The organism is Pedobacter sp. AC402, from assembly GCF_979252805.1.
This window is the reverse complement of sequence record NZ_CEEDAI010000002.1, coordinates 1-57,671: the sequence shown is the minus strand read 5'-3', so window position 1 is coordinate 57,671 and position 57,671 is coordinate 1. Positions and strand designations below refer to the sequence as shown.

The 57,671-nt window shown below is 37.7% G+C and carries 49 protein-coding genes, 4 pseudogenes and 1 riboswitch (1 of these 54 running past the window's edge); of the genes and pseudogenes, 12 read left to right on the top strand and 41 right to left on the bottom strand.

The window, feature by feature from the left end; translation table 11 throughout:
* From AC0IWE_RS02150 to AC0IWE_RS02135, 4 genes are all read left to right on the top strand, one after another.
* Window positions 1-393: the 3' portion of a YceI family protein gene (locus AC0IWE_RS02150; RefSeq protein ID WP_463492369.1), read on the top strand. Its footprint begins 138 nt before the window's first position; only the last 393 of its 531 coding nucleotides appear in the window; its start codon lies beyond the left edge, outside the window; the stop codon is at window positions 391-393.
* A gap of 67 nt (window positions 394-460) precedes the next feature.
* Window positions 461-1,330 carry a pirin family protein gene (locus AC0IWE_RS02145; RefSeq protein WP_471791723.1) on the top strand — a complete coding sequence of 290 codons (870 nt, stop codon included), beginning with the start codon at window positions 461-463 and terminating at the stop codon, window positions 1,328-1,330.
* Window positions 1,331-1,614: 284 nt separating this feature from the next.
* Complete coding sequence (locus AC0IWE_RS02140) at window positions 1,615-3,195, top strand: glycosyl hydrolase family 18 protein (protein WP_471791722.1); 1,581 nt, start codon at window positions 1,615-1,617, stop codon at window positions 3,193-3,195.
* Complete coding sequence (locus tag AC0IWE_RS02135) at window positions 3,077-5,020, top strand: bifunctional polysaccharide deacetylase/glycosyltransferase family 2 protein (protein ID WP_471791721.1); 1,944 nt, start codon at window positions 3,077-3,079, stop codon at window positions 5,018-5,020. The genes AC0IWE_RS02140 and AC0IWE_RS02135 overlap by 119 nt, the downstream gene beginning before the upstream one ends.
* Before the next feature lie 252 nt (window positions 5,021-5,272).
* Here AC0IWE_RS02135 and ispF read toward each other — a convergent pair whose 3' ends face one another.
* Together ispF and porV are read right to left on the bottom strand one after the other, a co-directional pair.
* Window positions 5,273-5,752 (bottom strand): 2-C-methyl-D-erythritol 2,4-cyclodiphosphate synthase, encoded by a 480-nt coding sequence (gene ispF / locus AC0IWE_RS02130; protein ID WP_471791720.1) that lies wholly within the window; start codon window positions 5,750-5,752, stop codon window positions 5,273-5,275.
* 20 nt (window positions 5,753-5,772) lie between these two features.
* The gene (porV, locus tag AC0IWE_RS02125) at window positions 5,773-6,960 is read right to left on the bottom strand and encodes a type IX secretion system outer membrane channel protein PorV (RefSeq protein ID WP_463492365.1); all 1,188 of its coding nucleotides are present in this window, start codon (window positions 6,958-6,960) and stop codon (window positions 5,773-5,775) included.
* A gap of 660 nt (window positions 6,961-7,620) precedes the next feature.
* Here porV and AC0IWE_RS02120 point away from each other — a divergent pair.
* Both AC0IWE_RS02120 and AC0IWE_RS02115 read left to right on the top strand, forming a co-directional pair.
* Window positions 7,621-8,964: an SUMF1/EgtB/PvdO family nonheme iron enzyme gene (locus AC0IWE_RS02120; RefSeq protein WP_471791719.1), complete on the top strand. Its 1,344-nt coding sequence runs from the start codon at window positions 7,621-7,623 to the stop codon at window positions 8,962-8,964.
* Window positions 8,909-9,310, top strand: coding sequence for a hypothetical protein (locus AC0IWE_RS02115; RefSeq protein WP_471791718.1), 402 nt, complete (start codon window positions 8,909-8,911; stop codon window positions 9,308-9,310). Before AC0IWE_RS02120 ends, AC0IWE_RS02115 begins: the two co-directional genes overlap by 56 nt.
* Before the next feature lie 173 nt (window positions 9,311-9,483).
* On the opposite strand, the gene AC0IWE_RS02110 is transcribed toward AC0IWE_RS02115, so the two are convergent.
* The 28 genes and pseudogenes from AC0IWE_RS02110 to pckA form a co-directional block, all read right to left on the bottom strand.
* Window positions 9,484-9,984, bottom strand: a complete 501-nt coding sequence (locus tag AC0IWE_RS02110; protein WP_471791717.1) for an acyl-CoA carboxylase biotin carboxyl carrier protein subunit — start codon at window positions 9,982-9,984, stop codon at window positions 9,484-9,486.
* 3 nt (window positions 9,985-9,987) lie between these two features.
* The gene (locus AC0IWE_RS02105) at window positions 9,988-10,605 is read right to left on the bottom strand and encodes a DUF4159 domain-containing protein (RefSeq protein WP_471791826.1); all 618 of its coding nucleotides are present in this window, start codon (window positions 10,603-10,605) and stop codon (window positions 9,988-9,990) included.
* A gap of 86 nt (window positions 10,606-10,691) precedes the next feature.
* A complete protein-coding gene (locus tag AC0IWE_RS02100; protein WP_471791716.1) occupies window positions 10,692-11,396 on the bottom strand; it encodes a 16S rRNA (uracil(1498)-N(3))-methyltransferase in 705 nt (234 codons plus the stop codon).
* An 8-nt stretch (window positions 11,397-11,404) separates the two neighbouring features.
* Window positions 11,405-12,829, bottom strand: coding sequence for a hemolysin family protein (locus AC0IWE_RS02095; protein WP_082458745.1), 1,425 nt, complete (start codon window positions 12,827-12,829; stop codon window positions 11,405-11,407).
* A complete protein-coding gene (locus AC0IWE_RS02090) occupies window positions 12,829-13,380 on the bottom strand; it encodes an inorganic diphosphatase (RefSeq protein WP_055908779.1) in 552 nt (183 codons plus the stop codon). The genes AC0IWE_RS02095 and AC0IWE_RS02090 overlap by 1 nt, the downstream gene beginning before the upstream one ends.
* Before the next feature lie 2 nt (window positions 13,381-13,382).
* Window positions 13,383-14,042, bottom strand: a complete 660-nt coding sequence (locus tag AC0IWE_RS02085; protein WP_055908782.1) for a DedA family protein — start codon at window positions 14,040-14,042, stop codon at window positions 13,383-13,385.
* 47 nt (window positions 14,043-14,089) lie between these two features.
* Window positions 14,090-15,463 carry an NADH-quinone oxidoreductase subunit N gene (locus AC0IWE_RS02080; RefSeq protein WP_055908785.1) on the bottom strand — a complete coding sequence of 458 codons (1,374 nt, stop codon included), beginning with the start codon at window positions 15,461-15,463 and terminating at the stop codon, window positions 14,090-14,092.
* Between the two features lie 3 nt (window positions 15,464-15,466).
* Window positions 15,467-16,930 carry a complex I subunit 4 family protein gene (locus tag AC0IWE_RS02075; protein ID WP_471791715.1) on the bottom strand — a complete coding sequence of 488 codons (1,464 nt, stop codon included), beginning with the start codon at window positions 16,928-16,930 and terminating at the stop codon, window positions 15,467-15,469.
* 20 nt (window positions 16,931-16,950) lie between these two features.
* Entirely contained in the window at window positions 16,951-18,852 is a 1,902-nt protein-coding gene (gene nuoL / locus AC0IWE_RS02070; RefSeq protein ID WP_471791714.1) for an NADH-quinone oxidoreductase subunit L, read from the bottom strand.
* 13 nt (window positions 18,853-18,865) lie between these two features.
* Window positions 18,866-19,195 carry an NADH-quinone oxidoreductase subunit NuoK gene (gene nuoK / locus AC0IWE_RS02065; RefSeq protein ID WP_055908793.1) on the bottom strand — a complete coding sequence of 110 codons (330 nt, stop codon included), beginning with the start codon at window positions 19,193-19,195 and terminating at the stop codon, window positions 18,866-18,868.
* Window positions 19,195-19,698, bottom strand: coding sequence for an NADH-quinone oxidoreductase subunit J family protein (locus tag AC0IWE_RS02060; RefSeq protein WP_055908796.1), 504 nt, complete (start codon window positions 19,696-19,698; stop codon window positions 19,195-19,197). The genes nuoK and AC0IWE_RS02060 overlap by 1 nt, the downstream gene beginning before the upstream one ends.
* A 98-nt stretch (window positions 19,699-19,796) precedes the next feature.
* The gene (locus AC0IWE_RS02055) at window positions 19,797-20,300 is read right to left on the bottom strand and encodes a NuoI/complex I 23 kDa subunit family protein (protein ID WP_025146332.1); all 504 of its coding nucleotides are present in this window, start codon (window positions 20,298-20,300) and stop codon (window positions 19,797-19,799) included.
* A gap of 2 nt (window positions 20,301-20,302) precedes the next feature.
* Complete coding sequence (nuoH, locus tag AC0IWE_RS02050) at window positions 20,303-21,340, bottom strand: NADH-quinone oxidoreductase subunit NuoH (protein WP_055908799.1); 1,038 nt, start codon at window positions 21,338-21,340, stop codon at window positions 20,303-20,305.
* The gene (locus AC0IWE_RS02045; protein ID WP_029274750.1) at window positions 21,340-22,350 is read right to left on the bottom strand and encodes an NADH-quinone oxidoreductase subunit G; all 1,011 of its coding nucleotides are present in this window, start codon (window positions 22,348-22,350) and stop codon (window positions 21,340-21,342) included. Before AC0IWE_RS02045 ends, nuoH begins: the two co-directional genes overlap by 1 nt.
* 75 nt (window positions 22,351-22,425) lie before the next feature.
* Window positions 22,426-22,965 carry an ORF6N domain-containing protein gene (locus tag AC0IWE_RS02040; protein ID WP_471791713.1) on the bottom strand — a complete coding sequence of 180 codons (540 nt, stop codon included), beginning with the start codon at window positions 22,963-22,965 and terminating at the stop codon, window positions 22,426-22,428.
* A 90-nt stretch (window positions 22,966-23,055) separates the two neighbouring features.
* The gene (gene nuoF / locus AC0IWE_RS02035; protein ID WP_471791712.1) at window positions 23,056-24,423 is read right to left on the bottom strand and encodes an NADH-quinone oxidoreductase subunit NuoF; all 1,368 of its coding nucleotides are present in this window, start codon (window positions 24,421-24,423) and stop codon (window positions 23,056-23,058) included.
* A gap of 75 nt (window positions 24,424-24,498) precedes the next feature.
* A complete protein-coding gene (locus AC0IWE_RS02030; protein ID WP_471791711.1) occupies window positions 24,499-25,014 on the bottom strand; it encodes an NADH-quinone oxidoreductase subunit NuoE family protein in 516 nt (171 codons plus the stop codon).
* Window positions 25,007-26,221, bottom strand: coding sequence for an NADH-quinone oxidoreductase subunit D (locus tag AC0IWE_RS02025; protein WP_471791710.1), 1,215 nt, complete (start codon window positions 26,219-26,221; stop codon window positions 25,007-25,009). Before AC0IWE_RS02025 ends, AC0IWE_RS02030 begins: the two co-directional genes overlap by 8 nt.
* A gap of 3 nt (window positions 26,222-26,224) precedes the next feature.
* Window positions 26,225-26,724 (bottom strand): annotated as a pseudogene (locus AC0IWE_RS02020) (NADH-quinone oxidoreductase subunit C).
* Window positions 26,724-27,266 (bottom strand): NADH-quinone oxidoreductase subunit B, encoded by a 543-nt coding sequence (locus tag AC0IWE_RS02015; protein ID WP_055908818.1) that lies wholly within the window; start codon window positions 27,264-27,266, stop codon window positions 26,724-26,726. The pseudogene AC0IWE_RS02020 and the gene AC0IWE_RS02015 overlap by 1 nt, the downstream one beginning before the upstream one ends.
* Before the next feature lie 228 nt (window positions 27,267-27,494).
* Window positions 27,495-27,866 (bottom strand): NADH-quinone oxidoreductase subunit A, encoded by a 372-nt coding sequence (locus AC0IWE_RS02010; protein ID WP_055908820.1) that lies wholly within the window; start codon window positions 27,864-27,866, stop codon window positions 27,495-27,497.
* Between the two features lie 84 nt (window positions 27,867-27,950).
* Entirely contained in the window at window positions 27,951-29,672 is a 1,722-nt protein-coding gene (locus AC0IWE_RS02005) for a tetratricopeptide repeat protein (RefSeq protein WP_055908824.1), read from the bottom strand.
* A gap of 86 nt (window positions 29,673-29,758) precedes the next feature.
* Window positions 29,759-30,655 carry a PstS family phosphate ABC transporter substrate-binding protein gene (locus AC0IWE_RS02000; protein WP_471791709.1) on the bottom strand — a complete coding sequence of 299 codons (897 nt, stop codon included), beginning with the start codon at window positions 30,653-30,655 and terminating at the stop codon, window positions 29,759-29,761.
* A 237-nt stretch (window positions 30,656-30,892) separates the two neighbouring features.
* Window positions 30,893-31,711 (bottom strand): energy transducer TonB, encoded by an 819-nt coding sequence (locus AC0IWE_RS01995; protein ID WP_055908833.1) that lies wholly within the window; start codon window positions 31,709-31,711, stop codon window positions 30,893-30,895.
* 18 nt (window positions 31,712-31,729) lie between these two features.
* Window positions 31,730-32,236 carry an ExbD/TolR family protein gene (locus AC0IWE_RS01990; protein ID WP_055908835.1) on the bottom strand — a complete coding sequence of 169 codons (507 nt, stop codon included), beginning with the start codon at window positions 32,234-32,236 and terminating at the stop codon, window positions 31,730-31,732.
* Window positions 32,237-32,239: 3 nt separating this feature from the next.
* On the bottom strand, window positions 32,240-32,854 hold the full coding sequence (locus tag AC0IWE_RS01985) for a biopolymer transporter ExbD (RefSeq protein ID WP_055908838.1): 615 nt from the start codon (window positions 32,852-32,854) through the stop codon (window positions 32,240-32,242).
* A gap of 79 nt (window positions 32,855-32,933) precedes the next feature.
* Window positions 32,934-33,766, bottom strand: a pseudogene (locus tag AC0IWE_RS01980) (MotA/TolQ/ExbB proton channel family protein).
* A 299-nt stretch (window positions 33,767-34,065) separates the two neighbouring features.
* Window positions 34,066-35,661, bottom strand: coding sequence for a phosphoenolpyruvate carboxykinase (ATP) (gene pckA / locus AC0IWE_RS01975; protein WP_471791708.1), 1,596 nt, complete (start codon window positions 35,659-35,661; stop codon window positions 34,066-34,068).
* An 849-nt stretch (window positions 35,662-36,510) separates the two neighbouring features.
* Between pckA and thrA the strand changes: the two are divergent.
* From thrA to thrC, 3 genes and pseudogenes are all read left to right on the top strand, one after another.
* Window positions 36,511-38,965, top strand: a pseudogene (gene thrA / locus AC0IWE_RS01970) (bifunctional aspartate kinase/homoserine dehydrogenase I).
* A gap of 17 nt (window positions 38,966-38,982) precedes the next feature.
* The gene (locus AC0IWE_RS01965; protein WP_471791707.1) at window positions 38,983-39,915 is read left to right on the top strand and encodes a homoserine kinase; all 933 of its coding nucleotides are present in this window, start codon (window positions 38,983-38,985) and stop codon (window positions 39,913-39,915) included.
* Between the two features lie 84 nt (window positions 39,916-39,999).
* Complete coding sequence (gene thrC / locus AC0IWE_RS01960) at window positions 40,000-41,310, top strand: threonine synthase (RefSeq protein ID WP_471791706.1); 1,311 nt, start codon at window positions 40,000-40,002, stop codon at window positions 41,308-41,310.
* Window positions 41,311-41,363: 53 nt separating this feature from the next.
* Here thrC and AC0IWE_RS01955 read toward each other — a convergent pair whose 3' ends face one another.
* From AC0IWE_RS01955 to murQ, 9 genes and pseudogenes are all read right to left on the bottom strand, one after another.
* Window positions 41,364-42,791, bottom strand: a complete 1,428-nt coding sequence (locus AC0IWE_RS01955) for a sugar MFS transporter (RefSeq protein ID WP_471791705.1) — start codon at window positions 42,789-42,791, stop codon at window positions 41,364-41,366.
* Window positions 42,792-42,924: 133 nt separating this feature from the next.
* Complete coding sequence (locus AC0IWE_RS01950) at window positions 42,925-43,338, bottom strand: tail fiber domain-containing protein (protein ID WP_471791704.1); 414 nt, start codon at window positions 43,336-43,338, stop codon at window positions 42,925-42,927.
* A gap of 77 nt (window positions 43,339-43,415) precedes the next feature.
* Window positions 43,416-43,715 carry a hypothetical protein gene (locus AC0IWE_RS01945; RefSeq protein ID WP_471791703.1) on the bottom strand — a complete coding sequence of 100 codons (300 nt, stop codon included), beginning with the start codon at window positions 43,713-43,715 and terminating at the stop codon, window positions 43,416-43,418.
* 45 nt (window positions 43,716-43,760) lie between these two features.
* Complete coding sequence (locus tag AC0IWE_RS01940) at window positions 43,761-45,152, bottom strand: pyridoxal phosphate-dependent decarboxylase family protein (RefSeq protein ID WP_471791702.1); 1,392 nt, start codon at window positions 45,150-45,152, stop codon at window positions 43,761-43,763.
* 64 nt (window positions 45,153-45,216) lie between these two features.
* Window positions 45,217-46,170 (bottom strand): methylenetetrahydrofolate reductase [NAD(P)H], encoded by a 954-nt coding sequence (gene metF, locus AC0IWE_RS01935; protein ID WP_471791701.1) that lies wholly within the window; start codon window positions 46,168-46,170, stop codon window positions 45,217-45,219.
* Between the two features lie 73 nt (window positions 46,171-46,243).
* Window positions 46,244-49,946 (bottom strand): annotated as a pseudogene (metH, locus tag AC0IWE_RS01930) (methionine synthase).
* A gap of 218 nt (window positions 49,947-50,164) precedes the next feature.
* Window positions 50,165-50,269: riboswitch (SAM riboswitch) on the bottom strand.
* A 113-nt stretch (window positions 50,270-50,382) separates the two neighbouring features.
* Entirely contained in the window at window positions 50,383-51,126 is a 744-nt protein-coding gene (locus AC0IWE_RS01925; protein WP_471791700.1) for a Bax inhibitor-1/YccA family protein, read from the bottom strand.
* 38 nt (window positions 51,127-51,164) lie between these two features.
* Entirely contained in the window at window positions 51,165-51,731 is a 567-nt protein-coding gene (locus AC0IWE_RS01920; RefSeq protein ID WP_471791699.1) for a hypothetical protein, read from the bottom strand.
* A 68-nt stretch (window positions 51,732-51,799) separates the two neighbouring features.
* Window positions 51,800-52,603 carry an N-acetylmuramic acid 6-phosphate etherase gene (gene murQ, locus AC0IWE_RS01915; protein ID WP_055908884.1) on the bottom strand — a complete coding sequence of 268 codons (804 nt, stop codon included), beginning with the start codon at window positions 52,601-52,603 and terminating at the stop codon, window positions 51,800-51,802.
* 190 nt (window positions 52,604-52,793) lie between these two features.
* Here murQ and AC0IWE_RS01910 point away from each other — a divergent pair, with 190 nt between their 5' ends.
* The 3 genes from AC0IWE_RS01910 (at window position 52,794) to AC0IWE_RS01900 (ending at window position 55,791) form a co-directional block, all read left to right on the top strand.
* Window positions 52,794-54,401: a S41 family peptidase gene (locus tag AC0IWE_RS01910; protein ID WP_471791698.1), complete on the top strand. Its 1,608-nt coding sequence runs from the start codon at window positions 52,794-52,796 to the stop codon at window positions 54,399-54,401.
* Window positions 54,402-54,553: 152 nt separating this feature from the next.
* On the top strand, window positions 54,554-55,150 hold the full coding sequence (locus AC0IWE_RS01905; RefSeq protein WP_471791697.1) for a short chain dehydrogenase: 597 nt from the start codon (window positions 54,554-54,556) through the stop codon (window positions 55,148-55,150).
* A 134-nt stretch (window positions 55,151-55,284) separates the two neighbouring features.
* The gene (locus AC0IWE_RS01900) at window positions 55,285-55,791 is read left to right on the top strand and encodes a GNAT family N-acetyltransferase (protein ID WP_471791696.1); all 507 of its coding nucleotides are present in this window, start codon (window positions 55,285-55,287) and stop codon (window positions 55,789-55,791) included.
* A gap of 144 nt (window positions 55,792-55,935) precedes the next feature.
* Here the strand turns inward: AC0IWE_RS01900 and AC0IWE_RS01895 are convergent, their stop codons facing one another.
* Window positions 55,936-56,445, bottom strand: a complete 510-nt coding sequence (locus AC0IWE_RS01895) for a GNAT family N-acetyltransferase (RefSeq protein WP_471791695.1) — start codon at window positions 56,443-56,445, stop codon at window positions 55,936-55,938.
* A gap of 269 nt (window positions 56,446-56,714) precedes the next feature.
* On the bottom strand, window positions 56,715-57,671 hold a 957-nt coding region (gene der, locus AC0IWE_RS01890), incomplete at its 5' end, for a ribosome biogenesis GTPase Der (RefSeq protein WP_471791694.1).

The following is a 57,671-nucleotide window of genomic DNA, read 5'->3' as shown; positions in this document are numbered from 1 at the left end:
AATGCAGAAATTTCTTTCAAAGGTGACATTGGTTCAATTGATACTGGAAACACTGACCGCGATAACCACTTAAAAAGCGGCGATTTCTTTGATGCTGAAAACTTTGCACACATCGAATTCAAATCCAATTCAGTAAAAAAAGATGGTGATGATTATATCGTTAGCGGTGATTTAACCATCAAAGGCGAAACCAAACCAGTAAAATTAACGGCAGAGTTTGGTGGTATAGCTACCGATCCTTGGGGAAATACCAAAGCAGGATTTACTTTAAGCGGAAAAATTAACCGTTCTGAATTTGGTTTAACCTGGAATGCTGCGTTAGAAACAGGTGGTGTAATGGTGAGTGAAGAAGTTCGCATTTTAGGCGAATTACAGTTTGTAAAACAAGCATAGCGCGTAGAGCTAAGCGTATAGCGACACTATACGCTTAGCCCCATGCCTTATTTAACTATAAAAGGTAATGGAAACAAAACAAATAGAAAAAGTATTAAAAGCCCCTGCCCCACATATGGTTGGCGATGGTTTTAGGGTACACAATTTTTTTCCAAGCGGATATGAACTCAATATGAGTCCGTTTTTTTTAATGGATTATGGCTCAAAAATCGAGTTTTCTGCAAGGAAAGAACCAAGAGGCGTTGGTGTACACCCGCACAGAGGCTTCGAAACCGTAACTATTGCTTATCATGGCGCTGTTGCACATCACGATAGCTCTGGAAACAGTGGCGTAATTTATCCCGGCGATGTACAATGGATGACTGCCGCAAGTGGTATACTACATAAAGAATATCACGAAGAACAATACAGCCTGAATGGTGGCCCTTTTCAAATGGTTCAGCTTTGGATTAATCTTCCTGCAAAGGATAAAATGGGTAAACCAAGATACCAGGCAATTAAGCAGGCAGATATGGCGCACTTCGATTTACTTGAAAATGGAGGTAAAATCGAAATTATTGCAGGCAATTATCAGGGTATAAAAGGCAATGCCAAAACGTTTACTCCGATTGAATTGTACAATGCAAGGTTAAATAAAGGAGGAAAAGCTTCTTTTAACTTTCCTGCAGATTTTAATACCGGATTTATGGTAATTGAGGGCTCAGTGATTATTAATGAGCAAGAAACAGCATCTGTTAACGATTTTATCCATTTCTCAAATAAAGGTGAAGAAATACAGCTCGAAGCTTTAGAAAACAGTGTGGTATTGATTTTAAGTGGACAACCTATTGACGAATCGATTGTGCAATATGGCCCTTTTTTAATGAATACCGAAGCGGAGATTCACCAGGCCATTGAAGACTATAACCAAGGAAGATTTGGTTATTTAGAAGAGTAAACTGATGATTTTACGGCTGAAATAGTTTTCAGCAGCTTAATATATAATCCCAATTTTTAAAAAGGGAAAAATGCCGGCATTTTTTTTTAAAATCTGTCGGCTTTTTTATGTTTATAATTGCTGCATTCTTTTTGTTCAGCACTTTATAAACTGTTAAATAAACAGATAAAAACAGTACCTTAGGTAAGAACTAACGATCTATAATCTCAACCATATCCCATTAAAATCATTCATCCAATCTTCATATTCGTTAGTGACATTTGATTATAAATCAGAACAGAAAAATGTCCGGAAAACAAATATTTCAAACTGAAACTAAAAGACGCTGGCACACTTTTACATGGGTAAGCCGCACATTCTTTTTAGTTTTTATAGGCGCAATAATCTGCGTGGTGTACACCCTTTCATCTGTACAGGAACCAAATTTGCCTTTCATTAACACCAATTCACCGTTAACGCAAAAACAGCTCGATAAATTAAAGAAATCACAGCAGTACAAAGATTTTACCATCGAGAAATCGAAACTTCAAAAAATAAAGAAAGATCGTGAGCACCGCATTTTAACCCATCGGGGCAACAGCAAACGCATAAACATGGCTTTTTATGTAAGTTGGGCTTCAACCGTTGGCAAATCGCTTCCCGATCTTAAAAGAAATATCGGTCATCTGGATATGGTGGCTACAGAATCATTCTTTTTGAATGGAGATTCTATTGTGGATAAGTCTGATACTGCGGCTTTAAAAGTAATCCATACAGCAAAAAAATCAGCCATTGCCGTGGTATCTAATTACAATAAAGACCATTGGGATGGCGCTGCAGTAAGGAGATTATTAAGCGATCAGCCTGCGCAACAAAAGTTGATTTACGACCTCATCGCCATCACTAAAAAATATGGATACAATGGCATAAATATAGATTTTGAAGAACTTAACCTTCAAAATAGTGATAGCTTTAATGCTTTTATGAAAAATCTTTACAGCCAGTTTCATGCAGAAAAACTGATTGTTTCTCAGGATATTTCACCGGAAAACGATGATTATAAACCCGAAATACTTCAAAAGTATAACGATTACATTGTTTTGATGGCTTATGACCAACATACTGAACAGAGTAATGCCGGCGATATCTCTCATCAGGAATGGGTAGAAGAAAAACTGGATGACATTTGCAGTAAAGTAGATGCCGATAAGGTGATTTTGGCCCTGGCCTGTTATGGTTACGATTGGCCAAATAATAGCGTTGGCAAATCGGTAACCTACGAAGAAGCAATGACCACAGCTGTTAATTTCAAAAGTAAAATAAACTATAACCCTGCCTCAGCCAATTTAAATTATAGCTACAATGATGGTAGTGGCATTAAACATGAAGTTTATTTTACCGATGCAGCAACTTACTTTAACCTGATCCGTAAGGCTGATGATTGGGATATTGCTGGTGTGGCACTATGGCGCCTGGGTTCGGAAGATAAACGTTTATGGTCTTTTATTTCTAACGACCTAAGTCTTGATACCCTAAAGAAAAAGCCGTTCGATTTGCGAAAAATTGCCTCACTAAACATGGGTGGTATATCGTACATCGGTGATGGTGAAATATTAGACCTGATTTCTACACCAACACCAGGAAGTGTAAAATTCACTTTAAATAAAGACAACTTCTCTATCGCTGATCAAAAATATACCAGGCTCCCTGAGCAATATGTAATTAAAAGATTTGGAGAGGCTGACAAAAAAATTGCGCTCACATTTGATGATGGTCCAGATCCGGTATACACCCCACCAGGTACTCAGTATTTTAAAACAGGAAAAAGTACCTGGCTGTTTTTTCGTGGTAGGGATTATGGCCGAAAAAAACATGGAATTGCTTAGACAAGAATACAATGATGGCTACGAAATTGGAAATCACACCTTTTTCCACCCCGATATGTCTGCAATTGGTCCGAGGCGAGTAAAGTTCGAGCTAAATGCCACCCGCAGGTTAATTGAAGCGGTTACCGGCCATAGTACCATTTTATTTCGCGCACCTTTTAATGCTGATGCTGAGCCACAAAACATTTCAGAAATTTTACCCGTTGCCCAAAGCCGTAAAGAGAATTACATCAACATTGGAGAATATATTGATCCTGAAGACTGGGAACCTGGCAAAACTGCTGATCAGATTTTTAATGAGGTGGTAAAACAGCAAGATAACGGCAATATTCTTTTACTGCATGATGCTGGCGGAAACCGTGAGGCTACCGTTGCTGCTTTGCCCAGGATAATTAAATTTTTCAAAGCAAAAGGTTACACTTTTACAACAGTAGGCGATTTAATGGGTAAAAAAAGGTCCGAATTGATGCCTGCAGTTAAATCTACAGCAAATAGTGGTTTTTCTGGCTCCGGAGATTATTTTTTTATTAATTTCTTCTATTATGGAAACATGAGTTTAAATATCATATTTTCTGTCGCTATTGTTTTGGCTATTTTAAGGACAATCTTTATTGCTTATTTAGCCATCAGACAGCGAAAAAGAGCTAAAAGCAATATTGGCAAATTAATCACAAATCCAACAGAAAAAGTAAGCATCATCATCCCCGCTTATAATGAAGAAGTTACCGCTGTGCAAACCATAAACAGCTTGCTAAAAACCACTTATCCCGATTTCGAGCTGATATTTGTAGATGATGGCTCAAAAGATAAAACCTTTGATATCATTAACGAACATTTTGGAAATCACCCGCAGGTAAAGGTTTTCAGAAAAGAAAATGGCGGCAAAGCATCGGCACTAAACTATGGTATATCAAAAGCAACTTCCGATTTTGTAGTTTGTATTGATGCCGATACCCAGCTAAAAGATGATGCAGTTACCGAATTGATGCGCTATTTCTATAGCGATAAAATAGCTGCTGTAGCAGGAACGGTTAAAGTTGGCAATGCCAATAATATCATTACCAAATGGCAATCAATAGAATACATTACAGCTCAAAATATGGATAGGCGTGCTTTTGATCTGCTAAATACCATTACGGTTGTACCCGGTGCGATTGGTGCATTCAGAAAAAATGTAATTCTTGAAGTGGGTGGTTTTACCATTGATACCCTTGCAGAAGATTGCGATTTAACCATGCGCATTTTAAGGGCAGGTTACAAAGTTAAAAATTGTGATAGTGCAATTGCGTACACCGAAGCACCAGAAACTGTAAATATGCTGTTGAAACAGCGTTTCCGTTGGAGTTTTGGGGTGATGCAAAGTTTTTGGAAAAACAGGAAAACTTTACTTAATAAGAAATATGGCTACTTTGGAATGGTAGGAATGCCTAATATCTTAATTTATCAGATCATTTTACCGTTATTTTCACCGCTAGCCGATCTATTCATGCTTATTTCGCTCATTAGCGGCTTGTTTTCATTAAGTGCGATCAATAATTTAACCTTAACAGGCTTCTCAGGTATATTAAGCTTACATAATGGTTTTGGCCAGGTACTTTTTTATTACATCATTTTTATTGTTGTAGATATGATTTTTGCCGCTATAGCCTTCCGGATGGAAAAAGAAAAATACACGAATTTACTCTACATCTTTCCGCAACGTTTTTTCTGGAGGCAATTGATGTATGTTGTGCTGTTCCGCTCTTTCAGAAAAGCCATAAAAGGTGAATTGGAAACTTGGGGAACAATAAAAAGAACAGGTAACGTTAAAGAGCAGCTAGTTTAATGGCTGTTAATGAATTTGTGTTGCATAAAACAGATATTGATTGTCAACGGCGGATTTAAGTTTATAAAAATTGGGGTGGAAATAATATTTACACCCCATAACTTTATTCCCGAAACAAATGGATAGCTTGGTAACTTAAAGGGAAATAAGATTTTCTCTTTCGCGCGAGTTGTATACCGTTAGCTAGCTTTATCCTGATTTTTGCGTCTACTTACCCATTTCAGACTTCAGCGGAAGAAAATTGTAACACCGTTATGGTTTTTCAATCAGACAAACGGCATAGGCAACCACACCTTCTTCCCTACCAATAAAGCCCATTTGCTCGTTTGTAGTGGCCTTAATTGAAATATCTTCTGTAGACATGCCTGTTGCATCGGCAATATGCTGTTGCATTGCAGGGATATGCGGATTAATTTTTGGAGCTTCAAGGCAAAGCATTGCATCGATATTTCCTATTTGCCACCCTTTTTCGGTCAATAACTTAACGGTTTCTTTCAATAAAATCAGGCTACTGATTCCTTTCCATCTATCATCGGTATTTTTAAAATGGAAGCCTATATCGCGAAGGTTCGCCGCACCTAATAGTGCATCGCAGATGGCGTGAAGTAATACATCAGCATCCGAATGCCCAAAAGCGCCCTTATGATGATCCAAAGTAACACCACCAACAACAAAAGGATGCTGATCTTTTAATTGGTGTACATCGAATCCGAAACCTACTTTAATTTTCATGTATATTTTGCTTTAATCTATTATCTTTTGCTTTTATTTTCGCCAAAGTTAAACAATAGACCAAAACGAAGGGTATTTGCAAGCGGACTGCTTTGCGCATTTGCAATTAAATAAGAAAAATCAATGTTAAAAATATTATACTTTAAGCCAAGGCCTAAGGTAAAATAACGGCTATCGCCTTTTTTAGGACTTTGATAATTGTAACCTGCCCGAACAGCAAATTGCTGGTTATACCAGTATTCTAAACCTGTAGAAATTCCTACTTCTTTCAATTCTTCGCTAAAACCACCTGGTGCATCGCTAAAAGAACCAAAAATACCTGCAGGCACCGAGCGGTTTGGATCCTTTCCGCTTACGATATTATTGTTCGAATCGTAAATCGGTTGTGTGGGTACCAATAGCTTGTTAAAATCCAGCGCAAAAGTGATCGTACTAAAATCATCTACGTTTACAGTAGATGCACCTCCAATCTTGAAATTGGTAGGTAGAAAGAAATTTTCGCCACCATCAGAATAACTCATTTTTGTCCCGATGTTCGAAATATTGGCACCAGCCGAAAGAATAGCCGGTTTACCGAATAATGTGGATGTTGTTTTGTACAATCCTGATACATCAACGGCAACAGCATTTCCTGAATGTACCTGACCAGAAGATGAAAACTGCCCTGAGGCCAAATTGGAATAAATATACCTTAGAGAGGTTCCGAGCGAAAATTCTTCGCCAAAATTACGCGCAAAAGAAACATCAAAAGCCAGTTCATTTGGATTGGAAATCCCAAGATCCTGCTGGTTGATATCGGTAAGCTGAATTGATCCTAAAGAAAAATAACGCAATGATGCACCAATGGTATTGCGGTCGTCTAATTTATAAAACCCACTAAGATAAGCGAGGTTAATATCAGGAACCAAACTTTTTAACCATGGACTATAGGAAACAGAAAAACCGTAAGGTTTATCCAAAAATGCAAGTTTAGCGGCATTAATACTGGCCGAATTTACATCACCTGCAACAGCTACCCCGGCATCACCCATTGCGCCAGCACGGGCATCGGGAGTAATAAGCAGAAATGGAACTGCCGTTACAATATTGTTTGCCTCACTACCATTTGTTTGGGTATTGCCTATGGTTACCTGAGCATTTGTTTTACCAAATACCAAGGCCATTGAGAGTGCAGAAAAAGCAAGTTTACTGATGTACTTGAAATTCATCCTTTAAAGGTACGTAATTTTAGATTTTGGTATTTAGCAATAACTGGAGAATATACCCTTTAACGTAAAACCAAAACTTATATTTCACCAAATTACGAATTCTATATTATTTACTAATTAAACCTACGATTTTTACATACCGGTGTGACTGTAGATAATGTAAGTACAAAGCCAGTAGCAATTTAGCTAAATTATTGAATTCATATTTCTCAAATTTATCTTTTAACCACCTGGGATATTGCCCTGATCTATAAAAACCAATAAATCAAATATGGTTAATTTATTGATAATCTCCATCAAATAATTATAACAGAACTTTTAATTTTCAATTATTAAACCCTTCAACAGCTCCATAGCTGAAATATATTAATGGATCCCTTTATTTTATTGAGGTTGATTTGTAGAATTTTACACCACAACTCAAATTACTTTCTTTAAACAGACTACACAATTTTAAGATTAATTTATTTTATCTAGCTTATTTATAAATATTTAGCTAAATTTATACCTCAAAACTAAACAGACACAATACCACGTAAAATAATACATTATGCCTTAAAAATATATTCAATATTTTATTCTCACATTATTTATATATTCATTTAAAATTGTTTAATTTTATCGGTTGAATCCCCGTAGGAACGACATCGAACGTATTATATGAAAAAACTATTACTATATTCTTTTACCTGTTTGTCATTAGCAGCTTTACTTTCGGGTTGTAGCTCAAAAAGTGCCAGCTCAAGCAAAACAGGTATTCCTTATGCCGATAGGAAAAGCAAAAACAACCAATCTGGTGCGTTTGCTGTAGCAACACAATACAAAAGGGCACCAGGACCGGGTTTAATTCCGATTGAAGGCGGAGTTTTGGTAGTAGGTGGCAGTGCCATTGAAGTACCTGGTGTAGAGCCAAATATTTATAATTATAAAAGGCAGGTAACGGTGCCGTCTTTTTATATGGATGAAACCGAAGTTTCGAATACCGACTGGTTAGAATACCTGCACTGGATCCGTTATAACTTTCCAGAAGATCGCGAATTCTACTACAATGAGCTGCCGGATACTTTAGTTTGGCGCCAGGCTTTATCTTATAACGAACCTTATGTTGACAATTACTTAAGGCATCCGGCTTATCGCGATTATCCTGTTGTAGGTGTTTCATGGGAACAGGCTTCACGGTATTGCGAATGGAGAACGTCCAGAGCAAACGAATTTATTTTACGTGAGAAAGGTATCTTAACAGATTACAAAACTTTAGCTGGCAACGGTAGAGGAAACAATAACAATGCAACCGCTGCGGCTACGCCAAAACCATCTAAACCTTTTAATACTGATGCTTATTTAAATAACCAGTATGATGATAAGGGTAAAAATGCACCGATTGATTACAATACTCAATCTGGAGCGGCTACTTCAACTGCTGGTGGTACAGCGGCTACAGGCGGAGGTAGAAACAATCAGCCAAGAAGAACTGCAACGCTTGAAGATGGTGTAATTATGCAGCCTTACCGCCTACCAACAGAAGCCGAATGGGAATATGCTGCTTTGGGTTTAATTGGCAATACAGAATACGAAAACATCAACCAAAACAAAATTTACCCTTGGAACGGTTTGGGTGTGAGTTCTGCAAAAAAGAAAACCAGAGGAATGATTCAGGCCAACTTTAAAAGGGCTCCTGGAGATTATATGGGTGTTGGTGGTTCATTGAATGATAAAGGAGATTTAACTGTTCCGGTTATTCAATATACGCCAAATGATTTCGGTTTGTATAATATGGCCGGTAACGTAAATGAGTGGGTAAATGATGTTTACAGAACTGCTACTTTTACTGATGCTGATGCATTTAACCCATATCGTGGTAACTATTTCACCAATAAAAAATTAGAAGATTCGCAAAGCGGCAAAATTGCCCTTGATAAATATGGCAATCCGATTAAGGAAAATGCATATGCGGGCAGAAAACAAACCTGGGCAGAAAAACAGAGCTCAGGCAAAACGTTCTGATTCAATTTCAAAATCGACAGATCCTCAAGCTACATCAGCTACTGCTTCAACAAGTTATCAGGCCGATCAGAGGGGTTACCGTGATAGACAAAACACTTTATTGAATGAAGAAGGCGTTACACTTGTGAACGATAAATCCAGAGTATATAAAGGTGGTTCATGGAACGATATGGCTTACTGGTTAAACCCTGCAACACGACGTTTTATGCAACAGGATGAATCATCTGCAGAAGTCGGATTCCGTTGTGCCATGACAATGCTTGGTGCGCCTGAGATTAGTACCGCAGGAAAAAGAAGTTTTAAAAACCCTCCGCAAAAACCTTACAGGGTTAGCAGAGGTAAATAATAAAAAAGTCCCGATGAAAATCGGGACTTTTTTTATGTCTTATAGTTTGTAGTCTACTTCGACTAATTAAAATGAAATTCGTCATCTCGACTGAAGCGCAGTGGAACGGAGAGATCTATCTAGACAGATTTCTCGACTTCGTTTTTACTCCGCTCGAAATGACGTACCTTGAATTACTTAAACTGAATCAAGATCTGATTTTTCTCTACCTTATCACCTTGTTTAATTAGTATCTTCTTAATTACCCCATCCGTTGAGGATTTTAATATATTTTCCATTTTCATGGCCTCGAGGATAAGCAGGTTATCGCCTTTTTTTACTTCGGCATTTTCTTCTACCAATACTTTAAGTACCAAGCCAGGCATGGGTGCTTTAATTTCAGACACTTTATTTGTGGCTAAAGTATCTAATCCGAGCTGCTTTAATAAAACATCAAACTGATCTTCGATGCTAAGCTGGTAAATATTCCCATTGACTTTTATTTTACAGGTTTTATCTGTTTTATTAAGTTCTACAAGCTCAGTATTAAAAGATTTATGATCATATAAAACATGGGCATTATTATTTCCCAAGGTGCTTAAATCAAGCTGCACAGGTTTGCCATTAACCAAAAAAGCTGAATCTTTTTGCTCAACTTCAAATACAAATTGGTCATTTACTTTTATTTTATGCATAGCTTATTGAGTTAAGGCGTACTGAACCAGATTCGCGCCCATTTTAAGCGCTTTAGTTCTCGTTTCTTGTGTATCTTCAGGGTAAGTACCAAAATCTTCCCAGCCGTTGCCTAAATCGCACTCATAGGTGTAATAACAAACTACCCTTCCTTTATATACTAAAGCAAATCCTTGTGGCCTTTTATTATCATGTTCATGAATTTTCGGTAAGCCGCCCGGAAACTTAAATTTTTGGTTGTATATGGCATGATTTGCAGGCAATTCGACAAAATTCAGCTCAGGAAACACTTTTTTCATTTGTGGCCTGATAAATTTATCCAATCCGTAGTTATCATCAATGTGCAAAAATCCTCCACCGGTAAGATACTGTCTTAAATTTTTCACTTCCTGATCGCTAAAAACCACATTTCCATGCCCGGTCATATAAACAAAAGGATAATTGAAAATTTCTTTAGAGCCAACATCAACTATGCTTTCTTCGGCATAAAAATTAGTTTTCAAATTAGCGTTACAGTATGCTATTAAATTTGGCAACGCGGTTCTGTCTGCATACCAATCACCACCACCACTGTATTTTAATTTTGCCATCCGGTAGGTTGGTGGAGTGAAAGCGAAAAGCATAAAGCTAAAAGCTAAAAGACCAAAGCTGAAAGACCAAAGCTGAAACCTGGAAAACTGAAAACTGAAAACTGAAAACTTCAAATTGATTATCGGTTAAGGTAATTGATTTCAAAACAAACAGCTAACGCAGCAGTTTCAGTGCGTAACCTGTTATCACCTAAAGTTAATGCTTTAAAGCCTTTGTTCAAAGCTAAATTAACTTCATCAGGTGTGAAATCTCCTTCGGGACCAATAAGAACCAGATATTTTTGATGTGGGGTGATAAGATTGGAGATGTACTGCTTTTCACCACTATCAATGCAATGTGCAATTAACTGCTCTCCTTCAAAAGGAGTTTTTAAAAACGTATCCAAAGAAACAGCATCGTTTAATTTTGGATGATAAGCTTTTATCGACTGTTTTACGGCAGAAGTAATTACCTTGTTCAAGCGGTCTTCTTTAACCACTCTACGCTCTGATCGATCAGTTATAATTGGGGTAATTTCATCAATTCCCAATTCGGTGGCTTTTTCTAAAAACCATTCTATCCGATCGATATTTTTTGTGGGGGCAACGGCAATATGCAGATAGTGGTTTCTTTTATGAAACTCGGTTTCTACATTTAATATTGATAAGGTAACTTTTTTTGGATTATCGGAAGTAATTCCAGCAGTGTAAAAACCACCTTTTCCATCAACCAGGTTTACAATTGTACCAACGGCCAGCCGAAGTACCCTAACGCAATGTTTGCTTTCTTCTTCGTTAAGGGTATAGGTATTTTGGGTAATATCCGGTGTATAAAAAATATGCATAGTTGAAATTAGTGATTATCAACCATATCTTCTTTACTGATAACCAACTCTAATTTAATAGTTTCGATGTTCTGCTCTGTCTTTTTTAGAATAGTGAACAGATAACCATAAGATTCGTTACTTTCGCCAACCTCTGGAATACGCTCAAAAACGTGAGAAACCAAGCCCCCGATAGTATCGAAATCTTCGTCTTCAGGCAAATCATGAGGCAGATATTCATTAACATCATAAACCGTAGCAAATGCATTCACGATAAATTCGTTATCAGATACTTTTTCTACCAATGGTTTTTCTTCATCATATTCATCCTGAATTTCGCCCACCAATTCTTCAACAATATCTTCCAAAGTAACCATACCTGCTGTACCACCAAATTCATCGAGTACAATAGCAATCTGGATGCGGTTGCTTTGCAATTCACTCATTAAATCGTTTATTTTTTTGGTTTCCGTTACAAAATAAGGTTTACGGATAATGTCATTTAATGTCCAATGTTGATTACCTGCTGCAACCAATGGCAAAATATCTTTCGCGTGGATAATCCCCACAATTTTGTCCATGATTTCATCGTAAACAGGTAATCGCGAATAGCCTTCCTTAATAATGGTATCAATTACTTCCTCTTTAGGCGAAGTAAGTTCAATGCCTGAAATTTTGGTTCTTGGCACCATGATATTCTTAACTACACGCTCGTTAAAATCGAATACGTTTTTAATCAGTTCATGTTCGTTATTATCCAAGGCGCCGCTTTCCTTGCCCTGATCGAGCAGGTATTGCAATTCTTCAGTGCTGTGGATTGATTCGTGCCCGCCTGAGGTATCGATACCAAAAGGTTTAAGGATTATTGCAGCCAAACTGTTCAATGTCCATATTGCGGGCCTTAATACAACGTAAAATATCTGTAGCGGGATGGCAACAAAAAGCGTTGTGGCTACCGGTCTTTGAATAGCGAACGATTTAGGGGCAAGCTCACCAAATACAATGTGCATAATGGTAATGAGCGAAAAAGCCACAATTGTTGATGCGGTATGGATGGACGCATCACTTAAGCCCCATTGTAAGCTATCGAAAAGATTTTTAAAGATGGTATGCATAACGCCTTCACCTACCCAACCCAGGCCAAGAGATGCAAGCGTTATACCTAACTGTGTGGCGGCCAGATATCCATCAAGATTGTGGATAATGCCTTTGGCCATTTTGCCTACACGGCTGCCTGTTTTTGCCTTAATCTCGATTTGTGATGCGCGGACTTTTACAATTGCAAACTCTGCAGCAACAAAAAAACCATTAAGTAACACCAAAAATAATGCAAAGAATAATCGCCAGCCAACAGAACCTGTATCGGGTTCTTGTAAAGCAACCAAAACTACGTTTGTGGGCAGGATTGCACTTAACTCAAAATTTAAAAACAAACATACCGTGGGTAAATCCATTAAGCCAATTCTCTAAATGTTGTGTTATAAAGTTCTATGCTTTCTTTAATTACTTTATGCGCATAACGAACACCAAGTAAATGTTCGATAGTTACATTTTTATCTTCTAATGCTTTATAATCCTGAAAGAAACGAACAATTTCTTTCATTTGATGCGGAGGTAATTCATCTAAATCGTTGATGTAGTTTACAGACATATCGTGAGCTGCAACTGCAATGATTTTATCATCCTGCTCTCCATTATCTACCATGTGCATTACACCTACTACTTTAGCCTCAATCAATGTCATAGGATATACATCCACTGAACAAAGCACTAAAATATCTAACGGATCTTTATCATCACAATATGTTTGTGGAATAAAGCCATAATTTGCAGGATACATTACTGACGAAAAAAGAACCCTATCCAATTTAATCAGACCTGATTCTTTATCTATTTCGTATTTTGCTTTTGAACCTTTTGGAATTTCAATAATTGCATTTACAACCTCTGGAAGGTTTGAACCAGGAGATACGCTATGCCACGCGTGATGATCGTCTTTTGCCATTTCTAATTTAAATCTGTTTTATCCTCTTCAGGGCCACTTACTACTTTACTTTTTACAAAGGTAATTAATAATGGTATAGTTGTAATAAGGATAAAGCCAATAATAATATATAATAAATAATCGTTAATTTCTTTTTCAAACTTTCTGCCCAAAAAATAACCAAGCAAAGTTAAGGAGCAGATCCAAAGTACACCGCCAACAATATTGTACAAAGCGAACTTTTTAAAATCCAGCCGTACCACGCCTGCAAAAATCGGTGCAAAAGTTCTTACAATCGGCACAAACCTTCCCATGATGAGCGCAAAGGCACCTTGTTTGTGATAATAATCTTCTGCTGCCTTTAAATATTTCTTCTTAAAAAAGAAACTGTCTTTTCTGGTATACAGTACAGGCCCTGTTTTACGCCCGAACCAATACCCGGTAAAATTACCTGAAATTGCAGCTACACACAATCCGGCTAAAAGTACAGCAATGTTAACATCCAGTTTACCTGTTGCAACAAACATTCCTGCTAAAAACAATAAATAATCGCCGGGAAGAAAAAAACCAAAGAACAGGCCCGTTTCTGCATAGATTACGAATATGACTAGATAGAAACCGCCCTCCCTCAATAATTTCTCGGGGTCAAGTAGTTGATGCAGGTTATTCCAAAAATCGTGCATATTCAATTATTCGTAAAACTACAAATAATTATTAAAGAACAGCATACCTATATCACGTTTAAAATAATTGCAGGGTAAATACCTAAAATAAGTGTGATTATTACTGATACGAGCAGCACAACTTTATATTGTGCAGGTGTAGAAAGCTCAGTTTCAGCGCCATCTTTAAACCACATGGCAACAATTACCTTAAAATAGTAATAGAAACCAACCAAAGCGTTTAAAATCGCAAATGCAACCAATAAGGTGTTATACTCTGTCATTACATTGAGAAACATTAAATATTTCCCGATGAAACCTGCAGTTAATGGAATTCCGGCCAGAGAAAGCATTGAAATGGTAAGGCATAACGCCACCAGCGGATTTTTCTTTCCTAAGCCATTAAAACTCTCAAAGCTATCGCTACCGGTTTTTTGTTTAACCAGGATGAGCACAGCAAATGCGATAATTGATGCAAAAGTATAAGCCGCGGCATACACCAAAACATTGTTGCCTGAGTTTTTGGTTAACACAATAAGTGAAAACAACAGATAACCTGCATGTGATATACTGGAGTAAGCCAGCATGCGCTTAAAATTCTTTTGGAAGAGGGCAGTTACATTTCCGATAAATAACGTTAAACAAACGATAACCATCAATGGTGCAACCCAAAAATCGTGTAATGGGGCAAGAGAACCAGCGAATAACCTTAAAAAAGCCGCAAAACCAGCTGTTTTAACCACTGTACTCATGAAAGTAGTGATCAGCGATGGTGAACCTTCATATACATCGGGCGTCCAGAAGTGAAAAGGAGCAGCACCGATTTTAAAGCATAAACCGATCATCATTAAAATTACACCTGGATAAAATATTGGCGAAATTGATGTGGTATTATCAACAAGATATGATTGGATTTTATCTAAATCGAACGAACCTGTTGCACCATAAATTAAGGTGATGCCAAACAATAAAAAGCCTGTTGAAAAAGCTCCCATTAAGAAATACTTCAGAGAGGCTTCGTTTGAGGCAAAATCTTTTTTACGGATACCTGCAAGGATATATAAGCTTACCGACATGATTTCCAGGCCTACAAACAACATGGCCATATTTTTATAAGATACCATCATGATCATTCCGGCAAGCGCAAAAAGTATCAAAGTATAATATTCGGCTATGTTATCGCTTTTGGCGTGAAAATAGTTTTGTGTGAGTAAGAAAATCAATAAGGTGCCAACAATACAAACCGCTGAAAATGCAAGGGCAAAATTATCAGTCTGCATCATTCCGAAATGAACTGCATTGCCATTCCATGCAGAAAACGTAAATCCTAGCGCAGTAAGTAAGCCAACAACGGTAAGTGGTAGTAATGCTTTATTTGCCTTAAACAAACCTGCATAAAGCACTATAAAAGCTGTTATACTAATGGTTATAATAATATTCATTGCTTAATTTACTGTGTTTAATTTTTGATTTACCTGTTCTAATAAATGTTGTACAGATGCCTCTGTTAAGTGCAAAACTGGTTTAGGATAAACTCCTAAAATAATAATTAATGCACATATGGTGTAAAGAACCAATTTTTCGGTTCCTTTAATATCAGTGAAAGTGATTGTTAAACTATTGGTTTCGCCCAGCATTACATTTTGGTACATGCGCAACATATAAACAGCGCCAAAGATGATGGTTAATCCTGCAATTGCAGCTGCCCAGATGCCATAGTTATAAACGCCCATCAGCAATAAAAATTCGCCGATAAAACCATTTGTACCTGGCAAAGCTACCGTTCCTAAAACTATGATTAAAAAGGTAATGGCCAGTTGAGGTGCTACTTTAGCAATCCCGCCCAATTCTTCTATTTTATTTGTTTTTAAGCGGGAAAAGATAATATCCAAAATGAAGAATAATCCTACTACGTTAATACCATGACTCAACATTTGTACCATTGCACCCTGCATGCCTTGTTGGTTAAAAGCAAAGATACCAGCAGAAATTAATCCTACGTGGGCAATAGATGAGTAAGCCACTAAACGTTTTGCATCTTTTTGTGTAAATGCAATTATTGATGCATAAACAATACCTATAATGGATAAAATAATAGCTAGCTGACCCCAATCGTGAACTCCTGCCGGAACAATTGGTAATAACCATCTAATTACACCATAAATACCCATTTTTAACATGATACCCGATAATAACATGGTTCCTTGTGCAGGAGCTGCTGTATATGTATCAGGCTGCCAGGTGTGGAAAGGGAAAATTGGCATTTTTATCGCAAAAGCAATAAAGAAAGCCCAAAAAATCCATCCTTGTTGTGCACTGTCTAAATTTAAAGCGTAAAATGCCTGAATATCAAAATTGCGTGCCGGGTTTTGAAGGTATAGATAAATAATCCCCATCAGCATAAACAATGATCCTGCGATGGTATACACAAAAAACTTCATGTTGATACGGACGCGGTCTTTTCCGCCCCAGGTGGCACAAATAAAGTATATTGGAATTAATGCTGCTTCCCATCCGATGTAAAATAGAAAAGCATCTAATGCAGTAAAAACCAACAAAAGACCACACTGCATGAATAAAATAAGAGCATAAAATGCAGCCGGACTTTTATATTCATGGTTGTAGCTTGATAGAATGATAATTGGCACCAGTAAATTGGTGAGCAATACCACTAGCATGCTGATGCCATCGATACCCGCATGAAAATTGATACCCAAATCAGCAATCCAAGGCAAATTAACCTCAAACTGAGTACTTGCATTTGGAATGAAATTGCAGGCAATAACCAAAGCCAGGCCTAAAGAAGCAACCGAAAATACGGTTGAAACTATTTTTGCCGACTTACCAGCAAATGCTGTGATAATTGCACCTGCCAGCGGAAGAAATATAAGTAGTAAAAGTTGTTCCATTATTTAATTTTGAACCCTTTTTATATGTAATAAAATGTATAAGCAAGCAATACGATGATACCGAATACCATCATAAATATATAGAAACCTACGTTTCCACTCTGTAATAAACGGATTCCTTTACTGGCTTCATTAGTGCTCCACCCTAACCCGTTCACAATTCCATCGATAAACTTGTTATCGATAATTCTATAAAAGAATTTCGAAAGTGCATCCAAAGGTTTAGTGATGATGAAATCATAAATTTCATCTAAATAAAATTTATTGTAAGAAAGTTTTGCCAGTGCAGAGCGCGGTGCTTCATCAGCAACAGGAACGCGAGCTCCTCTTACATATCTACCATAAGCATAAAATAAGGCTGCTACAGCGGCAGTTACAGATATTCCCATTAAACCTATTTCAGTCGAATGACTTAAATCCAATTCGTGTTGTGCTACTCCAGCTCCTGATAACCAATGAGCCAACCACTCGTTTCCACCAAAAATATGAGGGAAGTTGATTGCACCACCAATTGCGGCAAGAATAGCCAAAATGATTAAAGGCAAAGTCATCACTGTTGGCGATTCGTGTACATGACTTTCTTCATGGTGTGTTCCACGGTATTTGCCAGAGAAAGTTAAGAACATCATTCTGAACATATAAAAAGCAGTCAAGAAAGCTGTTAATACTCCAACTCCCCATAAAACCGGACTAGCCTGGAAAGCGTGTGCTAAAATTTCATCCTTCGAGAAGAAACCCGAAAACGGTGGTAAACCTGAAATGGCAATTGTACCGATCATCATGGTTAAAAATGTAACCGGAAGTTTCTTTCTCAATCCACCCATATGGCGCATATCCTGCTCATGATGCATGGCGTGGATAACCGAACCAGCACCTAAGAATAATAATGCTTTAAAGAATGCGTGGGTTAATACATGGAAAAACGAACCTGTGTAAGCACCAACACCTAAACCTAAAAACATATATCCCAATTGCGATACTGTTGAATAAGCCAATACTTTTTTGATATCTGTTTGCGTAAGTGCAATAATTGCTGCCACTAATGCTGTTGCTGCGCCTACAATTGCGATAATGTGTTGTGTTAGTGGCGCAAGATCGAACAATACACTCGAACGTGCAATCATATAAATACCAGCTGTAACCATGGTAGCTGCATGGATCAAAGCCGAAACCGGCGTCGGCCCGGCCATTGCATCTGGCAACCAGGTAAACAATGGCAACTGTGCAGATTTACCGCAAGCACCTATAAATAATAAGATGGTAATTAAAACCAAAGTATTATGGCCTGGTAACATGTTTGCCGCCTGAGGAAAAATTTTAGAGAATTCGACACTTCCGAAGAAATTGAAAATCAAGAATACACCAAGCAAAAATCCTAAATCGCCGATACGGTTCATTACAAAAGCTTTTTTTGCTGCCGATGCATAAGCCGTATTGGTGTACCAGAAACCGATTAACAGGTAAGAGCATAAACCTACTCCTTCCCAACCGATAAACATTACGATATAGTTTGAACCCAATACCAATAAAAGCATGAAGAATAAAAACAGGTTAAGGTAGCTAAAAAATTTACCAAAGCCAGCATCATCGTGCATATAGCTTGTAGAATATAGGTGGATCAAAAAGCCAATTCCGGTAATGATTAAAAGCATAATTGAGCTTAAAGGATCTACCAGAAAAGATAACGGAATGTGCAATTTACCAGCACTAATCCAATCAAATAAAAATACTTCGTGAGATTTTTGTGTGTCGCCTTGTAAACTAAAGAAAATAACTACGCTGATAATAAAAGAAGCCAGGATTACTTCACTTCCAATTATTCCAACAAGTCCTTTAGATAAAGAGTTTCTGCCCAGTCCATTAATTACAAACCCTAAAAGAGGCAGTAACGGAACCAACCAAATCAATTGTTCTATTGTCATTCTTATTATATATTTACCACTTAAGGCGATTTAAAACATTAATATCTATTGATTTCGTATTCCTGTATACCATTACGATAATCGCCAAACCTACTGCAACTTCTGCAGCGGCTAAAGCCATAATAAAGAATACGAAAACCTGTCCGGATGGATCGTTGCTATGAACCGAAAATGCAGTTAACAGTAAGTTCACAGCATTAAGCATCAGCTCAACGGACATAAAAATTACGATGGCATTTCTGCGTGTTAGTACACCTATTACGCCAATAGAAAAAATGATGGCACTTAAATAAATGTAGTGGTTAAGCGGAACGCCTTGAAGTTGTGATGTTAAATTTTCCATTATGCTTCTACCTCATCTCTTTTAGATAATAAAACGGCTCCAACCATTGCTGCCAACAGTAATAGAGATGATAATTCGAATGGTAATAAAAATGGGCCGAAAAGTTCTTTACCTAAATTTTCTACCAGTCCTAATCCTGGATTTTTTAAGATCAATGGACTTGTAATGCTTGCTGATTTTAGCGAACCGATTAAGGTTACTACCAAACAACCGCCTGCAATTACACCAACGATTTTAATTAGCGGTGATTTACTAGGCTCAGTTTCATTGTTCAGGTTAAGCAGCATCAGTACAAAAAGGAAAAGTACCATAATTGCCCCCATGTAAACAATAAAGTTTACTACTGCTAAGAATTGTGCATTTAACAGCACATAATGAACGGTGAAGGTAAAAAAGGTAAGAATTAAGTAGAGCACGCTGTGGATCGGATTTTTTGCAAAAATCACAAGCAGCGAGAAGATGATACTTAATGTGGCTACGAAATAGAATACTTGTGTACTCATTAATTGTTTATTTATTTATTTGTTTTCGTCACCCTGAATTTATTTCAGGGTCTTGCTTAAGAGATGCTGAAATAAATTCAGCATGACGATTCTATATACTATTTTTTCATTTCCAACGGAGCCTCTACCAACTTATCTTTCCCGTAAATAAAATCTTTACGTAAATAATCAGCCGGAACAATTGGTCCATCTAAATAAATTGCTTCTTTAGGGCAAGCTTCTTCACATAACCCACAAAAGATGCAACGCAACATATTGATTTCATAAGTTGCTGCATATTTTTCCTCACGGTATAAATCCTTCTCTTCAGGTTTACGTTCGGCTGCAATCATTGTAATGGCCTCTGCCGGACAAGATAAAGCACATAAACCGCAAGCAGTACAACGCTCTTTACCGTTTTCATCACGTTTTAACGAGTGCATCCCTCTAAAGTTGGTAGAAAATTCGCGTTCTACCTCCGGATATCTTATTGTAGCCTCTTTTTTAAATAAGTGACTGATGGTAATGCCCATACCCTTAGCAATTGCCGGCAGGTACATACGCTCCATAAAGCTCAATGGCTTTTGTTCCAGTACTTTTTTCTTATTACTTAATGATTCCATAATTAAAACTTCTCAATAATCGCAATCACAACACCTGTTATTATAATATTGGCAATTGCCAAAGGTATTAAACCTTTCCAACCTAAATTCATCAATTGATCGTAACGGAAACGAGGGATTGTCCAACGTACCCACATAAAGAAAAAGATGAATATGCATATTTTAGCAAAGAAAACTGCTGTACCAAAAAGTGGTGCCCAGGTTGGTCCTAACCATACTGCCATAGAATCCATACCAGGATAATTGTAACCACCCCAATATAAGGCTGCCATAACAGCAGATGATACAAACATATTAATATACTCCGCAAATAGGTAAAAACCCAATTTCATTGAAGAATATTCGGTATGATAACCACCAATCAGCTCAGTTTCACACTCGGGTAAATCGAACGGGGCACGATTGGTTTCTGCAAAAGAACACACCATAAAAATGATGAATCCAAGTGGCTGATATAACACATTCCATCTCCAGCCATGTTGCTGATCAACAATTTCTTTTAAGCTTAGCGTATTCGTCATTAAAAGCAAAGCGATAATGGATAATCCCATTGCAATTTCATAACTGATGTTTTGTGATGCTGCACGGATTGCACTTAATAACGAGTACTTGTTATTTGATGCCCATCCACCGATCATTACACCATAAACACCTAGGGAAACCACTCCAAAGATATACAAAACACCTACATTGATATCAGCTACCTGTAAGGAAACCGTTTTGCCTGCAATTAAAACCGGGCTTCCCCACGGAATTACTGCAGTACCAATACAGGCACAAAGCAATGCCAAACCAGGGCCGGCGATAAATAAAAACCTGTTTGATGATGTTGGAATAATTTCTTCTTTCATAAACATTTTAACACCATCTGCCAGCGGTTGTAAAATACCAAAAGGGCCAGCTCTGTCTGGTCCTAAACGATCTTGTAAATATGCGGCAACTTTACGTTCTGCATAAGTAGAATACATGGCAATAACTAAACTGATGCCGAAAATTACAGCTACCAGGATAAATTTTTCTATAACAAAAGCGCTATCCATTAGTATTTAACTGTTTTATGTAATTCAATTTCATTTGCAGCTTGTAGTGCCTCATTTGGCTGAATAACGTGCAAAGGTTTTAATGTTTCGTAGTGGTTTGATGCAATTACCGAAGTATCATCAATATGAGTAGGGTGTTCGATTACCCAATCAGCCGTTGCTTTTTTATCAAAGCGGCAAGTATTACAGATAAACTCTTCTACTTCTCCAAACTGATCTTTACGTGCAGTAACACGTAAAACATCTGCTCCTTTATACCAAAGGGTTACTTTACCATTGCATTTTTCGTGATCGCAATCGCGGTGTGCGTCAACAGGTTTGGTAAACCAAACACGATTTTTAAAACGGAAAGTTTTATCTGTTAAAGCACCTACAGGGCAAACATCAATTACATTTCCTGAGAAATCGTTATCAACTGCCTGGGTAATGTAAGTAGAAATTTCTGAATGATCGCCACGGTTTAAAATACCGTGAACACGTTTATTTGTAATCTGATCAGCTGTGAAAACGCAACGGTAGCATAATATACAGCGGTTCATGTGCAACTGGATCTTATCACCGATATCGATTCGCTCAAAAGTACGGCGCTCAAACTCATAACGTGTTTTTTGCAAGCCGTGCTCGTAACCTAAATTCTGTAAATCGCACTCTCCTGCCTGGTCACAAACAGGGCAATCTAACGGGTGGTTAATCAATAAGATCTCTACAACTCCAGCACGCGCTTCCAAAACTTCTGGCGAAGTAATGTTAAGCACTTCCATCCCATCCATTACCGTTGTGCGGCAAGAAGCCACTAATTTAGGCATAGGGCGTGGATCTTTCTCCGAACCTTTAGTCACTTTTACAATGCAGGTACGGCATTTACCACCACTGCCTTGTAATTTAGAATAATAGCACATTGCTGGCGGAACAATATCCCCTCCGATTTGCCTTGCAGCATTCAGAATGGTTGTTCCGTTATCAACCTCTACTGTTATCCCATCTATCGTAACCTTAACTTTTTCACTCATGGTTAATGATATTCTTTTTATTTTTTATGCTCATGCCGTCATTGCGAGGCACGAAGCATTTTTTTTTATAATTTATTATTTCTCTTTCGAGACTTTGTAACCAATTTGCTTTCTTGGTTCTGCTTTCTGTTCCAGTAATTCGTCAAAATATCTGAATATGACTTCAATATTTTTATCTTGATTATCTACTTTCTTTTTAATCTTTTCTACTTCTAATCTAATTTCTGTATTGCTTAAAACCATTGTTCTAAGCTGTACAAAAACATCAATAATCTTAATACTTACTTCTACCGCCTGTTTACTTGTTAAAACATTTGATAATTGTAAAATACCATGCTCACTAAATGCAAACGGAAGATACTTTGAATATTTTCCTTGTTCTAAGGTCACAAATTGTGACCTTAGAACATCATTCTCTTCTTTAGTCAATTCGAACATAAAGTGTTTCGGAAAACGCTCTATATTTCTTCTAACTTGTTGTTTCAACTTCTTAGTCTCAACACCAAAGAGTTCTGCCAAATCAGAATCTAACATCACCTTAACTCCTCTAAAAAGATATATTTTATTAACTATTACTTCGTTGGGGATGATTGCGGGTGATATTTCTTCTTTCATTTACATAAATTAATTGTGTTAAGTTAAATCTTCTAAGGTCGCAAAATGCGACCTTAAAATTTTAGTAGTACAAACCGTAATACTAAATATTTATTTCTCTTCAGTTACCGGAGTTTTCTCTATCGGAGTTGCATAATTTGCAATACCATAATTTTGGCTCTGGCTCTTAACCGGCTCTTTAATGTGCCATTCAAATTCATCTCTAAAGTGACGGATTGCGCTGGCTACTGGCCAGGCTGCAGCATCTCCTAATGGGCAGATGGTGTTTCCTTCAATCTTCCTTTGGATATCCCACAATAAATCAACATCTTCCATTTTTCCATGGCCGTGTTCGATTTTGTGCAACACTTTCTCCATCCATCCAGTACCTTCACGGCAAGGTGAACACTGTCCACAGCTTTCGTGGTGATAGAAACGTGCGAAATTCCAGGTATTACGAACAATACACTGATCCTCGTCAAAAGCAATAAAACCACCCGATCCCATCATGGTACCAGTAGCAAACCCACCTTCGGATAACGATTCGTAACTCATTAAACGAGGTTCACCGTTAGCATATTTTAAAGTTAAATTAGCTGGAAGGATAGGCACAGATGATCCACCTGCAACTGTTGCTTTTAAGCGTTTTCCATTGGCAATACCACCACAATATTCATCAGAGTAAATAAATTCTTCAACTGGTAAACCCAATTCTATTTCATAAACGCCAGGTTTTACTAAATTACCTGATGCAGATATTAATTTTGTACCTGTACTTCTACCAATACCGATTTTTGCATATTCATCTCCACCATCATTTATAATCGGTACCACTGCAGCAATCGATTCAACATTGTTTACCACTGTAGGGCAACCGTACAAACCTGCAATTGCAGGGAAAGGCGGTTTAATGCGGGGATTACCCCTCTTGCCCTCTAGCGATTCTAACAAAGCAGTTTCTTCACCACAGATGTAAGCACCTCCACCTGGCTGAACATATAACTCTAAATCGTAACCTGATCCTAAAATGTTTTTACCCAACCATCCGGCAGCTTTAGCTTCAGCAATTGCCTTTTCTAAAATGCGGATCTGAGGCATCATTTCGCCACGCACATAGATGTAAGATACCTTGGCACCTAATGCGAAACTCGAGACAATCATCCCCTCGATTAATGCATGAGGAATATAGGTCATTAAATAACGGTCTTTAAAAGTTCCTGGTTCAGATTCGTCAGCATTACAAACTAAATAACGCGCAACACCTTCTGGCTTGGCCAAAAAGCTCCATTTCATCCCCGTTGGGAAACCCGCACCTCCGCGACCGCGTAAGCCTGATTTCTTTACTTCTTCAACAATCTCTTCAGGAGTTAAAGTTTTAAGGGCTTTTTCCACAGCACGGTACCCGCCTTTTTGACGGTAGACTTCAAGAGTATTGATGCCTGGTACGTTTATATGCTCAAGTAACAGTTTTCGAGACATTTTAATTAGTCTATAGTCTGTAGTCCATAGTCCATAGTCTTAAGTCAGAACGACTCTCAACTTAAGACTCTCGACTTAAGACTTAATTTTCAAATCTTCAATCAATTTATCTACACTTGCCTCAGTAAGGTTTTCGTAGAAGGTATATTCCGGGCTAATTTGCAATACCGGACCAAAACCACAGGCAGCTAAACATTCAACTCCTCTAAAGCTGAACAAACCATCGGCAGTAACTTCACCTTCTTTAACACCTAACTTGTTTTCCAAGTGGTCTAATATTTTTTCGGCACCTACCAGGCAGCAAGGCCCTGTACGACAAACCTCCAAAGCATATTTACCTTGTGGTTTTAAAAAGTACATGGTATAAAACGTTGCCACTTCGTAAACTTCAATCGGCTGAATATTTAAATACTCGGCAACTTTATCCATAGCCGATGTTGGTACCCAAAGAAATTCAGCCTGTACCAAATGCAAAAGTGGTAGTAAGGCCGATTTGCTCTTATCTGCCGGATAACGGCTTTTTACCTCATCAAATTTGGCTATCAATTCTGACGAAAACACTACAGGTGTTTGTTCTTCTACTTTAAGCATCTAATTCTCCTGCAATAATATTCATACTACTCATGTTGATAATGGCATCAGACAATAACATGCCTTCGCTCATTGGTGCAAACATCTGGTAGTTTATAAAACTTGGTCTGCGGAAGTGCAAACGATATGGGGTACGGCCGCCATCATTAATAAGATAAAAACCTAACTCGCCATTTCCACCTTCTACAGCATGATAAACTTCAGCTTTTGGAGCATCAATTTCACCCATCACAATTTTAAAGTGATAGATCAATGCTTCCATATTGTTGTAAACTTCTTGTTTTGGAGGAAGATAAAACTCAGGAACATCAGCATGAAAAATACCTTTAGGTTCTGTTTTTAATTTCACAATTGCTTGTTCGATAATGCGCACACTTTGCCACATTTCTTCATTACGCACCAAATATCTGTCGTAAATATCGCCACTTGTTCCTACAGGTACTTCAAAATCGAAATCTTGATAAGAAGAATATGGATCACTTACACGCACATCATAATCTACACCGGTTGCACGCAAAAGCGGGCCTGTCCAACTGTATTCTAAAGCAGTTTCTTTGGTTACCTCTGCTACACCAGCCGTTCTATCAATAAAAATACGGTTACGGCTTAACAAGTTTTCGAACTCTTTTAAAGCCTTTGGAAATTCTTTTAAAAACTTATCAATTTTAGCAAATGCGATATCATTGAAATCTCTTTCAAAACCACCAATGCGGCCAATATTTGTAGTTAAACGTGCTCCGCAAACTTCTTCAAAAATCTCGTAAATATGTTCACGAAACTGAAATAGGTATAAGAAAGTGGTAGTTGCTCCGGTATCCTGACCAATAATGGTGTTACAGATAATGTGATCGGCAATACGCGAAAGCTCCATGATGATTACCCTAAGATAATCTACACGTTTCGGCATTTGAATATTTAACAATTTCTCAACCGTCATGTGCCAACCCATATTGTTGATAGGCGAAGAGCAATAATTTAAACGGTCAGTAAGTGGTGTAATTTGATAAAATGGGCGATGCTCGGCAATCTTTTCGAAAGCACGGTGGATATACCCAATTGTAGAAACCCCGCTAACAATACGTTCGCCATCTAATTGCAAAATGTTTTGAAAAACGCCGTGTGTTGCAGGGTGAGTTGGACCTAAGTTTAGGGTTACCAGCTCACTTTGCGGGTCGTTATCTGTAAATACCGGATGGTTATGATTCATAATTTACCTTCCAAAAAATTCGTCTTTTTTATCTACTCTGTTCGGATCTTCCAATGGATATTGTTCAGCATCGGGTGTACGCCTAAATCGTCCATATTTAAAATACGGCGAAGATCAGGATGCCCTTCAAACTTAACTCCAAATAAATCGTAAGTTTCGCGCTCCATCCAATTGGCACCTTTCCAAACAGTTGTTGCGGTTGGAATAGTTGGATTTTGTTCTGAAATAAAAACTTTAATCCTGATCCTTTGCTTCTCTACCATGTTGTGTAAATGATAAACAACGGCAATGCCATGTTCCTTACCTGGATAGTGAACTGCAGTAATATCAGTAAGGAAATTAAATTTTAATTCTTCTTTAAGATGTGAAAGCACATTGATGATAACATCTTTGTAGGTTACAAAGGTTAATAAACCATACGGCTCAGAAACAGCAGTAACTTTTTCGCCAAACTTTTCAGTTAGTTTTACGTGGATGTCGTTATTTAACGTCGTTTCTTCCATTATTTAATGCCGTATTGACCTAAAAGATCTTTGTAATAATCAGAATTTCTTCTTCTGCCAGATTCGTTTTTCACCAAATCCTGAATACGTTGAAAACCATCTAAAATGGCTTCTGGTCTTGGTGGGCAACCCGGAACATAAACATCCACCGGAATAACCTCATCAATACCTTGCAGAACGGAATACGTATCGAAAATACCACCACTACTTGCGCAAGCACCAACAGCCATTACCCAACGAGGCTCTGCCATTTGGATATAAACCTGCTTTAATACCGGAGCCATCTTTTTAGCGATAGTTCCCATTACCATTAAAACATCTGCCTGACGGGGAGAAAAACTCAAGCGTTCGGCACCGAAACGACCAAGATCGTAGTGAGAACCCATGGTTGCCATAAACTCAATTCCACAACAAGAGGTTGCGAAAGGCAATGGCCATAATGAATTTGAGCGAGCCAAACCGATCACTTTATCAAGAGAAGTGGCAAAGAAGCCAGATCCTTCTATTCCTGGAGGCGCATCAACTATATTAATTTCACTCATGTTTATAAACAAAAAATGCTCATCCCTTTGCAGAATGAGCAACAAATTTACAATATTTTAAAGGCAATTAAACTAGGATTACCAGATTTAGAACCTTTCTAAATAACTTGAAAACAGATACAGTTAGTGTTCAGGATACACATGCAGTTTTCGGTTCTCAATTTTCAGTTATAGTTTCAAAACTGCCAACCGTAAACTGCCCAATGCAAACTGGTATTGCCAACTGACCTAGTTCCAGTCTAAAACTTTTTTCTTAATTACGTAAATGAAACCAAGTAATAATGTACCCATAAAAATAAACATTTCGATCATGCCGTCCATCTTTAATGCGCGAAAATTAACTGCCCATGGATACATAAAAATTACCTCCACATCAAAAAGCACAAATAAGATTGCTACAACGAAATATTTAATGGAGAAAGGCTGACGGGCATTACCAACAGATTTAACACCAGCCTCAAAAGTTTCCAATTTATCGAGTGTTTTACGCTTTGGACCTAAAAAGTGTGTAGCAACCAATGTGGTTACCACGAAACCTAAAGCTACAATTACTTGAAATATAATTGGTAAAAAATCTATAGCCGAACTTTGCGCTTGCATATTATTTATATTTATGTTGCAAAAGTAAAAGAAAAAGGCAGAGTAACCAAACTCTGCCTTTTCTAAATTATTTAACTTTTTTAATTATTTACCTTTACCTTTTGCTTTTGGAGCAGAAGCAGGTGACTGCAGTTCTTTTAATCTAGCTGCTGCGTAAGTATCTGCAGGATCAAGTGCTAAACTTTTAGTGAATGCATCTATTGCTTTTGCCTTATCCTTATCAGAATACCAAGCACCAATATTGTTATATGATTCAGATAAATTTGTTTTGTTTGCTGCTACTTCCTCAGGCTTAACTAAACTCACATATTTTTCAAAATATGGGATACCAGTTCCTTTAGGATTAGTTTTATCATCAATTAAATTGGCTATTCTTCCTCTAGTGAAATAACCCAAAGCAAAGTCAGGAGAAACTTTAGCTAAGTGACTTAATGCAGAATCCGCTTCAACTAAAGCTGCTGTATTAAAAGGTTTTTTCTCTTTTTGAGCGATATAAGCTTCGTAAAACCTAGTTTGACCTAAATAGTAATAATTGGTAAGTGAACCTTTTCCGTTAGGATTATATTTAATAGCCATTTGGAAAATTTCAGCTGATTTAGCATATTTTTTAGCTTTCATCAAAGATAAACCAGCCTCAGCTAAAGCATCTGCATTTGTTGAGTCTATTTTAGCAGCCTCAATAATATTCATTACAGCTAAACTATCCTGACCAGCTTGCAATTGAGATTTACCCAAATAAAGGTAATCATTACCTAAAATTTTAGACTTATCTTTTTCTTTGGCAAAAAACTCAGTCATGTAAGTTAGCGCTTGAGGATAATTTTTGTTTTCGTAAGCGGCCCAACCTTTTAATCTTGAAACAACAATTCCTTTAGGATCATTTGCTGGAACCTGTAAAGAAGTAGCTACTTGCTCAAGAGTTTTAAAATCTTTTGCATAAAATAAGAACTGAGCATAACGCAATTGAGATTCCAAAGATTTATCAGTTAAATCCATGTATTTTTTATAATTCTCGATGCCTTTTGCTGCTTTTTCTTTATCAACACCAAAGCTACTCCATTGTAAATATAACTCACCTAATTCGCGATAAGCCGGACCATAATTTGCGTCAGCAGCAATTACATCCAACAATTCTTTTTCTCCTTCAGGAAAGGCCCTTGATTCTTTATACATTTTACCAATCTGAGTTTTGGCTCTTCTGTTGTTTGGATCCACATCACCAACACGCATATACGGACCTAATGCTTCAGAATTTTTCTTTTGCAAAGCATAAGCATCTCCCAATGCCAAGAAAACTTCTGCATCCTTGTCTTTCGAATCTAACTCATCTGCTTTTGTAATATTAGCTAAAGCATTTGTAAAATCTGGTTTAGATACATCATCACTAGGTTTATCCTGAGCTAAATATGCTTTACCGATATACAAATAGGTTTTGTAGTCCTTTGCAGCTAATGCTACAGCTTTATCAAAATTAGTTTTAGCAGAAGTAGGGTTGTTGGACAACATATCTGCTTCACCTAAACCAATAAGGTTTAAGTTGTTTTTAGGATCAGCGGTAATACCTTTGGTAAATACGGCTCTTGCAGAGTCGATATAACCGGTTTTCAAATAAACCAAACCAAGATTGTAATAGTTATTACCATCTGATGCTTTTGAGCTCACCAATGATTTAAGCATTGATGATGCTTTCTGATACTGTTCAGCGTCAATGGCTTTTTTCGCGTCATTTAAATCTTGAGCAAAAACTGCAGAACCCATCAACACTAAACCTACATTTAAGGTTATTGCTTTCTTTAAAATTTTCATCGGATATTCTGTTTTTTTATTTAATAAAAATGAAGTGTCTCTTTAGATTTACTTCGTGGTTCAATTTATAGTTTTCTAATTTAATTCTATTTTGTCAGGTTAATTTGTCTTGGCATTAATTTATGTGGACCAAGTCCTGATTTAAGTACAATCAATTGCCCTCTCTGACTTCTTAACCATGTTGCAAATCCTGTGCCTAAACCATCTCTTCCTTCGCAATCTATGATATTTATATTTCTTAAGAAAGGATAAACGCCATTAATCAGATTATCCTGAGTTGGTTTATAATATTTATCATCACCTGGAGCACCTTTCACGTTCTTTACACCTAACACTTTCACCTGCGAGAGGTATTCACTCACTTCAGTATTCTTATTGGTAATCCAATTTACGCCCAAAATACCAATAAAATTTTTATCTTCTGCAATAAGTTTGATCACTTCGTTGCTAGAATTTTTAGAGTAAACGCCTGTAGTAGGAAATTGACTGATTTTAGCCAGTTCTTTAAAATACTGAAAGGTACTTGAATAAGCGTTATCAAAGACCAATTTTTTATCTGATTTCTTCCCCTGTAATATATCAATCACATCTTTAACGTTAATTGTACTATCAATATTGCCCTGATTTGTAATTAAAGCAATACCATCTACAGCAAACCTTGAAGTATTTATTTTGATATTACGTTGGTTGTAATATTTTTCTTCAGCTTTCGTCAATAACCTTGGCAACACAATTACCCTTACGCTATCGTTTAAAAAGGCGGGCAAAAGTTTTTGTTCGGGTTTTACTGTGGTCTCAAATTTCGCTTGTGGGTAATCAAGACTAAATATATCAATCTGGTCTTTTACAATTGGCCCAACGCTTTCATCAACCAGCATTTTAAGTGTTCCGCTTGTTCGGGTTTCTTTAACTGTTTCGGCTTTGTTTTTACGTTTGCAAGAAACAAGAGCCAGAATTAGAAATATAAATAGGAAGTTTCTCATTGATTAATCTCGCCTGCTCAGGCTTAAAAGTCTTACAAAAGCATAAATAATTAAAAAGATCCCTATTGCGATTCTACCCCATTGCGGAATCCCTGGTAAACGTAATGCTATCGGTTCCCAGAACATGAAGGCTAGCCCTAATACCACGTAAAAGACAAACATGGCAAGGCCTAAAATGAGCAAAAACCGCTGTTTAGGCGATTTTTGCTTAAAAATATCAAAATTTAACATCTACTATTAGTTCAATGTAAAGTTAACGTTGATGTTGTATTTTACCCTTACCGGCTTACCATTTTGGATACCTGGGTTCCAACGTGGACTAGCTTTCAATACACGGATAGCTTCTTCATCAGTTCCGCTACCCAAACCACGGGTAACCTGGATATCTGTTAATTTACCATCTTTTTCTACAACGAAAGATAAAAATACTTTACCCTGTACGTTGTTTTCTTGTGCCATTGGTGGATATTTAATTGCTCCTCCTAAGTACTTATAGAATTTTGCAATACCTCCCGGATATTCTGGTTGTTTCTCGATACTAACAAAGTCATAAACTTTATTATCATCAACTGCAACAGCAGCTTCTCTTTTTGGTCCTTCACCTACTGGTTCAGCAATAACAATATCTGCTGTTGGGTCACCTTTGATATCTCTCTGACCTGGATCTGCTTCCTTCAATTTTTCAACCGTAGGTGGTTCATCACGAACCTCGATATCGGGTTTTACAATTGGAGGTGGCATTTTCACCTGGTCAACTTTCGGTGGCGGTGGCTCTACCGGTGGTGGAGGTGGTGTTTTAGGATCCACTGGTGGTGGCGGCGCTAAAATTACTTCCTGTGCTTTTAATTGCTCATCTTCATGCTCCATAGAACCTTTGATAAGGCTATAGATTTTCGGAGAGAAAAATAACACTAGAAATATTATAGAGCCAATAATTAATGCTTTTGAGGTATTTGCACCATTGGTTTTACGCAACTGGTACGCACCATAGGTTTTGTTTTTATCTGCAAAAACCACTTCAAGCCATTCTTTTCTGAATATATCTAACTTCGACATAACTATTGGTTTTATTGATTATAAAATTCCTTGCTCTTTCATGAAATTTTTCTCGCTATCAAGGATATTATCATCATCAATCTGACGAACCTTAATTTTAAGAATTTCCAGTTCATCCATAATGTCAACAAAGTTCTGGAAAGTTGATCCTGTAGTTGGTTTAACCAGTACTACGAAATCTCCCGGAACGCCTGATGCATCTGCTGTTTTTCTATTTTTAACAATAGCAGCTTCCACTTGTGAGCCTGATTCGATCGTTGGTGCTGTTTCACCTGCAACGCCCATGTACCAAGCTATCTTATCCTTTTTACCTAATAAGATGGTCATGGTTTTACTTGCTTTCAGCTCTAGTCTGTTTTCAGGTAACTTCTCATTCTTATCTGGTTTTGCAATATCCATCGCTTGTGGTGTAGATATTGATGTAGTTAAGATAAAGAATGTTACCAAAAGAAACATTAGATCCACCATCGGAGTCATATCAACCCTTGGTGTGGCTTTCTTCCCGCCTGTATTTAATTCTGCCATTTCTTATTTCTTTTTAGCTTCAGAGTTAGTAACCAATAAAAATTTGTTTACACTTTGTTTCTGAAGCACATCAATAATCTTTTTCACAACTGGATATTCTTCTTTAGCATCACCTTTGATACTAACGCGCATATCCTGATTATTTATTTCTTTAGTTGCTTTACGAGCATTTAAAACCCATGAGTTTAATTGGTTATCGGTAGAATCTGTAGGGATACCAGTTTGTACGCCTGGTTTCATACGATCCGATCCATTCATAGCGATAAATCCTTTTAAACTTGCAAACGGCACACCGAAAGTTGATATTACTGAGAAACGTTGAAGTTCATCAGGTGTAAACTTTACACTGTATTGCTCGCCCATTAGTTCTAATGTTCTTCTTCTTACATTATTTCCTGCTACTTCAAAGAAAACCTTACCCTGGCCGATGGTTAAAATCGCATTGTTTTCTGCCGGCACCTTAAATTCATATGTAGATGAAGGTGTAGAAACGGCTAGTGGTTCTGGTTGCCTTGCAGTAGCAGTTAAGATGAAGAAAGTAAGTAACAATGAAGCCACATCACACATGGCGGTCATATCTGTTACTGTACTTGTTCTTTTAACTTTAATTCTAGGCATAATATTTTTTACTAGTTTTTAATAATGATGATCTTTTTTCCGGTTTTCCATAAAGCCGGTAAAAATTTTTTCAAAATTCTTATTTATGCGAACTAGCGTATGTTTGAACGATGCTGAAACCAGCCTCATCGATTGCGTAAGTTAACTTGTCAATTTTAGAAGTTAATATGTTGTACATGATAATTGCTACAGTTGATACCAAGATACCTGTTGCAGTGTTGATCAATGCCTCAGAGATACCTACCGCTAATGCTGACTGATCTGGTACTTACCAGAGTTTGCTAAACCGGCGAATGCACGGATCATACCTGTTACTGTACCCAATAAACCTACCAATGTACCGATTGACACCAAAGTTGCAATTACAGTTAAGTTTTGCTCTAACATTGGCATTTCTAAAGCTGTAGCTTCTTCAACCTCTTTTTGGATTGCAACGATTGATTGCTCAACATCCATGTTGGTATCTGCTTCAACTTCGCTGTATTTTTTCAAGCCTGATTTAATTACATTAGCAACTGAACCTTCTTGTTTATCACACTCAGCTTTTGCAGCTTCGATGTTACCTGCGCTTAATAAACCTTGTACTTTGCGGATGAAAGTATCTAAGCTAGATTTTCCACTTGCTTTACCAATAACGATGAAACGTTCGATAGAGAATACAATTACTACTAATAGTAATCCAACTAAGATTGCCACAATAGGGCCTCCTTTGTATGCTGTTCCAAGATAGTTACCAGGTAATGGTAATTTCTCTCTGTCGCCATCGATAAAGTTACTTCCTTCTCCGAATACGAATCTCCAAACACAGAATCCAATAACAATACAGATTGGAATAACGAATGTTGCAAATACATTTGAAGCACTAGAAGAGCTCTCTTTTTTAACAGTTGTTGGTTTTGGTGCGTTTGCCATTTTTTTTGAAATTTTAGTTTTAGTTCTTGTTTTTAATTTTTAGCTGTTTTTTTTCTTTTGTACTACACACAACGTTTCTTATCCGAAATTGTTGCGAAAAACAAATTTATAAATTGATTTTAAATTACAAATTAATAAATCAATAAGCAATTAAATCGTTACTTAGAATTTAGTTTCGGTAAACCACCAAGGGTGTATAACAAAAAAATTGCCCCAGCCGAGGCAATTCTTTCACAATAAAAACTAAAAAAAAATCGAATTGCAAATTTTTCTCTCAAAAAATGCATTTTAAAGTGCATTTAACATAATTTTAACGCTTCGTGTCTGCTTTTTGATACTTTTGTCAGTTCGAAATGCCTGAAATTTTCTGAAAAGGCATCTGCAAGTTGATAAGCCTTAAAATAATATTCTTCCTGATTATCCCATGTTTTGGAGGGGTCTAAAATATCATTCGGAACTCCCGGACAATTTAACGGCATCATTAATTTAAACACATGGTGCTGTTTATAATTATTGTGTTCGAGATCTCCGTTCAATGCGGCACTGATCATTGCCCTGGTATAACTCAACTTCATTCTTTTGCCCACGCCGTAAGCGCCCCCACTCCATCCTGTATTTACCAGCCAAACATTTACTTCGTGTTTCTTCATCTTTTCGCCCAATAAAGTAGCGTATCTTGAAGGGTGTAATGGGAGGAACGCTTTACCAAAACAGGCTGAAAAGGTTAATTGTGGTTCGGTAACACCGGTTTCTGTTCCTGCAACTTTAGCGGTATACCCACTCATAAAGTGGAACATGGCCTGTTCTACATTCAGTTTAGAAATTGGTGGCAACACGCCGAATGCATCTGCTGTTAAAAAAAATATGTTTTTAGGAACTGAGGCTATGGAAGGTAAAATTGCATTGTCGATATAGTTTATCGGGTAAGCTACGCGGGTATTTTCCGTTTTGGAGATATTGCTATAATCAACGTTTTCAGTACCCGGTAAAAAATTGGTATTCTCTAATAATGACCCAAATCTGATTGCCTTATATATCTGCGGTTCTTTCTCTTCCGTTAAATCAACACATTTGGCGTAGCAACCACCTTCAAAGTTAAAAACAGAATCATTGCCCCAACCATGTTCGTCGTCTCCGATAAGCCCTCTTTCGGGATCGGCAGACAAAGTTGTTTTCCCTGTGCCCGAGAGGCCAAAAAATATAGCGGTATCTCCATCTTTACCAACATTGGCTGAACAATGCATAGAAAGTGTATTCTTGTATACTGGAAGAATAAAATTTAAAACTGAGAAAATCCCTTTTTTAATTTCGCCGGTATAACCTGTTCCACCGATCAAGATCATTTTCTTTGTAAAATTGATTATAGAAAAGTTTTCCTGCCTGGTACCATCAATTGCAGGATCGGCCAAAAAGCCTGGTGCCGCAATGATGGTCCACTCTGGCGTTATGCCAAGCTGATCTTCTTCAGGGCGGATAAATAAGTGATGAGCAAAAAGATTCTGGTAAGCGGTTTCTGTAATCACCCTGATCGAAATCGAATAATCCGGATTGGCACAGGCAGATGCATCGCGAACATAGATTTTTTTATCTTCAAGATAGCTGGTAAGTTTGTAAAACAGCTGGTCGAATTTTTCCTGACTGATTTTAATGTTTACATCGCCCCACCAAACCTCATCTTCTGTAACTTCATCGCACACAATAAAGCGGTCTTTAGGCGATCGCCCGGTAAATTTTCCGGTATCAACCGCCAATGCTCCGGAAGAAGCCAGCGTACCTTCCTTATTTAATAAGGCGTCATCAATTAATTCCGTTGGAGATAATTGGTACTTTACAGCAATGTTTCCGCCTAGATTTAAATAGCTTAAATCTGGCGTTTGCAGTTTCTTTTTGCTCATAACAATAAGTTAGTTAGTACAGCAAAGGTAAAGACTTATCTTCCAGAAAAACTAGTTTTAAAGCGTAAATTTTTACATATTGTAGCAAATACACTATTATGTAAATATTTTATTTACAGCTATTTACAACTGATTTTACAAGCATAAAAAATATTAAAAATTACACTAAGTACAATTTGGTAAATGGTTTTAGTTTGCTAAAATTTGATGACAGCCAGAGACCAATGTACTTACAGGTTGAAAATCGGTAATGAGAGAAAGCTTGTATGTAGAAATGAATTAAAAGATTGTAAAGAGGTAATGTTAATTTCCAAAAATTATTTGAAGTACGATAAGGGTTCAATTGTTATTTGTGAAAATGAAATTGAGCTTGATTTTTTAGATTAAAACTGTTGAAAGCTAAACGTATATATTTCCGCTGTTTCCAAATAACAGATTTAGCATATCTAATGCCTAAAGTAGGCATCAAAAGAAGATCTTTTGGGCACCTTTCCATTATTAAAAAATAATTCGTCTATTTCATCTACTTAAACGTTTTAATAAAAATTTCGAAATAAAAATCAAAAAACATTTGCATTTTAAAAAAATAATCTCCTACTTTACGGTGTACAAAGTACACAAAGACAAGATGAATTTTAACACTTCGATTATTACAACGATTATTATTACCACCGGTATAAACCAGCGGGGCTAATTTGTTGTAAATTGAAAAAACATAAAACACAGAGAGCGTCCCGATGAAAATCGGGACGCTTTTTTTTTAACCCAAGCTGATTGAAAGCTGTACGAGCACCTTTAAACAATGAAAAAATTTGCACAGTATCAAACAGTTAAAACCAATATAAACTAATGAAAGTACTTAAATTCGGCGGCACATCCGTAGGTTCGGCCGAGAACATTAAAACGCTCTTGCGCCTGGTTGGCGAAGAAAAACAGAAGAATAGCCCGGTAGTTGTATTATCGGCAATGAGTGGTGTTACCAACCTGCTTACCGATATGGCCGAAATGGCTGAGCGTGGCGAGGATTACGACACCCAGTTAAAAGAAATTGAAGCAAAACACTTTGCTGTAATCCGTGCGCTTTTACCAGCTGCTGCACAAAACCCGGTATTTACCCGCTTAAAGATATTTTTTAACGAATTGGAAGATTTGCTGCAGGCGGTAACCAACTTGCGTGAACTAAGTTTGCAAACCAAAGATCAGATTTTAAGCTATGGTGAGCGCTGTTCTACTTTCATGATCAGCCATATCGCTTCGCAAAATATTGGCGACGCGCTTTATGTTAATGGGTCTGAGTTGATTAAAACTGACAGCAATTTTGGTCAGGCGAAAGTAGATACGGACTTAACCGAAAAGCTTATCAACAATTTTTACCAGGAAAATAAAAATAAAGTGCTTTTTGTTACTGGTTTTATTGCGAGTAATGCCTCAGGCAGGGTTACTACATTAGGTCGCGGTGGTTCTGATTATACAGCAGCGGTTTGGGGTGCAGCTTTAAATGCGGAAGAAATAGAAATCTGGACGGATGTAAACGGCATGATGACGGCTGACCCACGCATTGTGAAAAAAGCATTTTCTTTACCAGAGTTAAGTTATACCGAAGCCATGGAGCTGAGTTATTTTGGCGCGAAAGTTATTTATCCGCCTACAATGATTCCTGCTTTTATGAAGAAAATTCCGATTGTAATTAAAAATACTTTTGAGCCAGATTTTGCCGGAACATACATTAAAAGTGATGTTAAAGCATCAAGTTTACCCATAAAAGGGATTTCATCTATTGATCATATCAGTATTATCAACTTAACCGGAAGCGGTATGGTGGGCAAGGCAGGCTTTAGCGGCAGGTTATTCTCGCTTCTATCGCGCGAGCAGATCAATGTGGTGTTGATTACTCAATCTTCATCAGAGGCATAGCATTACTTTCGCAGTTAAACCAACAGATGCTTCACAGGCAATTTCTTTAATCAAAAAAGAATTTGAGCTTGAACTGGACGCAAAGAAATTAGAATTGCCTGAAGTTGAAAACAACCTGGCAGTTTTGGCAATAGTGGGCGAAAATATGAAACGTACACCAGGCATGAGCGGACGTTTGTTCAGTGCTTTAGGTCGTAACGGTATTAATGTGAGGGCCATTGCACAAGGTTCTTCTGAATATAATATCTCGGTAATTATTAGTAAAGACGATTTATCGAAAGCGGTTAATGCTGTACATGATGCTTTTTTCACAGACCTGAAAAGAACATTGAATGTTTTTTGTTTAGGTACAGGTAATATTGGAAAAACATTGTTCAATCAGTTAAAAGAGCAGATGCCTTTCTTAGCAGCAAATAACGATTTACAGGTAAAAGTAGCTGGTATAAGCAACACCCGAAAAATGATTTTCAATGCTGATGGCCTTTCACTGGAAAATTGGGAAACTGAATTAAACACACAAGGTGAAACTGCCGATTTAGCAGGCTTTGTAGCGAAAATGAAAGCTTTGAATCTCCCAAATTGCGTATTTGTGGATAATACTGCTGCAGAGTCGCCAATTGAATTTTACCAGGATATATTCGAAAGCAGCATTTCGGTGGTAACCTGTAATAAAAAAGGTAACTCAGCTGATTTTGCCCAGTATAAATCATTTAAAGATACAGCCCGTAAGTTTGGTGTCGATTTTTATTATGAAACCAATGTAGGTGCAGGTTTGCCGATTATCCGTACCCTGCGCGAGTTGATGATGAGCGGTGATAAGGTTGCACGCATTGAAGCCATTTTATCAGGAACCATTTCTTACATCTTCAATAATTTTAAAGGTGATGCGGGTTTTTACGAAACGGTAAAGGAAGCGCAGGAACTGGGGTATACTGAACCAGATCCACGTGATGACTTAAATGGAAAAGATTTTATGCGTAAAATGCTGATCCTGGCCCGTGATGCAGGGTATCCATTGGAAGCGAGCGACGTAAAAATCGACAACATTTTGCCTGAAGCTTGTTTAAATGCAACTTCAGTAGAGGATTTCTATTCGGAGTTGAAGGCAAATGCAGCTTATTTTGAAAATTTAAAGAATACCGCAGCCAATGATGGAAAAGTTTTGCGCTACATAGGCAAGTTGGAAGATGGAAATGTAGAAATCAGCCTGCAAATGGTTGATGATAGTCATCCATTCTATATGTTATCGGGAAGCGATAATATTATCTCGTTCACTACTGATCGATATAAATCGCGCCCGTTGGTGGTAAAAGGCCCAGGTGCAGGTGCCGAAGTTACGGCCGCTGGTGTTTTTGCCGATATCATTAATGTAGGTACTTTAAATAAATAGATAAGCCAATAATAATAATGAAAAATAGTATAAAAGTTTTCGCTCCGGCAACTGTTGCAAATGTAGTTTGTGGCTTCGATGTACTGGGTTTCGCTGTAAACGAGCCTGGCGATGAAGTTGAAATGCGATTTACAGATACTCCTGGTGTAGTGATTAAAAAAATTACTGGTGATGATGGCCGTTTACCTTTGGATGCCGCTAAAAATACGGTTAGCGCAAGTGTACAACATTATTTACAGCATATCAACCGCTTAGATATTGGCGTAGAGATTGAACTCCATAAGAAAATGCCAATTGGTAGCGGATTGGGATCGAGCTCAGCCAGTACAGTTGCAGGACTTTTTGCCATTAACAAATTAATGGGCGATTTATTAACTGCAACTGAACTTGTTCCATTTGCGATGAAAGGTGAAGAACTGGCCTGTGGTTATGGCCATGCCGATAATGTTGCGCCTGCCCTATTGGGTGGTTTTGTACTGGTAAGAAGTTATGAACCATTAGATGTGATTTCTTTACCTACACCAGCTGGCATGTATGCCGCTATTGTATATCCGGAGGTGGATGTACCAACTAAGGATGCACGCCAGATGATCCGCAGTAAGGTGGCCTTAAAAGATGCTGTTACTCAATGGGGAAATGTGGCGGGTTTGGTAAGCGGATTGTTCATGAACGATTTCGACCTGATCGGACGAAGCATGAAAGATGTTCTGGTAGAACCAACTCGTTCGATCCTGATACCAGGTTTTGAAGAAATGAGGAAACTGGCGATGGAAAACGGCGCAATCGGTTTCGGAATTTCGGGTTCTGGTCCTTCTGTTTTTGCCTTAACTAAAGACGAAGAAACGGCCAGAAAAATAACCAAATCTCAACAACAGCACTTACATAAAATAAATATTAACAGCAAAGCTTTTGTATCTCCGGTTAACGCTGAAGGGCCAAAAGTGATGTAAACAAGGCTAAGGTAAAAGGTTCAGGGCGTAGGGTTGTACTTAGCGCCATAATCCTTTTACCATTATCTAAACTTGCACCTTAAAATGAAACTATACTCAACCAACAATAAAGATTTACGCGTTTCTTTCAAAGAAGCCGTTTTTAACAGCATGCCACAAGATAAAGGTTTATACATGCCTGTTGAAATTCCTCAGCTTGATGCAGATTTTATCGAAAATATCGAGAAATATTCGCTACCAGAAATTGCTTACAAAATAGCTTCAACTTTATTAAAAGATGAAATTCCTTCTGAAGATTTAAAAGCTTTAATTGATGATGCCATTAACTTTGAAGCTCCTGCAGTAAAATTGGATGATAAAACTTTTGTGCTCGAATTGTTCCACGGACCATCGTTAGCATTTAAAGATTTTGGCGCCCGTTTTATGAGTCGTGTGATGGCATATTTTTTAAAGGATGGCGAACAACTTTTAGATGTTCTGGTAGCTACATCAGGCGATACCGGCGGTGCTGTTGCATTGGGTTTCTTAGGTGTACCAAACACGAGGGTAACAATTCTTTACCCTGAAGGCAAAGTAAGCCCGATACAGGAATTACAGTTAACAACCAATGGCGAAAACATTAGGGCCGTGGAGGTAAAAGGAACTTTTGACGATTGCCAGGCTCTGGTTAAACAAGCCTTTGCAGATACGGAACTGAATGCAAAATTCAGATTAACTTCTGCCAATTCGATTAACATCTCCCGATTGATCCCGCAAACATTTTATTATTTCAATACGTATGCCCAACTGAAAAAGCAAGGTTTAACTGATGTAGTATTTTCGGTGCCAAGTGGCAATTTCGGAAATATTGGTGCTGGCTTATTGGCCTATAAGCTGGGTTTACCTGTTAAACAGTTTATTGCAGCCACTAATGTAAACGATACTGTACCACGCTTTTTAGAAAGTGGTGTTTATGAAACTAAGCCATCAACACAAACTTACTCCAACGCCATGGATGTTGGTGCACCAAGTAATTGGGTACGCATTATGGATTTGTTTGATCAGGATATTGAAAGCATTAAAAAGGTGGTTACCTCATATCGCTTTACTGACGAAGAAACACTGGAAGGAATAAAAGTGCTAGATGGTAAACTCAATTACGTAGCCTGTCCGCATACTGCGATAGCTTATTTGGCTATTGAAAAATACAGAACTGAAAAACCAACTGATGAAAGTGCTGCTGTTTTCTTATCTACTGCACACGCTTGCAAGTTTCCTGATATATTTCCTGTGGGTATCGCTGCTAAAATTGAAATCCCTGAACAGGTAAAAGCTTTAGAAAATAAACCTAAACATGCTGATCAGTTGGGTGTGGATTTTGAAGGGTTTAAGAATTATTTGCTTAAAGGCTATTAGAAACATAAAAAAAGAAGTCAAGTTTTAAAAACTTGACTTCTTTAGCATTTATATTAATGTCCAGATTTTATACTTGTTTGCTGCTCAATGCCTTTTAATCTTTTGGAGCAATAAATACCGAAATACAAAATAAAAAGGTAACACACCAATGGCAGAATAAATGAATGGTGAACACCAATTTTATCGGCTACGGCACCTTGAATAAGCGGCATAATGGCACCGCCTAATATGGCCATCACCAGCAAAGATGATCCCTGACTGGTATATGCACCCAATTTAGCAATTGATAGCGTATAAATATTGGAGAACATAATGGAGTTGAAAATTCCGATACCTAAAACGCTGTACATCGCCAATTCACCTTTATTTACCATTGCTGATACTAACAACAACACATTAATGGCAGAGAAAATAGCCAAAGTTCTGGCTGGCGCTGATTTTCCGACTAAAAATCCAAGGAAATTTAATGCGATAAATGCCAAAAAGAAACTGATCTGTGCAAAAGTTAAATCTACAATACTATAAATTAAGGCAAAAACCAAAATAGCTGTACCCAACATGTAAATGATTTTTTTTGACTGACTTAGGGTGTGGTTTAGAGAAATTGACCCTACAAAACGGCCAATCATTGCTCCACCCCAGTAAAGCGACAGGTAATTTTTACTTACCACCTCATCCAATCCGGTTATTTCAGGCAATCTTAAAAAGCTGATGATAAAGCTACCCACAGCCACCTCTGCACCAACATAGCAGAATAAAGCGATGATTCCCCTGGTTAAATGTGGAAATTTTAATACGCCCAAACCTTTTACTTGTTCCTCTTCTTCAGGCTGGAAAGATGGAAGTTTAACATAAAAAATAAGCAAACCCACAAGCAACAAGATGCCTGCAAATATTAAATAAGGAATGCGTGTTGCGGAAGCACTGAAACTGCCATCAGCTTCAGAAAAGAATTCAAAAATAAGATGACCACCTAAAATTGGGGCAATTGTGGTTCCGAAAGCATTAAAGGCCTGTGTTAAATTTAAACGGCTGGATGCACTATCCTCAGGTCCTAATAAAGAAACATAAGCGTTGGCCGTAATCTGTAAAACGGTAAAACCCAATCCAAGCACAAATAATGCACCTAAAAACAGTGGATAAACAGAGTAGGTAGCCGCCGGAAAAAACAAAGCACAACCGATTGCTGCAAGTACAATACCGAATAGAATTCCTTTTTTATAACCCACTTTATTAATTGGGTCGCCATTGGTATAAGAAATTAGGAAATAAATTAATGATCCGACGAAATAAGCTCCGAAGAAACAAAATTGCACCAGCATAGATTCAAAAAAGCTCAATTTAAAAAGCTGCTTCAAATATGGAATCAAAATATCGTTCATGCAGGTGATGAATCCCCACATGAAGAATAAAAGGGTAATGGTAACTAAGGGAACGGCGTAATTTGATCTAGACTGGCTTTCGGCAATTTTCTTATTCATTTAATTTTAATATTAATATGGTAAAGCTAGTCCAATAATTGCACCAGGTGGCTTTAACAACAGATTAGTTACCATTTTTTTACTTTCAGTAATTATATTTAATGAAAAATCCCGATTTACATCGGGATTCATTCTATTTTGCATTTTGTGATTTTAACGCTCTTAATTCGCGCTGTAATTGTTCAATTTGCTGTTGTTGCTCTTTTATACTGGCCACCAAAAGCGGAACTAAATTTTCGTAATCAACCTTGGTTATGGTAGCGTTTTGAAAAGCATTTTTACCGGATGGATAACTTTTTGCCTGAACGGAAACAAGTTCAGGAACGGCAGCTTTAGCATCGGCCCCTACAAAACCATATTGTGGTCTGGCAGATAATTTCAATTTCTCTGCCCAAACTTTATCATAGGTAAAACTTACTGGTTGCAGCTTTGTAACCTGTGTTAGGGCATTTTCTACTGGTTTAACATTATTTTGCACAACCTCTTGTGCACTGATTTTTAACGAAGCAGCGATTAACAACACTGCGAATGAAATTGCTCGTTTCATATATATAATTTGTAATTTTTAAAATAGATAATTGTTTCCGTTTCTTAGAAGCGGAGTTGAACGGTAAAAATTTATTCTTATACGGAAGGTGGAGGAGTTAAAACCTCAGGAAAGTAAGCTAATTTAAAAGAATGATCGGGGATGATGACCTTTTTTGAACTTTGAAAAGGGAAATTTATCTCATATTGAAACATCATCTGCTGCACAGCATATTCAGTTTCTATTTTTTTTTCTTCTTTCTCTGTCGCGTCATCATTGGTTGATAAAACTTCAATATCAGCAGAATAGCTTAAATACGAAACCAGATTGCTTACTTTTAAGAAAAAAGTTAGGGCAATGCAGCTGATCAAAACGTATTTAAAGGTATTAAACTTCATTGTTGCAAATATAAGTTGTGTACCTTAAAAACAATAAAATTATGGTTAAAGTTCTGTAAGAATTCGGAGCATGGTTGTAGTAACTGATTCCACATCACTAGCTGATGTACGCCAATTTACAAAAGCAGCCCGGATTCCTTTTTTCCCATTGTAAAATGTCGGGGTCATAAAAACCTTACCACTCGCATTTAATTTATTCAGAAATGTTGTTGCTATATTTTCATCGGTTAATGAGAAACAAACCGTATTTAAACGCACGGGTGCCAGCAATTCGAAGTTTGAATTTTCGTTGATGAAATCGGCAAACTGGAGGGCCATTGCAACGTTACTTTCTACAATATCCCGATACCCTTGTTTTCCATAACTTGTTAAGGTAAACCATGCAGGTAAGGCCTTTAGGCGGCGTGAATTTTCTGGCAGAAAGTTTAAATAACTGAAATTTTCTAGCGGATTACCTAAATAAGCAGCATTGGAGTTTTGGAACGTTTCTACCTGTAACAGCTGATGCTTTTCTTTAACAAAAAATACCGCACTTTCGTAAGGCACATTTAACCATTTGTGGCAATCTACTGTAATGCTATCGGCATTTTCCCAGCCTTTAAGCAGGTGTTTGTATTTGGGCGAACAAGATGCGAAACCGCCAAAAGCAGCATCAATGTGCCACCAAAAATTATACTTATCTTTCAATACATTAATGGCTTCAAAATCATCAAAGTCTACCGTATTTACAGTACCTGCGCTAGAAATTAAGATGAAAGGCTCGCCATTTAAAGCTTGTATTTTAAGCTCAAGATCTGCAACATCCAAAGCTTCGCGATTGCCTTGCAATACATTTACCTGTATAACATTGCTGCTGCCTAAACCAAGCATGGATAAGGATTTAATGGCAGATGAATGTGGCGTGGCAGATAGTATTTTTACATTTTCCGAAATGCCTTCCTTAGCAAAATCTTTACCCATCTGTTTTCCAATCCATTGTCTGGCTACCGCTAAACAAGTAAAATTAGATAAGGTAGCTCCTGTTACAAAACCACCAAAGAAATCTTTCGGCAGGTTAAATAAGGAAAGTAATAACTGAATGGTTTCGAGTTCGATTTTTGCCGAAACATCCCCATTACCATTTGCGCTTTGGGTGTTTTGATCGTAGATGGTTGCAAGCCAATCGCCAGCAATAGCAGCAGGTGTGGTTCCTCCGGTAACAAAACCCCAATACCTTGGGCCAGAAGAGGCTACCATAATGGGTTCGAAACGCTGGTTAAATTGGGTCAGGGCATTTTTGACACCAATCCCCTCTTCGTTTAAATTGATAACCGTTTCTACATTACCCGAACTTGCTGTTGAGCGTTCATGAATGTGATTTAAATAATTTATTCCCTGTTGTTTAACTTGTGTTAGTATAGCATCAAGGTTTTGTTGATCTGTATGTAAATTGTTCATCGCTAACTATTTTTGCCACGGAAACACAGATTACCACGGAATAAGGGATACTTGGTAAGTAATATTAAAATATGGCCTTTGCAATTTTTTTGGTTTGCTCAGGGCGGCCCATTGTATAAAAGTGTAATACCGGTGCGCCAAAATCTATCAATTCTTTACATTGTTTAATCATTGCTTCTGTACCGATCTCTTTTGCCTCATTATTATTTTTGGCATGCGATAATGCATCAGTTAACTCATCTGGTAAATCTATATGAAAAATCTTTGGCAAAACATTTAGCTGTGATAAGGTGCTAATCGGCTTTAAACCAGGTATAATTGGCACATTTATATCATTTTCCCGGCATTTTTTTACGAAATCGAAATACTTTTGGTTATCAAAAAACATTTGGGTTACAATAAATTCTGCTCCTGCTTCTACCTTCTTTTTCAAAAATTTAAAATCGGTACTCATATTGGGTGCTTCGAAGTGCTTTTCTGGATAACCTGCCACGCCGATACAGAAATCACTTTTAAAAGTTTCTACATCTTCGTGCAAAAATTTACCCTCGTTATGGTTTTTAATGTGTTCGATCAAATCTGTAGCATAACAGTGTCCGCCAGGAGTTGGAACGAAATTTCCATCTGCCTTACGGGCATCACCACGCAAAGCCAAAACATTATCTATACCTAAGAACTGTAAATCAATCAGTGCATTTTCGGTTTCTTCTTTGGTAAAGCCACCGCAAATCAGGTGTGGAACGGCATCAACTTTATATTTGTGGATTATGGCCGCACAAATAGCAATGGTACCAGGACGCTTACGGTATGATACTTTTTGCAGCAAACCATTTGCCTGTTCTTTATAAATGTAATCCTCACGGAGCGAAGTCACATCAATAAATGGCGGATTAAACTCCAAAAGTGGTTCTATGGCATCGTAAATCCATTGGATACTCTGCCCTTTTACTGGCGGTAATAATTCAAATGAGAATAAGGTTTTACCCTTTGCGTTTATTATATGGTCTGTAATCTTCATAGCCTAATCCCGAATAATCGGGACTTTAAATTTTAATTGTAATACGATTCCCTTCCTCTGTTGTGGATTGGGGTTAATAAGCTAAATTCGGACTTAACCACCGTTCCACTTCTTCAATCGGCATGTTTTTCCTGATGGCATAATCCTCTATCTGATCTTTGGTAATTTTTCCTAAACCGAAATATCTTGAATCTGGGTGTGCGAAATAAAATCCACTTACTGCTGCTGTAGGATACATGGCATAACTTTCGGTTAAATGTAATCCGATTTTATTCTCTGCATCAAGCAATTCGAATAAAGTGCCTTTTTCAGTGTGTTCCGGACAGGCAGGGTAACCTGGTGCGGGACGGATACCTGCGTATTCCTCTTTAATTAATTCCTGATTGCTTAAGTTTTCATCTTGTGCATAACCCCAGTATTCTTTTCGTACACGTTCGTGCATGCGCTCTGCAAAGGCTTCAGCTAAACGATCGGCCAGTGCTTTGGCCATAATGCTATTATAATCGTCGTAATTGGACTCGAACTCATTTACCAATTCATCAATACCGATACCTGCCGTTACTGCAAAACCGCCAAAATAATCCTGAATACCGCTTTCTTTCGGCGCAATAAAATCAGATAATGCATAATAAGGCTGCCCATCTACTTTTTCTGCCTGCTGGCGGAGGGTGTGGATGGTTACCAGTTTGGAGTTCTCAGCTTTCAGTTCAGAGTCATTTGACAACTGATCACTTTCAACTTTCAACTCAATATCATCTCCTACTGCATTTGCTGGCCAAAAACCAATTACGGCTCTTGCTGTTAACAGCTTTTCATCAAGGATGCGTTTTAACAAAGTCTGCGCGTCATCGAAAAGCTTTTTTGCTTCATCGCCAACATTTTTATCATCGAAAATTTTTGGATAGCTTCCCCGGAGCTCCCATGTATGGAAAAACGGTGTCCAATCGATATATGGTACCAGTTCTTCTAAAGGATAATTATCGAAAACCCTGGTGCCTGTAAATTCCGGCACCGGCAGGTTGGGTTGAAAATCGATCTTAAATTTATGCTCACGCGCTTCCTCAAGTGTTTTAAAACGTTTATCCGATCTTTTATTTAAGTGTGCTTCTCGGGCTTTATCATATTCGGCTCTTATACCAGCAATGTAATCGTCTCTTGTTTCAGGGTTCATCAAGGTGCTGCAAACGGTAACGCTTCTTGAAGCATCCAACACGTGAATGGCAGGACCTGAATAATTTGGTGCTACTTTTACCGCAGCATGGATTCTTGAAGTTGTAGCTCCTCCGATAATTAATGGAATGGTAAAACCTTCGCGTTCCATTTCTTTGGCAAAGTGAACCATTTCATCTAATGAAGGTGTAATTAATCCGCTTAAACCAATAATATCTGCTTTTATTTCTTTGGCCTTTTTAATGATTTCCTGTGCAGGAACCATCACGCCCATATCTACAATTTCGAAGTTGTTACAAGCCAATACCACACCCACAATATTTTTTCCAATATCATGTACATCACCTTTAACTGTGGCCATTAATACTCTTCCTGCTGATGAATTTTGATCCTGATCGGGATTATCCAATTTCTCTTGTTCGATAAACGGCAATAAGTAGGCTACGGCTTTTTTCATTACCCTTGCTGATTTTACCACCTGGGGAAGGAACATTTTCCCGGCACCGAATAAATCCCCTACGATGTTCATTCCATCCATCAATGGCCCTTCGATAACCTGGATTGGGCGGGCATATTTTTGCCTTGCTTCTTCTACATCATCATCCAGGTATTCTACAACTCCTTTTACAAGCGAGTGTGATAACCTTTCTTCAACCGGGCCTTTTCTCCACTCTTCATCTTTAACAACTTCTTTTCCTTTTGATTTTACCGTGTCGGCATATTCTACCAATCGCTCTGTAGCATCGTCTCTTCGGTTTAAGAGTACATCTTCTACCCTTTCTAACAATTCAGGTGGAATTTCCTGGTAAACTTCCAACATCCCTGCATTAACGATTCCCATATCTAAACCTGCCTGAATGGCGTGATAAAGAAATGCAGAGTGCATTGCTTCCCGAACGGTGTTATTCCCCCTAAAAGAGAAAGAAATATTGGAAACCCCTCCGCTTACTTTTGCATGAGGAAGGTTCTCTTTAATCCATCGGGTGGCATTAATAAAATCTACAGCATAATTATTATGCTCTTCTAAGCCGGTTGCAACAGTTAAAATATTTGGGTCGAAAATGATATCCTCTGCGGGGAAACCGATTTCGTTTACTAATATATCGTAACTTCTTTTACAGATTTCTTTTCTGCGCTCATAATTATCGGCCTGCCCTTGCTCATCAAATGCCATAACAACTACGGCAGCACCATATTGCATAATTTTGCGGGCACTTTCGCGAAATTTATCTTCTCCTTCTTTTAGTGAAATGGAGTTTACAATTCCTTTTCCCTGCAAACATTTTAAGCCATTTTCAATAACCGACCATTTGGATGAATCGACCATGATAGGCAATTTGGCAATATCAGGTTCAGAGGCTATGAGGTTTAAGAATTTGGTCATTGCTGCTTCCGAATCCAACATCCCTTCATCCATGTTCACATCAATTACCTGTGCACCACCTTCAACCTGTTGTAAGGCAACGGCCAGTGCGGCTTCGTAATCGCCACCTAAAATCAATTTAGAAAATTTTGGCGATCCGGTGATATTTGTTCTTTCTCCAATATTTACAAAAATGCTTTCTGGAGTAATGGTTACAGGTTCCAATCCGCTTAAACGCATGTAGGGTTCAAGTACAGGGATTTTCCGTGGTTCGGCTTTTCTTGCATTTTTGGCAATACAACCAATATGATCTGGCGTGGTACCGCAACAGCCTCCAACAATATTAACGAAGCCTGATGCAATAAAATCATCTACCAAATGTGCTGTTTCATGCGGCTGCTCAATCGTATGCGCCGAACTCATTTGGTAAACCTGCGTTTGGATAGGCCGATACATAGCAGCCTGCTTTTGCAGCAAGTTCTTCTATATGCGGCCGCATTTCTTTAGCTCCTAAAGCACAGTTAAAACCGATACTTAAAGGTTTTGCATGCATTACAGAGTTTAAAAAAGCTTCGGCAGTTTGGCCTGAAAGTGTTCTGCCGGAAGCATCGGTAATGGTACCAGAAATCATAATTTCCAGTTTACGACCAATAACTTCCTCATATTTTTTAATGGCTACAATAGCCACTTTAGCATTTAAGGTATCAAAAATGGTTTCGATTAATAAGACGTCTGAACCTCCATCTACCAAACCACGTACCTGCTCGTAATAAGCTGCTTCGAGTTCATCAAAATAAACCGCTCTAAAACCAGGGTCGTTTACATTCGGCGACATGGAAAGGGTGCGGTTGGTTGGGCCTATAGCACCGGCAACGAAACACTTACGGTCTGGATTTGCAGCCATAAATTCGTTTACAGATTCTTTTGCCACACGCGCCCCTTCGAAACTCATTTCATAAGAGAGATCTTCCATCTGGTAATCGGCCATAGAAATGCGCTGGGTACTGAACGTATTGGTTTCGATAATATCGGCACCAGCTGCCAAATACTCCAGGTGTATGGTTTTAATAATATCCGGACGTGTAATGTTAAGCAAATCATTATTGCCTTTTACATCACAAGGATGATTTTTAAATCGCTCGCCTCTAAAATCTTCTTCTGTTAAAGTATATCGCTGAATCATGGTACCCATTGCACCATCGATCACCAAAATACGTTTCTCTAATTCTTCTCTTATGCTCATTCTTGTTGTAAGATTTGAGATATGAGATACGGGATGTCAGAAATCAGATATGAGATATGAGATATGAGGTGTAAGATATATGAAATTGGGTAGACGCTATGTCTCAACTTTCAAATCTACGGTCTCAAATCTATGGTCTCAGATCTATACTCTCAAATCTATAATCTCAAGTCTCTAAAAGGCTTATTTAAAAAGTTGGTACGTGAATCGTAATCCTAAACTTATCTGGTCCCGAATAATTCAGGATAGAATTTAGCACCTTGTACGGTTACAGGTTGCTAAGACTTCGTTGGGTCTAATCCCTCCGTCTTTCTTAATAAGCATACAAAAATGCAACAAAGCTACATCAATTCCAAAATTTATCGCTTTGCTGCCAAATAAAATTACAAAGGCCATGCAATTCTGCACGGCCTTAAGAATATTGTTTTGTTAATGTCTATTTTCTGCTTCCGAAAATACGTAGTAAGAAAAGGAAGATATTGATGAAATCCAGATATAAATTTAAAGCCGCCATTATTGCCAGTTTTTTAGTATCTGCTTCTGGAATTGCTTCTCCACTCTCTTGGATTCCCATCCCAATTCTTTTGATTTTCTGCACATCATATGCAGTTAACGCAGTAAATACTGCAATACCTACAAAGGCCATAATCAGGCTAAATTGTTCGCTTTTAATAAACATGTTAAGAATGCTCGCAATAAATAATCCAGCAACACCTACCATTAATATAGGACCAAACTTACTTAAGTCGATATTAGTAGTATAGCCCATAAAAGCCATAATGCCAAAAATACCAGCAGCAGCGGCAAAACAGGTAATGATTGAGGCTCCCGTATAAATTAAAAGGATAAAGCTTAAACTCACTCCTAATAAAATAGAGAAAAGCACAAAAACGCCTAATAGTGCACCATAAGATAATTTGTTAAAACCCGCGCCCATTAATAAAACTAATCCAAGTGGCGCAAACATGGCTACATAACCTAAAGCTGTTCTTCTACCTGTTTCAAAGTCGATTAACGACCTTAATGCACTCTCACTGTTCGAAATGTAAAAAGCCGAAAGCGTAGATAATAGCAATGCAACGAACATCCATAAGAAAACGTTTGCAAAGAATTTTTTAGAAACAGATTTTTCCTGTACAAAAACACTGTCCTTTTGATATTGATAATTTTGTTGTTCCATTTTAAATTTTGTGTATTTAACTATATAAAAATAAATATTTAGTTCAATCTTTTTGTCAGCAGTTCTTCAACTTTTTTAAAGAATTGTAAGGGCTTTAATGTTCGCCATGGCAGATGGTCAAAAGCACCCCCAAAGTTAATGTAATAATCGATGTTATTATCCCTGAACTCGGTAATTACATGCTCCTGAAAATTGATACCAACAATCCAGCCATCTTCTACTTCCTGAAACCACTCTTCGTAATAGCTATCGTCGGATGCATGGAAATTCAGTACATTTTCACCGATAAGGATAAATTTATTAATGCCTTCATCCATCATGAGTTCTAAAATATCGCGCTTCATTAACATTATATCGTTGTTAATGGCATCGTTCCACTCACCTATAAACTCAATAATGGCGTAACTGCGGTCGTAATCGGCATACAACACTTTCATATAAAGTGTATTGGAACCAAATTCGTCCCATTGCGGGTGCAATAAAAAGTTATATATCTGCTTATCGAAGTAAAGTTCAGAATATTCGGTATTGTAAAATGGCGACCGCTCATCTTCTGCCGAAATATAATCATCTCTCCACTGGTAATAAGGCTCTATCTCGTGCATAATTTTTATTTATTGAATAGATAAATTATTGAATGATTAAATTCATTCAATCCATTTTTCTATCATTTCTAATGTCCTGCTTCTACTGCTTTACGTACACTTCCGTAACGGGTTAACAATTCTGCGGCTTCATCGTAACCAATATTCAGTTCATCGGCAACCATTTGCGTCCCTCTATCCACTAATTTATGATTGGTTAACTGCATATCTACCATTTTATTGCCAACCACACGCCCTAACTGCACCATAACAGTAGTGCTTAACATATTTAATACCAGTTTTTGCGCCGTGCCCGATTTCATTCGTGTAGATCCGGTTACAAATTCTGGTCCAACCACCACTTCTACCGGGAAATCAGATTCTGCTGCAATAGGTCCGCCAGTATTACATACAATACATCCGGTTAATATGCCATGTTTGCGGGCAGTATTTAAACCCCCAATTACATATGGTGTAGTACCTGATGCAGCCAAACCCACCAGGCAATCTTTCTCATTGATATTGAATTCCTGCAAATCTTTCCAGGCTTGCTCGGCATCATCTTCAGCAAATTCTACAGCTTTCCTAATGGCGGTATCGCCACCGGCAATAATGCCCACAACCCAATCAAATGGAACGCCATAAGTAGGTGGACATTCGGATGCATCTACCACGCCCAAACGGCCGCTGGTACCTGCGCCTATATAAAAAAGACGACCACCTTTTTTCATCCGCTCGGCAACTGCCGATGTTAGTTTTTCGATCTGAGGCAAAGATTTTTCTACTGCAAATGCAACTGTTTTATCTTCGTTATTAATGCCCTGCAGAACTTCTAACACCGACATCTGATCGATGTGGTTATAATTAGATTCTTGCTCGGTAACTCTGTTCATAAATTTAATTTTGATAAAATTCGGTAAATTCTTTTTAAAAACTGCCTTAAAAATCCAAAAATATGCGCTATAAATTTCAATATATACCCAGGTTGGGTTAATTTATGTTAATTATTATAAACAAAAGACACTAAAAAGCAGTTAAAAAATATATCAACCCGCTTATTTTCATAAATTTGCAGTAACGCCGATGAAAAAAAATACCCGTAACAACATGTTGATTGCTTTGAGCTATTCTGTTATTTTAATAGCAGGCATGTTTTTGGGCATAAAATTTATTAAAGATCAAGGTTTTGGCGTAAAAAAAAGTCCTCAGCTTGCCAGCAACAGCGATGAAAAATTAAATGAAATTTTACACATCATCAACGGAAATTATGTTGATGACATCAATACAGATTCGCTTCAAAATTTACCGATAGATAGTGTTTTACACCAACTCGATCCGCATAGTGTTTACCTGCCACCAACCGATGCACAGGATATGACAGATAACCTTGAAGGAAACTTTGAAGGGGTGGGTATAGAATATTATATGCTGAATGATACCATGATGGTTACCGGAGTGGTAAAAGATGGCCCTGCTTACCAGGCAGGCATAAAACTGGGAGATAAAATTTTAAGTATTGATTCTACCACAGTAAGTGGAAGAAATTTACCAAAAGACCAACTTACCGGCCGGTTTAAAGGCAGGTCGGGCACAGGAGTTAGCGTGGTACTTTTACATCCTGGTGCACCACAAACCAACCGGATTATGGTTACCCGTGGCAAAGTAAATATTAGTAGTATTGATGCGGCTTACATGATCAACAATGAAACCGGTTATGTAAGAATAAGTAAATTTGGTGCCAATACAGACAATGATTTCTCTGTTGCTGCAAATAACCTCAAAGCGAAGGGAATGAAGAAACTCATCCTCGATCTCCGGGATAATGGTGGTGGTTATTTTACCGCTGCAACTGGCCTTGCCGATCAGTTTTTGGCCGAGAATAAACTCATCGTGTATACGCAGGGAAAACATGAACCACGAACCGATTATTTTTCTACAGGAACTGGTGCTTTTCAAAATGGCAAGCTGGCGGTGTTAATTAATGAAAATACAGCTTCGGCCAGTGAAATTGTAGCCGGGGCAATTCAGGATTTAGGTCGCGGAATTATTGTTGGCCGCCGATCTTTTGGTAAAGGATTGGTACAGGAGCAATTTGCCTTTGGCGATGGCTCTGCGCTGAATTTAACCATCGCCAGGTATTATACTCCATCGGGCCGTAGCATTCAGAAATCTTACAAAAAAGGTTATGATGCCTATAAACACGAACTTGATGAACGCATGATGGATGGGGAATTAACTGGCGACCGTACTTCTTTTCAGGATTCGATTGAAAAAACTGAAGGTGTAAATATCCAGCCTACAAAAAAAGTTAAACCTTTGGGCGGCATCCAGCCCGATATTTTTGTAAAATTGGATACCACTGGCTATAATAAATTTTACAGTAATCTGGTGAGTAAAAAAGTACTTTCTGATTACGTTTTTAATGTACTCACCGCAAAATACAGTGCCTCATTTGTGGAGCAGAATATCAATATCTTCACTATAAACGATAACGACTTTAAAGATTTTATAGGATTTTTACAACGTAAAAATGTACAGATAGATCGATTTCAGTTATACAATTCAAAAACGATTATCCTTAATGATTTAAAGGCATTACTTTGCCGCTATTATTTGGGTGATGTGGGGTATTACAAAGCCGCAAACCAAACCGATAATGCGGTAAGGCAGGCACTTCTTAACCTTCAATAAAGTCTATATTCCCGTAGATAATCTAATTAAATGGCTCCTCAAATTCTGGTAGCTACAATTGTATTGAATACCTCCTTGCAACACAAACATTTCAAGCTGATTGATGTTAAATATCGATGCTGAATAAGTGTTTTTAAATTAAATCAATTAACATGAAAATAGTAATTGTTGGCGCAACAGGTACGCTCGGTAAAAAGGTGGCTGAAGCATTTGCGCAAAAGCATGAAGTAATCCGTGTGGGAAATACATCTGGTGATGTTCAGGTAGATATTACGGATGAAACATCTATAAAAGCCATGTTTGAACAGATTGGCGAGTTTGATGCCTTAATTAGCACCAGCGGAAAAGCACCATTTGCACCTTTAAACCAAATGACGGGGGAAGTATTTAAAAGCGGATTGCTGGATAAGTTATTAGGGCAGGTTAATTTGGTACTTATCGGCCAGCATTACATCAGCAAGGGTGGTTCTTTTAGTTTAATATCGGGAATATTGTCTGATCATCCTGTTGCGGCAGGTGCTGCCCTAAGCACAGTTAACGGAGGTTTAAATGCTTTCGTTATTGCAGCAGCACCCGAACTTGATAATGGCATTCGCTTAAACGTGATCAGTCCAAATGTGGTTGAAGATTCACCTGCCTATTTTGATTCGTTCCCGGGAGAGATTCCTGTTACGATGGATAAAGTGGTTAAGGCTTTTGAGAAAAGTGTTTTAGGAATTGTTAGCGGCCAGGTAATAAAGGTATTCTAATTTTAGAAAAAGATTGTTTCAAGGTCTCTGGATGAGGTAAATTTTATTTTTTATATAATTCACCAAAACTCATGCTGTTTTTATTGTTATTAAAAATCCATAGCATATATTGATCTGTTTAATACTCTCGAAAAATGATAGAAACTGAACGCCTCATTTTAAAGCCTTTAACACACGATCAACTTTTAAAATACATTAAAGACGATCATTCGCTGGAAAAAGAATTCGACCTTTTACCAACCAAAAAAAATATTTCTCCCTCTTTGCAGTCTGCTCTTGAACAAACGATTTTACCTCATGTTTTTGATAAGGATAAAGACTATTTATACCACACACTTTGGACAATCATCTCCAAACCCGATCAAAGAATGATTGGTGAAATTAGTTTTGTTGGTGAACCTGATGCGAACGGTGAAATTGAAATTGGTTACGGTACTTATGAAGAATTTAGGGGCAAAGGATTTATGACGGAGGCAGTAGGCAGATTAATTGAGTGGGCAAAAGCGCAACCAAAGGTGAAATCTGTTTTCGCGGCTACTACAAAAGATAATGTGGCATCCTATTCTATTTTGGAAAAGAATAATTTTAAACATATTGGCGAAGTAGATGATATGTTGAGCTGGAAGATTGAGTTGAAGTAAGTTTTACCGACACGAATTAAAAATATGTCTGAATAGAATCTATGTAGTTACCGTCATCCTGAATTTATTTCAGGATCTATCCAACAAGGTTATTTTTTACATGAAAGATGCTGAAACAAGTTCAGCATGACGACCGTTTTATAATTACAGCAGAATCTCAAATAAACTCAAACTAATGCCTTCGTAATGCTTAGGTAAACCATCTGTTTGTTCCATTGTTACAACGCCAACATAATTGAAACCCGATCCGGTGTAATATTCGAGCAGTTTTTCATTATCGGCCCAGGTATCCATCCTGATAAATTTTATGCTATTCTGGAGAGCGTAAACTTTCGCCCATTTGATAATTTCCTTAACAAAAGCATAACCCCGAAATTCGGGATGTGTAACTATACGGTGGATATAAATGGCATCTTGGTCGCGTTCACCCCAAATTAACTTATCATTGAAAGTAACAGCAAAAACACAGGCTACAATGCCATCAACCAATATTTTATATTGGCGGCTCTCATCAATTTCATTTTGGACCATCTCTCTACTGAAGCCCTGCCAATGTTTATTGAATACTTTTTTTTGATGGGCTACAGCCATATCATAAAACTCGAAAATGGTATCGATATCGCTTGAAAGACTATTTTGAACTTGGATTTGCATTTGCCAAAGTTACCGATAAATTACAGCTTGTGGCTCCCACGGATGGGAATCTTAAAGGTTAGTGCATTAAGATTCCCAACCCGATAGCTATCGGGTTGGGAATGACGACCTCTCTATAAATGCCGCTTCAGTCCAAATGTTCCGTAAATGCTTATTCAGAATGACAAAAACAAAACAGGGCCGCTTCCGCTATGGAATGCAGCCCTGTTTAATAATATTTCTGGGTATTTTCTCCTTAAGATATGTACCTTGAAGCCCTTAACATTAACCTATTTCTGTCTGAAATAAATTTGGATAGGTGCCCCAGAGAAATCGAAGTTTTCTCTTAATTTATTTTCAATAAAACGTTTATATGGATCTTTAATGTACTGTGGCAAGTTGCAGAAAAAGGCAAACATTGGCGAAGTGGCATTAATTTGCGTGATGTACTTAATTTTAATATGTTTTCCTTTCAATGCCGGTGGTGGAAATTTCTCGATCAACGGCAACATTACATCATTTAATTTAGATGTAGGAATTTTCTTACTGCGGTTTTTATAAACTTCTAAAGCGGCTTCAATTGCTTTGAAAATACGTTGTTTGTTTAATACAGAAGTAAAAATAATTGGCACATCAGTAAAAGGGCGGATGCGTTCGTGAATCTGATCTTCGAAAGCTTTCATGGTTTGGGTATTTTTTTCGATCAAATCCCATTTGTTTACCAAAATTACAATCCCTTTTTTGTTTTTTTCTGCCAAATGGAAGATATTGATATCCTGACTTTCGATTCCTTCAACAGCATCAATCATCAATACCACAACATCAGCTTCTTCTAAAGCTTTGATGGTACGCATTACCGAATAAAACTCCAAGTTCTCTTTAACCTTCGTTTTCTTCCGTAATCCGGCAGTATCAATTAACATAAACTCATGTCCGAATTGATTGTAATGAATTTTAATCGAATCGCGGGTGGTACCTGCGTTAGCAGTAACGATGTTACGTTCTTTACCGATTAATGCATTTACCAAAGAGGATTTACCTACATTGGGCCTGCCTGCTATGGTAATTTTAGGCAACTGGTTTTCTTCTTCAGGAATATCTTCGAAGTTTTTAACAATCTCGTCCAGCAATTCTCCTGTTCCAGAACCCGTCATTGATGATAATGGGTATACTTCTCCTAATCCGAAACCATAAAAAGTATGAATTTCATTATATAAAGCAGTATTATCTACTTTATTGGCACAAAC

Coding starts and splice junctions, on each gene's coding strand:
- AC0IWE_RS02145 (WP_471791723.1), top strand. CDS start 461: ATGGAAACAAAACAAATAGAAAAAGTATTAAAAGCCCCTGCCCCACAT.
- AC0IWE_RS02140 (WP_471791722.1), top strand. CDS start 1,615: ATGTCCGGAAAACAAATATTTCAAACTGAAACTAAAAGACGCTGGCAC.
- AC0IWE_RS02135 (WP_471791721.1), top strand. CDS start 3,077: ATGATGGTCCAGATCCGGTATACACCCCACCAGGTACTCAGTATTTTA.
- ispF (WP_471791720.1), bottom strand. CDS start 5,752: ATGAAAATTAAAGTAGGTTTCGGATTCGATGTACACCAATTAAAAGAT.
- porV (WP_463492365.1), bottom strand. CDS start 6,960: ATGAATTTCAAGTACATCAGTAAACTTGCTTTTTCTGCACTCTCAATG.
- AC0IWE_RS02120 (WP_471791719.1), top strand. CDS start 7,621: ATGAAAAAACTATTACTATATTCTTTTACCTGTTTGTCATTAGCAGCT.
- AC0IWE_RS02115 (WP_471791718.1), top strand. CDS start 8,909: ATGCGGGCAGAAAACAAACCTGGGCAGAAAAACAGAGCTCAGGCAAAA.
- AC0IWE_RS02110 (WP_471791717.1), bottom strand. CDS start 9,984: ATGCATAAAATAAAAGTAAATGACCAATTTGTATTTGAAGTTGAGCAA.
- AC0IWE_RS02105 (WP_471791826.1), bottom strand. CDS start 10,605: ATGCTTTTCGCTTTCACTCCACCAACCTACCGGATGGCAAAATTAAAA.
- AC0IWE_RS02100 (WP_471791716.1), bottom strand. CDS start 11,396: ATGCATATTTTTTATACACCGGATATTACCCAAAATACCTATACCCTT.
- AC0IWE_RS02095 (WP_082458745.1), bottom strand. CDS start 12,829: ATGGATTTACCCACGGTATGTTTGTTTTTAAATTTTGAGTTAAGTGCA.
- AC0IWE_RS02090 (WP_055908779.1), bottom strand. CDS start 13,380: ATGGCAAAAGACGATCATCACGCGTGGCATAGCGTATCTCCTGGTTCA.
- AC0IWE_RS02085 (WP_055908782.1), bottom strand. CDS start 14,042: ATGCACGATTTTTGGAATAACCTGCATCAACTACTTGACCCCGAGAAA.
- AC0IWE_RS02080 (WP_055908785.1), bottom strand. CDS start 15,463: ATGAATATTATTATAACCATTAGTATAACAGCTTTTATAGTGCTTTAT.
- AC0IWE_RS02075 (WP_471791715.1), bottom strand. CDS start 16,930: ATGGAACAACTTTTACTACTTATATTTCTTCCGCTGGCAGGTGCAATT.
- nuoL (WP_471791714.1), bottom strand. CDS start 18,852: ATGACAATAGAACAATTGATTTGGTTGGTTCCGTTACTGCCTCTTTTA.
- nuoK (WP_055908793.1), bottom strand. CDS start 19,195: ATGGAAAATTTAACATCACAACTTCAAGGCGTTCCGCTTAACCACTAC.
- AC0IWE_RS02060 (WP_055908796.1), bottom strand. CDS start 19,698: ATGAGTACACAAGTATTCTATTTCGTAGCCACATTAAGTATCATCTTC.
- AC0IWE_RS02055 (WP_025146332.1), bottom strand. CDS start 20,300: ATGGAATCATTAAGTAATAAGAAAAAAGTACTGGAACAAAAGCCATTG.
- nuoH (WP_055908799.1), bottom strand. CDS start 21,340: ATGGATAGCGCTTTTGTTATAGAAAAATTTATCCTGGTAGCTGTAATT.
- AC0IWE_RS02045 (WP_029274750.1), bottom strand. CDS start 22,350: ATGAGTGAAAAAGTTAAGGTTACGATAGATGGGATAACAGTAGAGGTT.
- AC0IWE_RS02040 (WP_471791713.1), bottom strand. CDS start 22,965: ATGAAAGAAGAAATATCACCCGCAATCATCCCCAACGAAGTAATAGTT.
- nuoF (WP_471791712.1), bottom strand. CDS start 24,423: ATGTCTCGAAAACTGTTACTTGAGCATATAAACGTACCAGGCATCAAT.
- AC0IWE_RS02030 (WP_471791711.1), bottom strand. CDS start 25,014: ATGCTTAAAGTAGAAGAACAAACACCTGTAGTGTTTTCGTCAGAATTG.
- AC0IWE_RS02025 (WP_471791710.1), bottom strand. CDS start 26,221: ATGAATCATAACCATCCGGTATTTACAGATAACGACCCGCAAAGTGAG.
- AC0IWE_RS02015 (WP_055908818.1), bottom strand. CDS start 27,266: ATGAGTGAAATTAATATAGTTGATGCGCCTCCAGGAATAGAAGGATCT.
- AC0IWE_RS02010 (WP_055908820.1), bottom strand. CDS start 27,866: ATGCAAGCGCAAAGTTCGGCTATAGATTTTTTACCAATTATATTTCAA.
- AC0IWE_RS02005 (WP_055908824.1), bottom strand. CDS start 29,672: ATGAAAATTTTAAAGAAAGCAATAACCTTAAATGTAGGTTTAGTGTTG.
- AC0IWE_RS02000 (WP_471791709.1), bottom strand. CDS start 30,655: ATGAGAAACTTCCTATTTATATTTCTAATTCTGGCTCTTGTTTCTTGC.
- AC0IWE_RS01995 (WP_055908833.1), bottom strand. CDS start 31,711: ATGTCGAAGTTAGATATATTCAGAAAAGAATGGCTTGAAGTGGTTTTT.
- AC0IWE_RS01990 (WP_055908835.1), bottom strand. CDS start 32,236: ATGGCAGAATTAAATACAGGCGGGAAGAAAGCCACACCAAGGGTTGAT.
- AC0IWE_RS01985 (WP_055908838.1), bottom strand. CDS start 32,854: ATGCCTAGAATTAAAGTTAAAAGAACAAGTACAGTAACAGATATGACC.
- pckA (WP_471791708.1), bottom strand. CDS start 35,661: ATGAGCAAAAAGAAACTGCAAACGCCAGATTTAAGCTATTTAAATCTA.
- AC0IWE_RS01965 (WP_471791707.1), top strand. CDS start 38,983: ATGAAAAATAGTATAAAAGTTTTCGCTCCGGCAACTGTTGCAAATGTA.
- thrC (WP_471791706.1), top strand. CDS start 40,000: ATGAAACTATACTCAACCAACAATAAAGATTTACGCGTTTCTTTCAAA.
- AC0IWE_RS01955 (WP_471791705.1), bottom strand. CDS start 42,791: ATGAATAAGAAAATTGCCGAAAGCCAGTCTAGATCAAATTACGCCGTT.
- AC0IWE_RS01950 (WP_471791704.1), bottom strand. CDS start 43,338: ATGAAACGAGCAATTTCATTCGCAGTGTTGTTAATCGCTGCTTCGTTA.
- AC0IWE_RS01945 (WP_471791703.1), bottom strand. CDS start 43,715: ATGAAGTTTAATACCTTTAAATACGTTTTGATCAGCTGCATTGCCCTA.
- AC0IWE_RS01940 (WP_471791702.1), bottom strand. CDS start 45,152: ATGAACAATTTACATACAGATCAACAAAACCTTGATGCTATACTAACA.
- metF (WP_471791701.1), bottom strand. CDS start 46,170: ATGAAGATTACAGACCATATAATAAACGCAAAGGGTAAAACCTTATTC.
- AC0IWE_RS01925 (WP_471791700.1), bottom strand. CDS start 51,126: ATGGAACAACAAAATTATCAATATCAAAAGGACAGTGTTTTTGTACAG.
- AC0IWE_RS01920 (WP_471791699.1), bottom strand. CDS start 51,731: ATGCACGAGATAGAGCCTTATTACCAGTGGAGAGATGATTATATTTCG.
- murQ (WP_055908884.1), bottom strand. CDS start 52,603: ATGAACAGAGTTACCGAGCAAGAATCTAATTATAACCACATCGATCAG.
- AC0IWE_RS01910 (WP_471791698.1), top strand. CDS start 52,794: ATGAAAAAAAATACCCGTAACAACATGTTGATTGCTTTGAGCTATTCT.
- AC0IWE_RS01905 (WP_471791697.1), top strand. CDS start 54,554: ATGAAAATAGTAATTGTTGGCGCAACAGGTACGCTCGGTAAAAAGGTG.
- AC0IWE_RS01900 (WP_471791696.1), top strand. CDS start 55,285: ATGATAGAAACTGAACGCCTCATTTTAAAGCCTTTAACACACGATCAA.
- AC0IWE_RS01895 (WP_471791695.1), bottom strand. CDS start 56,445: ATGCAAATCCAAGTTCAAAATAGTCTTTCAAGCGATATCGATACCATT.